The sequence below is a fragment of the Acerihabitans sp. TG2 genome, from assembly GCF_035013185.1.
In the GTDB taxonomy this organism is placed as follows: domain Bacteria; phylum Pseudomonadota; class Gammaproteobacteria; order Enterobacterales; family Enterobacteriaceae; genus Acerihabitans.
The window spans coordinates 1-46806 of sequence record NZ_JAYGJO010000033.1 but is presented as its reverse complement, the minus strand read 5'-3'; the positions used below and the strand labels follow the sequence as shown (position 1 = coordinate 46806).

39 protein-coding genes and 1 pseudogene are annotated in these 46806 nt (G+C 51.7%); 26 read left to right on the top strand and 14 right to left on the bottom strand.

Annotated features, from left to right (window positions below; all coding sequences use genetic code 11):
* The 21 genes from SJI19_RS21445 to rbsR form a co-directional block, all read left to right on the top strand.
* Positions 1–361 (top strand): DUF2345 domain-containing protein (locus tag SJI19_RS21445; RefSeq protein ID WP_323480299.1); only part of this gene is annotated, 361 nt, incomplete at its 5' end.
* A gap of 9 nt (positions 362–370) precedes the next feature.
* On the top strand, positions 371–1405 hold the full coding sequence (locus SJI19_RS21440; RefSeq protein WP_323480298.1) for a DUF4123 domain-containing protein: 1035 nt from the start codon (positions 371–373) through the stop codon (positions 1403–1405).
* Complete coding sequence (locus tag SJI19_RS21435) at positions 1402–4134, top strand: T6SS effector BTH_I2691 family protein (RefSeq protein ID WP_323480297.1); 2733 nt, start codon at positions 1402–1404, stop codon at positions 4132–4134. The genes SJI19_RS21440 and SJI19_RS21435 overlap by 4 nt, the downstream gene beginning before the upstream one ends.
* Positions 4135–4154: 20 nt before the next feature.
* Complete coding sequence (locus tag SJI19_RS21430) at positions 4155–5234, top strand: putative type VI secretion system effector (RefSeq protein WP_323480296.1); 1080 nt, start codon at positions 4155–4157, stop codon at positions 5232–5234.
* Positions 5235–5320: 86 nt separating this feature from the next.
* Positions 5321–6400 carry a putative type VI secretion system effector gene (locus SJI19_RS21425; RefSeq protein ID WP_323480295.1) on the top strand — a complete coding sequence of 360 codons (1080 nt, stop codon included), beginning with the start codon at positions 5321–5323 and terminating at the stop codon, positions 6398–6400.
* A gap of 86 nt (positions 6401–6486) precedes the next feature.
* On the top strand, positions 6487–7362 hold the full coding sequence (locus SJI19_RS21420; RefSeq protein WP_323480294.1) for a putative type VI secretion system effector: 876 nt from the start codon (positions 6487–6489) through the stop codon (positions 7360–7362).
* Positions 7363–8054: 692 nt separating this feature from the next.
* Positions 8055–8453, top strand: coding sequence for a DUF805 domain-containing protein (locus SJI19_RS21415; protein WP_323480293.1), 399 nt, complete (start codon positions 8055–8057; stop codon positions 8451–8453).
* A 35-nt stretch (positions 8454–8488) separates the two neighbouring features.
* On the top strand, positions 8489–8758 hold the full coding sequence (locus tag SJI19_RS21410; RefSeq protein ID WP_323480292.1) for a PAAR domain-containing protein: 270 nt from the start codon (positions 8489–8491) through the stop codon (positions 8756–8758).
* 5 nt (positions 8759–8763) lie between these two features.
* A complete protein-coding gene (locus tag SJI19_RS21405; protein WP_323480291.1) occupies positions 8764–9900 on the top strand; it encodes a hypothetical protein in 1137 nt (378 codons plus the stop codon).
* Positions 9897–13220 carry an ImcF-related family protein gene (locus SJI19_RS21400; RefSeq protein WP_323480290.1) on the top strand — a complete coding sequence of 1108 codons (3324 nt, stop codon included), beginning with the start codon at positions 9897–9899 and terminating at the stop codon, positions 13218–13220. Before SJI19_RS21405 ends, SJI19_RS21400 begins: the two co-directional genes overlap by 4 nt.
* Positions 13208–14971 (top strand): type VI secretion system baseplate subunit TssF, encoded by a 1764-nt coding sequence (gene tssF, locus SJI19_RS21395; RefSeq protein ID WP_323480289.1) that lies wholly within the window; start codon positions 13208–13210, stop codon positions 14969–14971. The genes SJI19_RS21400 and tssF overlap by 13 nt, the downstream gene beginning before the upstream one ends.
* A complete protein-coding gene (gene tssG, locus SJI19_RS21390; RefSeq protein WP_323480288.1) occupies positions 14935–16020 on the top strand; it encodes a type VI secretion system baseplate subunit TssG in 1086 nt (361 codons plus the stop codon). Before tssF ends, tssG begins: the two co-directional genes overlap by 37 nt.
* A gap of 39 nt (positions 16021–16059) precedes the next feature.
* Positions 16060–16572, top strand: coding sequence for a type VI secretion system lipoprotein TssJ (gene tssJ / locus SJI19_RS21385; RefSeq protein ID WP_416347584.1), 513 nt, complete (start codon positions 16060–16062; stop codon positions 16570–16572).
* Between the two features lie 410 nt (positions 16573–16982).
* Entirely contained in the window at positions 16983–17945 is a 963-nt protein-coding gene (gene pfkA / locus SJI19_RS21380; protein ID WP_323480286.1) for a 6-phosphofructokinase, read from the top strand.
* A gap of 285 nt (positions 17946–18230) precedes the next feature.
* The gene (locus tag SJI19_RS21375) at positions 18231–19220 is read left to right on the top strand and encodes a sulfate ABC transporter substrate-binding protein (RefSeq protein WP_323480302.1); all 990 of its coding nucleotides are present in this window, start codon (positions 18231–18233) and stop codon (positions 19218–19220) included.
* 267 nt (positions 19221–19487) lie between these two features.
* A complete protein-coding gene (rbsD, locus tag SJI19_RS21370) occupies positions 19488–19907 on the top strand; it encodes a D-ribose pyranase (protein WP_323480285.1) in 420 nt (139 codons plus the stop codon).
* A gap of 7 nt (positions 19908–19914) precedes the next feature.
* Positions 19915–21426 carry a ribose ABC transporter ATP-binding protein RbsA gene (gene rbsA, locus SJI19_RS21365; RefSeq protein ID WP_323480284.1) on the top strand — a complete coding sequence of 504 codons (1512 nt, stop codon included), beginning with the start codon at positions 19915–19917 and terminating at the stop codon, positions 21424–21426.
* The gene (gene rbsC / locus SJI19_RS21360) at positions 21426–22394 is read left to right on the top strand and encodes a ribose ABC transporter permease (RefSeq protein WP_323480301.1); all 969 of its coding nucleotides are present in this window, start codon (positions 21426–21428) and stop codon (positions 22392–22394) included. The genes rbsA and rbsC overlap by 1 nt, the downstream gene beginning before the upstream one ends.
* A gap of 24 nt (positions 22395–22418) precedes the next feature.
* Entirely contained in the window at positions 22419–23306 is an 888-nt protein-coding gene (gene rbsB, locus SJI19_RS21355; RefSeq protein WP_323480283.1) for a ribose ABC transporter substrate-binding protein RbsB, read from the top strand.
* A 78-nt stretch (positions 23307–23384) separates the two neighbouring features.
* Positions 23385–24305, top strand: coding sequence for a ribokinase (gene rbsK, locus SJI19_RS21350; RefSeq protein WP_323480282.1), 921 nt, complete (start codon positions 23385–23387; stop codon positions 24303–24305).
* An 8-nt stretch (positions 24306–24313) separates the two neighbouring features.
* A complete protein-coding gene (gene rbsR, locus SJI19_RS21345; RefSeq protein ID WP_323480281.1) occupies positions 24314–25324 on the top strand; it encodes a ribose operon transcriptional repressor RbsR in 1011 nt (336 codons plus the stop codon).
* Between the two features lie 142 nt (positions 25325–25466).
* On the opposite strand, the gene tpiA is transcribed toward rbsR, so the two are convergent.
* The 6 genes from tpiA to SJI19_RS21315 form a co-directional block, all read right to left on the bottom strand.
* On the bottom strand, positions 25467–26234 hold the full coding sequence (tpiA, locus tag SJI19_RS21340) for a triose-phosphate isomerase (RefSeq protein WP_323480280.1): 768 nt from the start codon (positions 26232–26234) through the stop codon (positions 25467–25469).
* Positions 26235–26359: 125 nt separating this feature from the next.
* On the bottom strand, positions 26360–26908 hold the full coding sequence (locus SJI19_RS21335) for a DUF1454 family protein (RefSeq protein WP_323480300.1): 549 nt from the start codon (positions 26906–26908) through the stop codon (positions 26360–26362).
* A 79-nt stretch (positions 26909–26987) separates the two neighbouring features.
* Positions 26988–27734: a ferredoxin--NADP(+) reductase gene (fpr, locus tag SJI19_RS21330; RefSeq protein WP_323480279.1), complete on the bottom strand. Its 747-nt coding sequence runs from the start codon at positions 27732–27734 to the stop codon at positions 26988–26990.
* Positions 27735–27946: 212 nt separating this feature from the next.
* Positions 27947–28957, bottom strand: coding sequence for a class II fructose-bisphosphatase (glpX, locus tag SJI19_RS21325; RefSeq protein ID WP_323480278.1), 1011 nt, complete (start codon positions 28955–28957; stop codon positions 27947–27949).
* Positions 28958–29082: 125 nt separating this feature from the next.
* Positions 29083–30597, bottom strand: a complete 1515-nt coding sequence (gene glpK / locus SJI19_RS21320; protein ID WP_323480277.1) for a glycerol kinase GlpK — start codon at positions 30595–30597, stop codon at positions 29083–29085.
* A gap of 39 nt (positions 30598–30636) precedes the next feature.
* Positions 30637–31485 carry an MIP/aquaporin family protein gene (locus SJI19_RS21315; RefSeq protein WP_323480276.1) on the bottom strand — a complete coding sequence of 283 codons (849 nt, stop codon included), beginning with the start codon at positions 31483–31485 and terminating at the stop codon, positions 30637–30639.
* Between the two features lie 608 nt (positions 31486–32093).
* Between SJI19_RS21315 and zapB the strand changes: the two genes are divergently transcribed.
* Positions 32094–32333 carry a cell division protein ZapB gene (gene zapB / locus SJI19_RS21310; RefSeq protein WP_323480275.1) on the top strand — a complete coding sequence of 80 codons (240 nt, stop codon included), beginning with the start codon at positions 32094–32096 and terminating at the stop codon, positions 32331–32333.
* A gap of 76 nt (positions 32334–32409) precedes the next feature.
* Here zapB and rraA read toward each other — a convergent pair whose 3' ends face one another.
* The 7 genes from rraA to priA all read right to left on the bottom strand — a co-directional run bounded on the left by rraA (position 32410) and on the right by priA (position 40813).
* Positions 32410–32895, bottom strand: a complete 486-nt coding sequence (rraA, locus tag SJI19_RS21305) for a ribonuclease E activity regulator RraA (protein ID WP_323480274.1) — start codon at positions 32893–32895, stop codon at positions 32410–32412.
* A gap of 111 nt (positions 32896–33006) precedes the next feature.
* Positions 33007–33924, bottom strand: a complete 918-nt coding sequence (locus SJI19_RS21300; protein ID WP_323480273.1) for a 1,4-dihydroxy-2-naphthoate polyprenyltransferase — start codon at positions 33922–33924, stop codon at positions 33007–33009.
* Between the two features lie 90 nt (positions 33925–34014).
* A complete protein-coding gene (hslU, locus tag SJI19_RS21295; protein WP_323480272.1) occupies positions 34015–35346 on the bottom strand; it encodes an HslU--HslV peptidase ATPase subunit in 1332 nt (443 codons plus the stop codon).
* Positions 35347–35358: 12 nt separating this feature from the next.
* Complete coding sequence (gene hslV, locus SJI19_RS21290) at positions 35359–35889, bottom strand: ATP-dependent protease subunit HslV (protein ID WP_323480271.1); 531 nt, start codon at positions 35887–35889, stop codon at positions 35359–35361.
* Positions 35890–35977: 88 nt separating this feature from the next.
* Complete coding sequence (gene ftsN / locus SJI19_RS21285; RefSeq protein ID WP_323480270.1) at positions 35978–36994, bottom strand: cell division protein FtsN; 1017 nt, start codon at positions 36992–36994, stop codon at positions 35978–35980.
* Positions 36995–37322: 328 nt separating this feature from the next.
* Positions 37323–38366: a DNA-binding transcriptional regulator CytR gene (gene cytR, locus SJI19_RS21280; RefSeq protein ID WP_323480269.1), complete on the bottom strand. Its 1044-nt coding sequence runs from the start codon at positions 38364–38366 to the stop codon at positions 37323–37325.
* Between the two features lie 251 nt (positions 38367–38617).
* Positions 38618–40813 carry a primosomal protein N' gene (priA, locus tag SJI19_RS21275; RefSeq protein WP_323480268.1) on the bottom strand — a complete coding sequence of 732 codons (2196 nt, stop codon included), beginning with the start codon at positions 40811–40813 and terminating at the stop codon, positions 38618–38620.
* A 202-nt stretch (positions 40814–41015) separates the two neighbouring features.
* Here priA and rpmE point away from each other — a divergent pair, with 202 nt between their 5' ends.
* The gene (rpmE, locus tag SJI19_RS21270; RefSeq protein WP_323480267.1) at positions 41016–41231 is read left to right on the top strand and encodes a 50S ribosomal protein L31; all 216 of its coding nucleotides are present in this window, start codon (positions 41016–41018) and stop codon (positions 41229–41231) included.
* 106 nt (positions 41232–41337) lie between these two features.
* Here the strand turns inward: rpmE and metJ are convergent, their stop codons facing one another.
* Positions 41338–41655 (bottom strand): met regulon transcriptional regulator MetJ, encoded by a 318-nt coding sequence (metJ, locus tag SJI19_RS21265; RefSeq protein ID WP_323480266.1) that lies wholly within the window; start codon positions 41653–41655, stop codon positions 41338–41340.
* A 688-nt stretch (positions 41656–42343) separates the two neighbouring features.
* Between metJ and metB the strand changes: the two genes are divergently transcribed.
* The 3 genes and pseudogenes from metB to SJI19_RS21250 form a co-directional block, all read left to right on the top strand.
* Positions 42344–43504, top strand: coding sequence for a cystathionine gamma-synthase (gene metB / locus SJI19_RS21260; protein ID WP_323480265.1), 1161 nt, complete (start codon positions 42344–42346; stop codon positions 43502–43504).
* 2 nt (positions 43505–43506) lie between these two features.
* The gene (locus SJI19_RS21255; protein ID WP_323480264.1) at positions 43507–45942 is read left to right on the top strand and encodes a bifunctional aspartate kinase/homoserine dehydrogenase II; all 2436 of its coding nucleotides are present in this window, start codon (positions 43507–43509) and stop codon (positions 45940–45942) included.
* A 625-nt stretch (positions 45943–46567) separates the two neighbouring features.
* Positions 46568–46806 (top strand): annotated as a pseudogene (locus SJI19_RS21250) (Rhs element Vgr protein); the annotation flags it as partial.

The window sequence follows — 46806 nt, the reverse complement described above, 5'->3', positions numbered from 1 at the left end:
GAGCCTGTTTGCCAAGGCCATGGGCATCAAGATGTTTGCGGCGGCGGGGCGTATTCAGATCCAGGCGCAAAACGATGGTTTGGAAATGTTATCGAAAAAGGATATGACGATTGCCAGCCATGACGGCAAGGTGACGATCAGCGCCAAAACCGAACTGCTGCTGGCGTGTGGCGAGGCATTTGTGCGTATCAAGGACGGCAACGTGGACATCGGTGGCCCAGGCAATGTGGTGATTAAATGTGCGACGCTGCAAAAAATCGGGCCAGACAGTCAGAATGCCGAACTGACCCTGCCGGAGCACTGTGCGTCGATGATTGACGACGCCGCTGCGGGCCAGGGCGCAACCGTGACGCTGAGCTAAGGAACACCGATGACCACCGCCGAACCCACAGACACCTTGGTGCAGTTTGACTATTCCAACCCAGCGATTGCCCAGCAGGCTGAGGCTATTCTTGCTCCGCTGACAGCACAACTGGCCCGCAGCGGGGAAAACGTCTTTCTGCTTATCGACCCCACGAAACTGGAACTGAACACCCGTTCGCCGTGGATCAGTGCCTTGACTGAACGCCATCCGCAACCGGCCCCGCTGCTGCACGGTTCAATACCGCAAAAGTACTACCCGTGGCTGGTCGGGCTGGATCTCACTCAGCCTGATGATACGAGAGTGCTAAAAGAGAGTATCACCCAGGCATTGCAGGAAACTGACCCGACAAAACTTATTGCAGGTACCGGGCGCACGGTGTGTGGCTGGCTCACCAGCGCACACCCAGCCGGTGTTGTTGCTCGCCAACTGGGCGGCACTGCCGTACAGGCTCTGTCGGGTGGCGGCAATATTCTGCTGCGTTACTTCGACCCGGCAGTCAATACCTTGCTGTGGCCGCAATTGAGCCGATTCCAGCAACAGCGACTAATGGGGGTGATATCCGGTTGGCATCTGCTGAACGGCGACGGGCAACGAGTCTCACGTTGCCACAACGCTGCGGTTTTGCCGTTGCTGACCTTTTCACTGGGGATAACAGAACAAGACAGACCCCGACTGGAACAGATAGCCGTGGTGAATCAGGCGATGCAGCAATACCGTGCACAGACTAAAGCGGTAGCACGCCAGGACGAAAGCCGCTTGCAGAGTGTGGCACAGCAGGCATTACAGCGTATCGCCCACTCACCGGTCATGAGCGAACATGAGGCGCGTGTGATATTTGCGTTTCACGCCTTGTACTGGCACCCACATCTCGATTTGCACCCGGAGTTTCAGTACCTGCTGTCGCTGGAGACGTATCCGGCACAAGTGCGTTACGCCGAACGCATCGCCGGGTTGACCACCCAGGACTGGCAGCGATTTGCCGATGAATGCGAGCGTTTATACCTCCCCGTTAGTCACCCAAGCAAGGAACTGCTGCCATGAGTCAACCCACTCCCCTGATTTGTTCCCGTTGCCAGCCCTGTGGCCCGGCCCTGTTGCCGGTGCGTTACGCTGCCATTCCCGAGACGATACTGCCCAAGCTGCCCGGTTGGGCCACCCCCGAAACCCCGTTGCCGAAAAGCGAGGAGTATGACTATGGCCTACGTGCCATGCGGGAAGGGTTTTTGTATGTGTATTACGAGGGTAACAAGACCTGGGCAGCCTGGAGTATCACCCCGGATGGCGGCTTATGGAAACAACCCACAGCGCCCGCTGCCCAGCCAAAATACAGCTCGGAGTGCACCAGGGGTATTCATAAATCAGCCAATATCGAATTCATTGTGCTCGATGAGATTGCGCTCAGGAGCACGGTCTGGATTGCCTTCTCCCCGTATAAATGGAACCCGGCACTGTTTGATTTGTACGGCAGCGGTGCGGCACAGCGAAAAAAACGCATGCAGCAGGTGGAATACTGGCACTGGACCGGCCCAGAAGAAGAGCATGGTATTGCCCAAGCCACACCAGCCACTGTGCAAACCGTACTGGACTATCTGCCTATTGGTCCAGGTTGCCCGTCGGGCATATTGTCTTACAATCGCACACCTTCGCGTAGCAGTATTGTCAGTGACACCCCCCCGTATTACAGCTTTGCCGCTGACGCCTTGCGCCCACGCGCCACACTGTATCCGTGGAGTAGTGCCAGGGCGGGGAACAGCAGCCAGACCATAAAGGCATTACACACGCGTGGCACCAAACCAGACGGTACCCCGATCAAGCCGTTAATCATGGCAGTGCATGACCCGATAGGCATCGCTCACGAATTGACCGGTTGGTGTGACGATATCGCACTGATGCACCAGCGTTACTGTGATGAACTGGCCGTAGAATTTGCGACTTATTACAATATGGAAGGGTTGGAGAAAGTGATCAAACAGGCTGAGGAACAGTCGTTTGACTATCATCACGGAGAACGCGGTAAGCAACGTGAGATCAACATGCAAATGGCGCGTTACGTTGCTGATCCCTACCGGGACCCACTGGAAAAAAACAAACCTTGTCCTGAAAAAATAGGCAAGCATTACGATGAGGTCATGGCAGTAAACAAGAAAGAAGCAATAAAGGCTGTGTGGAAAAAATATTATGATCAATTTAATCAAACCTGGATAACGGCTTTTAAAGAAAACGACCAGCAGCTTGGGGCGGCCATAAAAAAACAAAACAAAGTCATTATTGACTTAAGATTGCTGTGGTTAAAACATCCGCTATTTATTGCATGCATTGAAGATTTTCATTCCACAGAAACCCAGGATCACCTTAATTTTCGCGACGTGGTAGGTTATGCACTGGCCTCAATCAATTTATCCGAGGCGGGTAAAAAACAGCTCAAAGCATGGACCGACAGCTATTCCACGCAAGATAATAAAAACCTGCTTTGGCGTTATCAGTTTTTTAACTGCCCGGAGGTTATGGCCTCCGTTAGCGGGCTGTTAGAGCAGATAAAATCACAAAAACAGCCCTACGCAGGTCCGGACATAACAAAGGTTACACAGAACATCCTGGATAAGTTATCGGTCTATGCTGACGCGGTGGATCGCGCATTAAGTGCCATGATGGCGAGCAACCAGGCGACGCAATCCATGACCCAGCGCGTGATGAGTTTTGGTGACCGGGCCTTAACCACCATCACCAATGGCGCCCTGAAAGGGACCGTGGTCGATACGTTTCAAGGTAAAGCCCTACGAGCGATATTCCTGTTGGACGCCGGAGTGACAAAAGTGGAATTGGCCAAAATGATGAATGAAGCCATCGCTTATCCAGAGGGGAGCAGCATATTTGCGACTGATGCACAGAAAAATATGCGGAGAGTTATTAATGAGCAATTAAGTCATGCAGAAAGAAATAAAAAACAACTGGGGAGATTTAAAGATAAATATGAACATTTAGCCAAATTTTCCGCAGGAAAAGAGAGTATTAAGGCATTCCGTATTAAATCTCTGGGCGTGATAATATACTCAGTATGCGCATTAAGCCTGACCGAAAGCAGCAGTGGCTCAGGCGAAGACCGCATGAAGTTGACTGTCCCCCTTTTGTCCGCCGCGAGTTCGTTGGCTGGCCTGATCGAAGAAGCGTATAAAGGTGTTCTTGAAAAGAAAGCTCAGGCGAGACTCTGGAAGTGTGCGGGTTCCAGTGTTGGAAGTATTGCCGCCGGGATTACAATAATTCTTGATACCAGCGATATGTTAAATGAAATTGAGAAAAAAAGGTTAGGGTCATTATCTTCCATACTTGCGATAACCAAATTAGTATCGGATACGGCGTTTGCTATTAACACCGTTAATGAATTATTAGCAGCGCTGGGAAAAAATTCTATTAAAAAGGTTGTATTTTCAACCGTAAGGGCCGGTGTAATAAGGACGATCGGAATTCTTGCTAGTTGGCAAGTAATGGTAGCCATTACCATTGCGCAAACCTTGTATGAATTGCTGCGCAGTAATGATATTCAAGTTTGGTGTAAACAGACGGTGTTCGGGGACGAGTCAAAAAACCATAATACCATGGAATTAACCACCAGCAAGATTGCCGTATTATTGAAAGGGCAGGAAGAGATGTTACAAAAAGCAATACATGAGGTATTCAATCTTCCCCCATCCGAGGAAGAAAAGAAAAAGAAAGAAGCGCAATATAATAAATCACTGCAAGATGCCTATGATCGCCGCAGACTTAAATACTAAATATAACAGGTACCATTAATATGGAAAAAGATAATTGCTTATATAACTGGACATCATGTTTGCGCCATGAATATAAATGCTTTGACGAACTGGAAAGCGCTTTGCAGAGTATGCACATTTCAATAAAAATTGATAGTGAATATATTGCAAGGCATGAAAAATCGGAACACCCAGATGAATATGAATTACAAATGATCAATGAATCAAAAGCACAAATTATCATAGCCCAAGAGTCTATTCTTCAAATCGAGGAGGAAATGACCAACTTCCCCCGATACCCTGAACTGCCACCGACTAAACCATTGATCAAGATCAGTGGTATCTTGGAGGCGGTTTCCTTTAAGAAAGTCATTGGCTACTTTGAGGCGAGTCAATACAGCACCGAGATACAGCGCGCGGAACAGAAACGCCAACGGGACAACAATGGAGCTATTCTTTTATTACTGGTGCAGTTTTTTTCTGGCGCAGCCCCGCTCGCCAGATTTAACGATGGTAGAAGAAAACAATACAAATGCCTTTATATTAAGGGAATAATTGCAGGCAAGGTGTTCTCGGGTTGGCTGAATAAAACGAATATCCAGATCGGTGATTATCTGGAAATGGCGGTTATGCCAGACGGTGACGAGTACCGGATGTATGCGGTGGCCAATCCCCAGCAAAACACCATTTCGCTACCACCAGAATGCCATGGTGGCACGGAAAGTTTTCCTTTTAAAATAGCATTAAAAATCAATGCTGTTTTATTTTTTCTGTTTAGCCTTCCATTCATTGTTTTTGGCTCACCCAATGCTGAACAATGGTTTTATATTATTTTAATATATTTAACCGCAACGGCTGCTATGTCATATGCTGTCTATCGGGGGGAAATGAACGCTCGTCGAGCCACCGGCAACTTATTTGAAAAAATTTGCACCGTGTTAAATATTGAGGGAAGTAAAAATTTAGATCTAGTAGAATATACCAGGATAAAGTTGAAAAAAATGCAAAAAAACAATGAATTGATGTCTGGAAAGAGCGAAAGCAGGGTTATGCCGCAGAGCAGTACTAGCTACTCCGAGGATAATTTTTACTTTTACCCGCCAGTAAAAAAAACGGAATAATAAGGTATTATATATAGGAGCTAGGTGCTGCAAGGTGTTTTTAATCGCCGCAGACTTAAATACTAAATATAACAGGTACCATTAATATGGAAAAAGATGATTTTCTACACAACTGGGCATCATGTTTACATCATGAATATAAATGCTTTGAAAAGCTGGAAAGTGCTTTGCAGAGTATGCACATCTCAATAAAAGTTGATAGCGAATCCCTTGCAAGGTATGAACAATCAGAGCATCCAGATGAATATGAATTACGAAGAAAAGATGAATTAAAATCACAAATTATCACAACACAAGAGTTTATTCTTCAAATGGAGGAGGAAATGACCAACTTCCCCCGATACCCTGAACTGCCACCGACTAAACCATTGATCAAGATCAGTGGTATCTTGGAGGCGGTTTCCTTTAAGAAAGTCATTGGCTACTTTGAGGCGAGTCAATACAGCACCGAGATACAGCGCGCGGAACAGAAACGCCAACGGGACAACAATGGAGCTATTCTTTTATTACTGGTGCAGTTTTTTTCTGGCGCAGCCCCGCTCGCCAGATTTAACGATGGTAGAAGAAAACAATACAAATGCCTTTATATTAAGGGAATAATTGCAGGCAAGGTGTTCTCGGGTTGGCTGAATAAAACGAATATCCAGATCGGTGATTATCTGGAAATGGCGGTTATGCCAGACGGTGACGAGTACCGGATGTATGCGGTGGCCAATCCCCAGCAAAACACCATTTCGCTACCACCAGAATGCCATGGTGGCACGGAAAGTTTTCCTTTTAAAATAGCATTAAAAATCAATGCTGTTTTATTTTTTCTGTTTAGCCTTCCATTCATTGTTTTTGGCTCACCCAATGCTGAACAATGGTTTTATATTATTTTAATATATTTAACCGCAACGGCTGCTATGTCATATGCTGTCTATCGGGGGGAAATGAACGCTCGTCGAGCCACCGGCAACTTATTTGAAAAAATTTGCACCGTGTTAAATATTGAGGGAAGTAAAAATTTAGATCTAGTAGAATATACCAGGATAAAGTTGAAAAAAATGCAAAAAAACAATGAATTGATGTCTGGAAAGAGCGAAAGCAGGGTTATGCCGCAGAGCAGTACTAGCTACTCCGAGGATAATTTTTACTTTTACCCGCCAGTAAAAAAAACGGAATAATAAGGTATTATATATAGGAGCTAGGTGCTGCAAGGTGTTTTTAATCGCCGCAGACTTAAATACTAAATATAACAGGTACCATTAATATGGAAAAAGATGATTTTCTACACAACTGGGCATCATGTTTACATCATGAATATAAATGCTTTGAAAAGCTGGAAAGTGCTTTGCAGAGTATGCACATCTCAATAAAAGTTGATAGCGAATCCCTTGCAAGGTATGAACAATCAGAGCATCCAGATGAATATGAATTACGAAGAAAAGATGAATTAAAATCACAAATTATCACAACACAAGAGTTTATTCTTCAAATGGAGGAGGAAATGACCAACTTCCCCCGATACCCTGAACTGCCACCGACTAAACCATTGATCAAGATCAGTGGTATCTTGGAGGCGGTTTCCTTTAAGAAAGTCATTGGCTACTTTGAGGCGAGTCAATACAGCACCGAGATACAGCGCGCGGAACAGAAACGCCAACGGGACAACAATGGAGCTATTCTTTTATTACTGGTGCAGTTTTTTTCTGGCGCAGCCCCGCTCGCCAGATTTAACGATGGTAGAAGAAAACAATACAAATGCCTTTATATTAAGGGAATAATTGCAGGCAAGGTGTTCTCGGGTTGGCTGAATAAAACGAATATCCAGATCGGTGATTATCTGGAAATGGCGGTTATGCCAGACGGTGACGAGTACCGGATGTATGCGGTGGCCAATCCCCAGCAAAACACCATTTCGCTACCACCAGAATACTATGGTGGCACGGAAAGTTTTCCTTTTAAAATAGCATTAAAAATCAGTGCTGTTTTATTTTTGTTGTTTAGCCTTCCATTCATTGTTTTTGGCTCATCCAATGCTGAACAATGGTTTTATATTATTTTATTTAACTGCAACGGCTGCTATGTCATATGCTGTCTATCGGGTGGCAATGAACGCTCATCGAGCCACCGGCGACTTATTTGAAAAAATTTGCACCGTATTAAATATTGAGGGAAGTAAAAATTTAGATCTAGTAGAATATACCAGGATAAAGTTGAAAAAAATGCAAAAAAATAATGAACAGATGTCTGGAAAGAGCGAAAACAGGGTTATGCCGCAGAGCAGTACTAGCTACTCAGAGGATGATTTTTATTTTTACCCATCCACTAAAAAACAGATTAATAAATAATTATGTATACTAATAAAATAATGTAAGGCTAATTAATTTTATTACCAACCTATCCTCAGTATTTTTTTATTTTTCAACACCATTAAAATTAATATAAATATTTATCCATGACGGTTTCAGAAGGACTTCACCATGAGTAAAGTTAAAAAACGTTTATTATTGATAGCGGTTTTTGTCTCTTCATTATCTGCATTATATCAATTATTCTATTATTATTTTCTTATTTGTACGGATTTAGATATAGAGCAGTTTTTTGAGTAAGGCCGACCGGATAATAGTGATTGCTGACCAAAAAGGCGATAAAAATTAACCTAATATGATCGGGACTCGGAACAGCTTGTTATCACTGGTGATCTACCTGATGCCTTCTTTCCGTTTAAATAACCTTTTTTTTGCTTTATGGCGTCAATTGGCAGGTTAATTCCTACAACGTAAAATGACCATTAGAACGATGGTTTATATTATTATTTCAAACAATGGAGATCGTATGCGCTGGTATATTTATGCCCTCAAAAAATATTTCACCTTGGAAGGAAGAGCCGGACGTGCTGAGTTTTGGTACTTCAATATCATCCATTTCCTGATATCTATTTTGCTTTTTATGGTGTGCGTTAGTTCGGTTTTTTCTTCAGGGACAGTCAGTAGTTTGAGTATTATTCAAACGATATTGCCTGCCATTTTTATTTTATATTATATTGCAACCATTCCTCCTAATTTTGCACTGCAAGTACGCCGTTTGCATGATGTTAATTATTCTGGATGGTTTTTGTTAGTAAGTCTAATCCCATTTGTTGGGATTTTTATCTTGCTCATATTTTTCTGTCGAAAAGGGACGCCACGCAATAACACTTATGGCCCCGTGGTTTACTCGACACGGCCTGTGTAATTCAGCAGCCAACAATAAGCTTGGAAGCATTCATTATGCCAAAAGGAATTATTCGCCTAGGCGATAAACTGACCCGTGGTGGCGAAGTGATTTCGGCCTCCTCCAGCATGGATATTGACGGTAAAAAAGCAGCACTGATTGACGATATTGTCACCTGCCCGATTATCGGCCACGGGATTAACCGTATTGTCAGCACCACCCCAACATGGCTGTGCGATGGCAAGCAGGTCGCCTTCGATCAGGCGGTTTGTGCCTGTGGCTGCAAAGTGATTTCCAGTCTGCCCACCACCAATATTGAAGGATAAGCCTGATGGCCTGGTCTATTCCCCAACCTTATACCGTTCGCCATCCCGCCCCACTGGTTTGGGTGGGATGGTGGCGTATGTTTTCGTTGCTTATCGTGCTGTGTATGGCGACAGGCTGCGGTTTGTGGTTCTGGCTTAACGATCCACGTCTGCTGTTGGTGACGTTTGGCGCGGTGATTGCGGTTGCCCTGCTATTTATCGGCATTGCGGGCTGGCGATTGTTCCGCTACGGCGTTGATGCCGAACATGCCGAGGGGGTGTCTGCGCAAAACGACTGGCACATGGCAGAATGGCAGACGTGGGCACAGTCAGGTCTTGATGTACTGGATCACAGTGATATTTTTCCTGTTGAAGTGCCCCATCCCAACCAAGGGCGGGTTGAGGTCAACAGCGAACAGGCTTTTGCGTTGGGCGAATACCCTCCGGCGGGTTATCTGTTTGAAGAGTTGCTGGTGCCACTCCGTGCATCACTGGCCGCACTGCACTCACCGTTGACGGTGTATTTTTCAGGCCTGGAAAATGAGTCTGCCCGGGTACTGTTTTGCCGTGTCTGGCAAAAACTGGGATTACCGGTGTCGCGACTGGCAGGTTATATTTTTGGCGTGGTTGATTATACGCAGCAAGCAACCCACTGGCTGAATCAGCCTGATGGGCACGCCAAATTGATGATTTTCACCCAGTGGGCTGACAACGATGCCAGTCGTGACGCCACTGACGGGGCCGTAGCCTGGTTGATCGCACCCGGTATGGACGCCGGGCCTTACCGCTGCCGTCTGCATCGCCCGATGACCGGGCTGCCGGACACCACAGCACAGGATGCGGTGCAGTTCCTCACCTATCAACCGATCGCCATGAATACCACTGACCTGTGGTTTAACCAGTCGGCCATCGCCGCCAAAGATCGGTTGATTGTTGAACGCTGCCAGCGTCGGCGTGAGCAGGACCCCGCATCAAATCCGGGTTCACCGGCTCAACAGTTTATTCCTCACTGGCTTGGCAAGCCTGGCCCCGCCACCGAGTGGTTTACCCTAACCCTGATGATGCTGATGGCCGAACACCACCGCGCCCCACAGGGGCTGGTGCTGGCACGAGAGAATGCGTTGTTGTTGGCAACCGTATCAGCAGGAGTCAGTCCGTCATGAAAAATCCGTTTTCATCCCGCCCCTCTGGCGCTAGCCTGCTTGTTATGGTGTTCGGTGCCATGCTGGCCGCTGTACTGGTGTTCTTTGGCGAACGCTGGGGGGTCAGCCCGTTGCTGCGTAGTTTGATCGGGGCAACCTGCATGGCGGTGTTGTTCGGTGGGATGGCGATATACCGCAATTATCGGCAACAACCGCGCAGCCAGATACCCGACACGTCCCTGCAAAAAGCGCCTGCGGAGGTCGCCCTGCCGTTTGTTCAAGAACTGCGTGATTATCTGAACCACCATTACGGTCGTTTCTGGCGCACTAAAGTGCGTTTTGTGCTGCTGCTCGGACACAGTGGTGTGGTAGAAAAAGCGGTACCCGGTCTGATAGGCACCCAGTGGCTGGAAGCCAACGGCGTCGTTGCCCTCTGGGGCGGTAACGTGACCTCTGCCGCCGACAGCGGGCGTATCATGGCGTTGCGTAAACTTAAACGCCGCCCGGTTGATGCCATGGTGCTGGTCTATGACGGAGCGCTGCGTCAGGCGACACAGGGTGATACCGTGGCCCGACAGCTTAAGGAACGCTATAAAATGCTGGGCTGGAAGGTGCCACTGTACCTGTGGGAAGTGCAACAGACTGACTGGCCGCAAGCTGGACGAGAGACGCAACCGGTGGGGTGCCTGCTACCCCCTCGCTGTACCCCGGATGAACTGGTGCAAGCCTTGAAGGGCTTGCCCGCGCAGTTAACCCCGCAGGGGGTGCAACAGGGGTTACTCAATGCCCGGTTCGATTTTCTGCTGCGCCTGTCTGAGCAACTGCGCACGGGCACGGCGGAACAGTTCAAAACCCTGTGTACCCCGTTACTCAGCGGCCCGTATGCCGTACCGCTGCGAGGGGTGATGTTCAGCCCAGTGGTGGTAGGTGAAGGGGCGGATAAACAACGCTGGTTACCGGATAATGCCTGGCAGGCCATTTTGGATGATTTACCCTCGCTGCGTTTACAGCGTGTGGGGTTTGCCTGGGAAAATTCCCTGTATCAGGCGGTATTGGTGCTGCTCGGCCTGACCTGTGCCGGGCTGTTGTTCTCTTATAACCTAAACCGTCAGGCCATCAGCGAAGGCCAGCTACTGGCGCTGGCTGCCGCAGATACACGCCAGCCCGTGGATAAGCGCCTGATGGCGCTCGATGCGTTGCAACGGCGTATCGAACAGCTGCAATACCGTTCACAACAGGGTACCCCCTGGTACAGCCGGTTTGGTCTGAGCCAGAACGACCCACTGCTAGCGGCCCTGTGGCCAGCATATGCCCGCAGCGCCATGCCGTTGCTGCGTGATGCAGCGGTAGCACAGTTACATCACCAACTGGCGGCCTGGAATAGCCTTGCGCCTGACAGCAAGCAACGTGGCGCGTTAAGCAAGGAGGTGTACAACCAGTTAAAAGCCTACCTGATGCTGAACCGCCCGAAAAAAATGGATGCGCCGTTTTTTGCCGCGACCGTGATGGCCGTCTGGCCGCAACGCGAGCAGGTCAGCCCTGGCCTGTGGCAGCGGCAGGGGGCCTCGCTGCTCACTTTTATGGCACAGAATCTGCCTGCCCACACGGCGTGGCAGGGGGTACCGGATGCACAGATGGCGGCCACCACCCGCAGTGGATTGTTACGCGTGATTGGCATGCGCAATGCGGATGCGGCGCTGTACCAGAAGATGCTGGCGCAGGTGGCCCGTCATTACGCCGATATGACGCTCAGTGATATGACCGGCGATACCGATGCCAGAAAACTGTTCGCCACCGGCAGCGTGGTGCCAGGTATGTTCACCCGTCAGGCCTGGGAGCAGGCGGTACGACCGGCGATTGAAAAAGTGGCCAATCAACGCCGGGATGAAATCGACTGGGTACTCAGTGACAACACGACCCCGGTCACCCAGGACAGCTCACCGGAGGTACTTAAATCTCGCTTGACCGAACGCTATTTTACCGACTATGCCGGTGCCTGGCTGAGTTTTCTTAACAGCCTGCGCTGGCAAAGAGCCGCTACGCTGTCGGATGCGATTGACCAGTTAACCCTGTTGGCCGAGGTGCGTCAATCTCCGCTGGTGGCGCTGATGAACACCCTGAACACCCAGGGGAGAGCCGGGCAAGAGCAGGAGTCCCTCTCCCATACACTGGTGAAATCGGCACAAAACCTGTTGCACCGTGAACCGAGCCAAGCCATCGACCAGCAGTCAGGGCCGCACGGTCCGCTGGATGCCGCATTTGGTCCGTTGCTGGCGCTGATGGATAACAAAGGTGACAGCAATAATGCCATGAGTCTGCAGACCTTTCTTACCCGTGTCACCCGTGTGCGCCTGAAGCTCCAGCAGGTCACCAATACCGCAGACCCACAGGCCATGATGCAGGCGCTGGCACAGACGGTATTCCAGGGCAAATCGGTGGATGTCACCGACACCCGCGACTACGGCAGCCTGGTGGCGGCGAGTCTCGGGCAGGAGTGGAGCAGTTTTGGTCAGGCGGTGTTTGTACAACCCATGGATCAGGCTTGGCAGCAAGTGTTGTCCCCCACCACGCAAAGCATCAACCACCAGTGGCAGAATGCCATCGTCAGCGACTGGGCGCACGACTTTAACGACCGTTACCCGTTTGCCGAAAATAAGCAGGGTGAAGCCTCGTTGCCATTGTTGGCACAGTACCTGCGTAACGACACCGGGCGCATCACCCAGTTTGTGAAATCCAACCTCAATGGCGTACTGCGCCAAGAGGGGCGTCACTGGGTGCCGGATGCGATTGCCGCCCAGGGACTGCATTTTAACCCGGCCTTTCTCAAGGCCCTCAATCAACTCAGTGAACTGTCGGATATGGTCTTCACCAGCGGTGATGCCCGAGTGCAGTTCCAGTTGATGGGCAAACCGTCACGGGATGTGATGAAAACCCACTTCATCCTCGACCAGCAGACGATGGATTACCACAACCAGGTCGAGCGCTGGCAGGTGTTCACCTGGCCGGACAGCCAGTGGAAACCGCGCACCACCTTAAGCTGGGTCAGTGTCGATGCCGGTGAGCGGTTGTACGCCGACTACCCCGGAAGCTGGGGTTTTATCCGTCTATTGGATAAAGCACAGGTGACCATGGTGGATAACAGCACCTATAAACTGCTCTGGAAAGCTCCGGACGGTAATCTGCTGAACTACATGATGCGTACCGACTCGGGGCAAGGGCCGCTGGCACTGCTAACACTGAAAGGGTTCCGGTTGCCCACACAGGTGTTTGTTGAGCCGGGCGCGCGCGTTGCGGCTGACCGTGCCGCCGACCACCACGGGGAACCACGATGGAAGAGTTGACCCTGCGCTATTTCGACGCTGAAATGCGTTACCTGCGCGATGCGGCACAAGAATTTGCCAGACTACACCCGGCGCAGGCAGCAGCGATGGGCCTGTTGACACCCGGCGCGGCGGATGAGGTGGTCGAGCGTCTGTTTCAGGGGTTTGCGTTTTTGATGGGGCGGCTGCGTGAGAAGCTTGATGACGACTTTCCTGAGTTGACCGAAGGGCTGATCAGTCTGCTATGGCCGCACTACCTGCGTCCGATCCCCTCGATGAGCGTGGTGGAAATCGCACCTGATATTCAGGCTTTAAAACTCAGTGAACATATTGAGTCGCATACCGAAGTGATCTCCCGCCCGGTGGGAGATCACCGCATGCGCTGTCGCTACCGTACCGTGCAAAGCCTGACGCTTCACCCGTTGCAGTTAACCCGGGCCACCCTGTTTACCGAACCGCACGGCAGTCAGGCCATTCGTCTGCGATTTGAGTGTGGGACCATTGCTGACTGGCGGCAGGTCAATCTCACTCGCCTGCCGGTTTACCTTAACGGTGATGCACCGCTGGCGTCGATGTTGCATTTGTATCTCACCCGCCGAACCGGGCAGATGTCTTTGCGTCTGCCGGGGGAGAGTGATCGCCAACCGTTTGATGGCCGATTTTGTGCGACAGGCTTTGAGGACGCCGCGCATCTCTGGCCGGTGGAGAACAACGACTACAGCGGTTATCAACATCTACTGGAGTATTTCACCTTCCGCCAGAAGTTTATGTTTGTGGCGCTGGAGGGACTGGAACAGGTGAATTGGCCAGAAGCCCTGCTGTGGTTTGAGCTGGATATCCCGCTCACGCAACCCTGGCCACGTGATTTCAGTTTTGATGAACAGCACCTGCGCCTGCACTGTGTGCCGGTGGTGAACCTGTTTCGCCTTGATGCCAAGCCGTTGCAAATCAACGCACAGCAGACGGAGTACCCACTGCACCCGTTGCGTGACGACGACCCGCATACTGAAATTTTTGCCGTGGAGCGAGTGGCCACCTCGTTTCTGGAGGACGCGGTACAGTACACGCCGTTTCGTCATTTTCAACATCACGGCGGCATGTTGCGCTACCACCGTCCGGTACGTTACTACCACACTCGCCTGCGGCGCGGCCCCTCAGGCAGAAACGACACGCTGCTGATCCTTGGCGGCGAGGCGTTTGAACGTGAACGTCAGTTGCCGGAAGAGTCGCTGGCGCTCAGCCTGATGGGTACCAACGGCACGTTGCCACGCAAAGCGCTGCAAAGCATCCTGTTCGACAACCTGGTCAGCACCACCCAGACCCCGGTCACGGTACAGAACCTGTGTACCCCGAGCCAGCCCTGCTATCCGCCCAACCGTGACCGTTTTCACTGGAAGCTGTTAAGCCAGCTCGGCAGCAGTTTTCTGTGGATGATGGATAACGCTGATGTGTTGCGTAACACGCTGGCGCTTTACGACTGGACGGAAAACCTGGATAACCAGCGCCGACGTGAGGCGATCACCGAGGTGAAACACCACCGCTTGCAGTACTTCAAGCACGGGGGTTTGCAGCGTGGAGTGGACATTGAGGTCACCGTGGAGACGGACGGCTTCGCTGGGGAAGGCGATGTCTGGTTGTTTGGTTGCCTGCTGAACCGCTTTTTTGCGATCTATGCCGACATTCACCTGTTCAACCGTTTAACCCTGATACAGCACCCTTCGGGACACTGCCTTCGATGGAAAGAGAATCACAATCCACGTATACCCGGCTGAATGATCTGGTCGGTGAGCGTCTACCCTACATCGGTTTTTACCGTTTTTTGCAGTGGCTGGAGCAAACGCACCCGGAATACCCACCGCTGGGCAGTACCAGTGCCCTGCGCAACGACCCGGTTCGTCTGCGCCCACATCCGGGGATGGGTTTTCCGGCCAGCGAGTTCAAGGGGCTCGAACGGCATCCCGATGAGAACCCGGCGTCAGCCCCCACCCTTCGCACCACCTTTATGGGGTTGTACGGCGTCGATTCACCACTGCCGACCGGCTACATCGACGACATTGCCCAGCACCGCGAGGGACATGAAACGGTTGAGCATTTTCTCGATATTTTCAACCACCGTATTCTGACGCAGTTCTACCGTATCTGGCGCAAGCACAGCTACCCGGCCACTTTTGAACCGGGCGGCAGCGATAACATTTCCCAGAGCCTGTTGGGGTTAGTGGGGTTGGGCATTCCCGGCACGGCTGAACAGACTGACACCCCGCTGTCACGCTTTCTGGCCCTGCTGGGGATTATGCGCCAACCTGCACGCACGGCCGAAGGTCTCCAGGCGCTGGTGGGCATGGTAGCGCCGAACACCCAGGCTACCGTCATACCGTACTATCCACGACGGATTCCGGTTCCCAAACGCCGCCTTGGCGATGCCATTCGGCTGGGGGACCGCCCGGTCATCGGTGGTTTCGGCTATGACATCAACAGCACGGTGAAAATCGATCTGTTCACCGACGACAAGGCCGAGGCCACTGGCTGGCTCCCCCCAGCGCAGACGTTGTACCACGATCTGCTGACCCTGTTGCGGGTGTACCTCGGCTGGCGACTCGATGCGCATATCACCCTGACGCTCCCCCGCAGACTGTTGCCTGCACCTCGCCTGACCGCCCGGCACGGCGAGCACAGTGTCTATGCGGGTTACACTGCCGTCCTCGGCCACGATCCCAACCACCCGGTACCGGATAGGCCACCCACCCTCACGGTGTCGCTGGGCACCTATCAAGGCTTGGGCGCAAACCCGCTACACCGTGAAGTCATCGAGGTTGATGACTGACATTCAGAATCACACCACGATAACGATGAAAACACCATGATGAAAAACAGACTGATATCTACCCTGCTGCTGGCGTTGCTGCTCAGTGGCTGTGGCCTGACCCAGAGCGTGAGCGATGGCACCAAATCCGTTGCGAGATCCCTTTTCTATAAACAGGTGAAAACCCTGCATCTGGATTTTGTGGCCCGTGCCGAGTTAAACCCAGATGATGATGGCACCCCGCTGGCCACCAACGTGTGGGTGTACCAGCTTAAAGACAGCCAGGTGTTTGAAAAAGCGGATTACACCACGCTGCTGAGCAACGCCAGCAATGTGCTCAACACCTGTCTGCTGGCCGAGAAAGACGTGTGGATACGCCCTGGCAGCAATGTGTCGGTCACGGTGCCAATGGATGAGAGCGCGCAGTATGTGGCGATAGTGGCTCAGTTTCGCACGCCGGATAATCAGAAAGGCAGTTGGCGGATCGTCCTCACGCGCGATGAGCTAGACCCGGACAAGGCACGGGTGATTGAGTTTGTGCAGTCTGCGATGATACTGCAACCGGTGAAATAACCTACAGGTGAGGACAACAGCATGACCGGACAGACACGGGAATACGATGACTCCCTGACGATTTCTGTCTTCCCCCACCGAAAGGTGGGGTTTTTTTTGCCTTTCAATCACATCTTGCACCTGATAAAACAATGGGTAATTAATGAGCGATACCCTTTTATCCAGGATAAGCCGTTTAACGTTGAAGCGTGCTAATAATTGGGCGAAGTGATGGTGTGAACGGAATGTAATGCATTATCATGTGGTCTACATCAGCAAGATAGTCGGAACTTGCCTGACCTGAATCAATTCAGCAATGTGGAATTGTTATACTATTTTTAGTATAAGCCACAGGCGTCGCGTTAAGTGTAACCTGCAATATACCCGGCATAGTGTATTCTACATATTATATCTAAAGTTCAGAGGTAGTCATGATTAAGAAAATCGGTGTACTGACAAGCGGCGGTGATTCACCAGGCATGAATGCAGCGATCCGGGGCGTGGTACGTGCCGGTCTTTCCGAGGGATTGGAAGTTTACGGCGTCTATGACGGTTACCTCGGTTTGTTTCAGGATCGGATGAAAAAACTGGATCGTTATAGCGTGTCGGACATGATTAACCGTGGCGGTACCTTTCTCGGTTCAGCCCGCTTCCCGGAATTCCGTGAAGAGGGAACCCGGGCCATTGCCATCGAAAACATGAAGAAGCGTGGTCTGGACGCTCTGGTGGTGATCGGCGGCGACGGTTCCTACATGGGGGCCAAGCGTCTCACCGAAATGGGTTTTCCTTGTATCGGGTTACCCGGCACCATAGACAATGACGTGGCCGGCACCGATTATACCATCGGTTATTTTACTGCTCTGGAAACGGTGGTCGAGGCGATTGACCGCTTACGCGACACTTCTTCCTCACATCAGCGGATTTCCATTGTGGAAGTGATGGGACGTTACTGTGGCGACCTGACGCTGTCTGCTGCGATCGCCGGCGGTTGTGAATTTATCGTGATACCGGAAGTAGAATTTAAACCAGACGATCTGGTTTATGAAATTAAAGCCGGTATTGCTAAAGGTAAAAAACATGCCATCGTCGCGATTACCGAGCACATATGTAACGTCAGTGAATTAGCGTTATATATCGAAAAAGAGACCGGACGCGAGACCCGCGCTACCGTATTAGGCCATATTCAGCGTGGCGGTAGCCCGGTTGCCTATGATCGTATCTTGGCTTCGCGCATGGGTGCTTTCTCCATTGAACTGTTATTACAGGGTTACGGTGGGCGCTGTGTTGGCGTGCAAAATGAGCGGTTGGTTCACCACGATATCATCGATGCTATTGAAAACATGAAGCGGCCACTTAAGACTGACCTGCTGGAATGTGCCAAAAAACTGTATTGATAAACGCGATCGCACCTGGCCGGTTGATTTGCCGGCATTAAGGTGAGATCTCCCCGCGCGGATATGCCGTCGGCGCCAATGCCACGGCGTGTCTCTCATGCCCTGTCGCGACCAGAGCCTCAGCCCAGAGCCACTCGTGCTCATCTTTCCAACCTAAGTGCCTCGTGCCAACGCGTTATCTCTTTTGATTATATAAATTATTTTTTTATTCTTTAATCTGCGATCTAAAGTCTGACACTCTCTGGTGATACCTATTCTTTTATGAAAACTCTGGGGAGCGCAATGATGTCGACATGGCGGGCAGGTTTATTGCTGGTGTTATTATCAGGCAGTGCGATGGCACAGGACATTCAACTCTTGAATGTATCATACGATCCAACGCGCGAGTTGTATCAGGAATATAATGCCGCGTTCAGTCAATACTGGCAGGCCAAGACCGGCGATAAGGTCACCATCCGGCAATCCCATGGCGGTTCTGGCAAGCAGGCGTCGTCGGTGATTAACGGCATCGATGCGGATGTGGTCACGTTGGCATTGGCATATGACGTCGATGCGATTGCTGAGCGCGGTATTATTGCTAAAAACTGGATAACCCGTCTGCCAGACAACTCTGCGCCTTACACCTCCACCATTGTTTTTCTGGTACGCAAAGGTAATCCAAAACACATTCATGATTGGAATGATTTGATCAAACCGGGCATTTCGGTCATTACGCCCAATCCTAAAACCTCCGGCGGCGCGCGCTGGAATTATCTGGCGGCCTGGGGTTATGCCCTGCACCACAATAATAACGATCAAGCCAAAGCACAGGATTTTGTTAAATCCCTGTACCAGAATGTTGAGGTTCTCGACTCCGGCGCACGCGGTGCGACCAACACTTTTGTCGAGCGCGGTATCGGTGACGTATTGATTGCCTGGGAAAACGAAGCCTTGCTGGCGGTAAACACTGTGGGAAAAGGTCAGTTTGACGTCGTGGTACCCAGCGAATCCATTCTGGCGGAACCGACCGTATCGGTGGTCGATAAGATTGTCGATAAACGCGGAACCCGTGATGTTGCCACGCAATACCTGAAGTATTTGTATTCACCTCAAGGGCAGCGAATTGCTGCCAAGAACTACTATCGCCCGCGTGATCCGGTCATCGCTAAGGAATTTGCCAAAGAATTCCCGACGTTAAATTTGTTCACCCTCGCCGAAACCTTTGGTGATTGGCAGAAAGTGCAAAAAATCCATTTCTCCACCGGCGGCACCTTTGATCAGATTAATCAGCGCTAATGCGTGAACCGTGGCCGGAATAGATATTATCCCGGCCAGCCACCGTCTCTGGGCGACCTTGCCCCTATACGTCATCAATTCGTCGTCGTTATCATTCCGCCCATCGGCCTTGCGTATTGCCTAGGCCATATCCCGCCAACAGACTTTGCTCAGTTGCCAGCGAAACGTTTCGATGGTGATCACATTTTTACGCTCTGCCCGTTGTTAATTCCCTTGGTTTTGATTATTTTCATCACCAGCGAAACGTTTCGCTGGTAGGAGTCCATCATGAAAAAAGGGTTATTGTTGAACGCCGATATCTCCGCGCTCATTTCCCGCTTAGGGCATACCGATGAGATAGTGATTGCGGATGCCGGGCTGCCAATACCCGCAACCACCCAGCGCATCGATCTGGCGCTTACCCAGGGCTTACCGGCATTTTTGTCCGTGCTTGAGGTCGTCACCTGCGAAATGCAGGTTGAAAAAGCCATTATTGCGCAAGAGATGAAAACCAATAACCCACAGTTACACCACGCGTTACTGATGTTATTGAGCCAGCTAGGGCAGCGGCAGGGGAATACCATCGCCACAGAATATATCAGCCACCAGGCGTTTAAAACACGCACCGCGCTTAGCCGGGCGGTTATACGCACTGGGGAATGTTCCCCCTTTGCCAACGTTATTTTGTGTTCCGGCGTCACTTTCTGAGGCTTTTATGCAACCGTTACTGCAACTAACAGGCATTGATAAATCGTTTCCGGGGGTTAAGGCGCTTTCCGGCGCGGCGCTGACGGTATATCCCGGTCGTGTCATGGCCTTGGTAGGAGAAAATGGCGCCGGTAAATCGACCATGATGAAAGTCTTGACCGGGATTTACAGCAAAGATGCCGGTACACTTTTTTTTCGCGGCAACGACGTTACCTTCAGTGGGCCAAAGGCTTCCCAAGAAGCTGGCATCGGCATCATCCATCAAGAGCTGAACCTGATACCCCAACTGACTATCGCGGAAAATATCTTTCTTGGCCGCGAGTTTCTTAATCGTTTCGGCGGGATAGATTGGCCACAGATGTACCGTGAGGCCGACCGGTTACTGGCGCGCCTGAATTTACATTATGGTAGCCGTCGACTGGTGGGTGAACTGTCGATTGGCGATCAGCAAATGGTGGAAATCGCTAAGGTCATCAGCTTTAAATCCCAAGTCATTATCATGGATGAACCTACGGATGCCTTAACGGATACTGAAACCGCCTCGTTATTTAGTGTCATAAATGAGCTTAAGCAGCAGGGTTGCGGCATCGTTTATATCTCCCATCGGTTGAAAGAAATCTTTGAAATCTGCGACGACGTGACCGTCATGCGCGATGGTCAGTTTATCGCCGAGCGTCAGGTCAGTGAGTTACAGGAAGACGCGTTAATTGAAATGATGGTGGGGCGGCGTATTGAGGAACAATATCCTCGGGTCACGCTTACCCCGGGCGCGGAATGCCTGGTGGTCGATCATGTGTCCGGTCCCGGCGTGTTTGATGTCAGTTTCACCCTGCACCATAATGAAATCCTGGGTGTGGCCGGGTTAATGGGTGCTGGGCGCACTGAACTGATGAAAACACTCTATGGTGCGGCCAAACGGACCGGCGGCAGCGTGATGCTCGATGGGCGGGCTGTGATGGCCAAAACGCCGCAGGATGGGTTAGCCAATGGCATTGTTTATATTTCCGAGGATCGCAAGCGTGATGGTCTGATCCTCGGCATGTCGGTCAAGGAGAATATGACGTTGACCGCCTTGCGCTATTTTAGTCATCAGGCCGGTTGGCTAAAGCACACCGATGAGCAAGTGGCGGTGGGCGATTTTATCAATTTATTCCATATCAAAACCCCATCAATGAATCAGCCTATCGGCCTATTGTCAGGCGGTAACCAGCAAAAAGTGGCTATCGCTCGCGGTTTGATGACCCGGCCTAAAGTGCTGATCCTGGATGAACCGACCCGTGGCGTTGATGTGGGTGCCAAAAAAGAAATATACCAACTCATCAATCAGTTTAAGCAAGAAGGGCTCAGTATCATTTTGGTCTCATCCGAAATGCCCGAGGTTTTGGGTATGAGTGATCGGGTTATGGTAATGCATGAAGGGCGTTTAAGCGGCATCTTCCCCATAGAGCAAGCGACTCAGGAAGTGCTGATGGCTGCCGCTGTTGGCAAGCAATATCGATCTCAGCAGGAGAATCAGTGATGAATTCCCATACCCTCCCCGTTAAACGGCGGATCAGTAAAGCCTGGTTGTTAGAACAAAAATCATTGATCGCATTACTGGTGTTGATTGCCGTGGTCTCATCAATGAGTTCAAACTTTTTTAGCCTGAACAACGTATTCAATATTCTGCAACAGACGTCAGTGAACGCCATTATGGCGGTGGGCATGACATTGGTCATACTGACCGCCGGTATCGATCTTTCTGTGGGCTCGCTGTTGGCATTGACCGGTGCAGTTGCCGCGTCGGTGGTGGGTCTGGAAGTGAACGTCATGGTGGCGGTGGCGGCATCCTTGGCATTGGGGGCCGCAATCGGCGCCGTAACCGGGATTATCGTGGCCAAGGGTCGGGTGCAGGCGTTTATTGCCACCCTGGTCATGATGTTGCTATTGCGCGGAATTACCATGGTGTATACCAACGGCAGTCCGGTCAACACCGGTTTTACCGCCGTCGCGGACGCTTTTGGTTGGTTCGGTATCGGTCGGCCATTGGGCGTTCCTACGCCGATATGGATCATGGCTGTGGTGTTTATTGCGGCCTGGTACATGCTCAATCATACCCGCTTAGGTCGTTATATCTACGCCTTGGGGGGCAATGAGGCGGCTACCCGCCTATCGGGTATCAGTGTTGATCGGGTGAAAATCATTGTGTATTCACTGTGCGGGATGCTGGCGGCATTGGCAGGCGTTATCGAAGTCGCCCGCCTGTCGTCCGCACAGCCTACCGCCGGCACTGGCTATGAGTTGGATGCGATTGCTGCGGTGGTGTTGGGCGGTACCAGTCTCTCCGGCGGCAAAGGGCGCATTATGGGTACACTTGTTGGCGCGCTGATTTTGGGCTTTCTTAATAACGGACTGAATTTATTAAGCGTTTCTTCCTACTACCAGATGATAGTAAAAGCCGTGGTTATTTTGTTGGCGGTACTGGTAGATAACAAAAGCAGTAAATAACCTCTACTCGCAGGAATGATAAAGATGAAAATGAAAAAATTGGTCATGTTGATGTCTACCCTCGCGTTAAGCGCCACCTTAAGTGCCAACGCACTGGCAAAAGACAGTATCGCGCTGGTGGTCTCGACGCTAAATAACCCGTTCTTTGTTTCCATGAAAGACGGAGCACAGAAAGAAGCCAATAAGCTGGGTTACCAGCTGGTGGTCCTGGATTCACAAAACAATCCAGCCAAGGAGTTGGCGAACGTGCAGGATTTGACGGTTCGGGGCGTTAAGCTGATGCTGATCAATCCCAGCGATTCTGATGCGGTAGGTAACGCGGTGATGCTGGCCAATCAGGCGAAAATCCCGGTAATAACCCTGGATCGCAAGGCCAATAAAGGGGTAGTGGTGAGTCATATCGCCTCGGACAATCGGGTGGGCGGCAAGATGGCCGGTGATTTTATCGGCCAGAAACTGGGAAAAAATACCAAGGTCATCGAACTTGAAGGTATCGCCGGGACGTCCGTGGCGCGTGAACGCGGAGATGGTTTCAAGCAGGCGGCAGACCAGTATAAATTCACCATGCTGGCGAGCCAGCCCGCTGATTTTGACCGGACCAAGGGACTGAACGTGATGCAAAACCTGCTGACCGCGCATCCGGATGTGCAGGCGGTATTCGCACAAAACGATGAGATGGCGCTTGGTGCCATGCGCGCACTGCAAACGGTGAACAAAACCAATGTGCTGGTGGTGGGCTTTGATGGTACCGCTGATGGCATCAAGGCGGTACAGAGTGGCCGGCTTGCTGCTACCGTGGCTCAGCAGCCTGAGCAGATCGGGATTATCGGTGTTGAAACTGCCGATAAAATCCTAAAGGGTCAAAAGGTTGACGCGGTTATCCCTGTCGCCCTGAAATTGGTCACAAAATAACGTCGATCGAGATCGATAATTTGTCCATGCGTTATTTCCTGTTATCAGGCAATAACGCGTTTAATCAGGATAAAGGCGATGGGAATGAATAAGCTAGTGGTTCTTGGTAGTATCAATGCAGATCATATTCTCAACCTTGAACAATTCCCCCGCCCTGGCGAAACGCTGGTCGGCAAGCATTATCGGGTAGCGTTTGGCGGTAAAGGTGCCAATCAGGCGGTGGCGGCGGGGCGTAGTGGGGCAAATATCGACTTTATTGCCTGCGTGGGTGAAGATGATATCGGTGAGCGTATTCGTGTTCAGTTGCAATCAGACAATGTTAACATTAACGCCGTGCAACAGGCGGCGGGCACGACGACCGGCGTGGCGCTGATTTTTGTCAACGGCGACGGTGAAAATATGATCGGTATCGATCCTGGGGCTAACGCCGCGGTAACGCCGGATTATCTGGTGCGTTGCCAGCAATCGGTCATTGACGCTACCGCGCTGCTGATGCAGCTTGAGTCCCCCCTAGAGACTGTCATTGCCGCCGCGAAGTTGGCGCGGGATCATCAGACCCAGGTGATACTCAATCCAGCCCCGGCCCGGCAATTACCCGATGAATTACTGGCATTGGTGGATATCATCACGCCGAATGAAACCGAAGCGGAGCGCCTTACCGGCGTAAATATCAGTGATGATGCCGCTGCCGCACAGGCCGCACAGATACTGCACCAAAAAGGAATAACGACGGTCATTATTACCCTTGGTAGCCGTGGGGTATGGCTTAGCGAACGGGGCCACGGAAAACGGGTGCCGGGATTTAAGGTTAAGGCGGTTGACACTATCGCTGCCGGGGATACCTTCAATGGCGCGTTGATGACCGCGTTACTTGAGGGTAAGGATATGGATAATGCCGTTCAGTTCGCCCATGCGGCGGCGGCGATAGCCGTCACCCGTCCAGGTGCCCAGCCGTCGATTCCGTGGCGTGATGAAATTGATGCTTTTTTGCAGGGTTAGGAGCAGTTTTGGCCACCATGAAAGATGTCGCCCGCTTGGCGGGTGTTTCCACCTCAACAGTGTCGCACGTCATCAACAATAATCGTTTTGTTAGTGATACGGTGCGCGATAAAGTTCTGGCGGTGGTGGAACAGTTGAACTATGCTCCCTCGGCCCTTGCCCGTAGCCTGAAAATCAACCAAACCCATACCATTGGGATGTTGATCACCTCCAGTAATAATCCTTTTTATGCCGAAGTGGTCCATGGCGTAGAGCGCAGCTGTTATGAGCGTGGCTATAGCCTGATTTTGTGCAATACCGAGGAAGATGCCGACCGCATGAGCCGCAGCATGGAAACGTTGCTGCAAAAGCGTGTGGACGGTTTGCTCATCATGTGTACCGAAAATAACCAGCCTTCTCGTTTGGCGTTACGCCGCTATCCGTCATTACCCATTGTGATGATGGACTGGACACCGTTTGCCGATGCGCTGGACATCATTCAAGATAATTCATTGTTGGGCGGCTGCCTGGCCACCGAACATTTAATTTCCCGTGGTTACACCAAAATAGCCTGTATTGCCGGCCCGCAGAACAAAACTACCGCGCGCCATCGCCTGGAGGGTTTTCGTCTGGCCATGCAGCGCGCCGGTTTGGCTATTCCGGCCGGCTATGAGGTATTCAGTGATTTTGAATTTGGCAGCGGCGTCACCGCAATGCAGCAGTTATTAGCTTTGCCTCATCCGCCTCATGCGGTGTTCACTGGTAATGATGCTGCGGCGGTAGGTGTTTACCTGGCACTGTTTCAAAGTGGGCTATCGGTACCCAAGGATATGGCGGTGATCGGCTATGACGACATCGAACTGGCTAAATATCTTACGCCGCCGTTAACCACAATCAATCAGCCAAAGGACTCGTTGGGAGAGTTGGCTATCGATACGCTCATCTATCGGTTACAGCATCCCGATACCCAGCCACAGGTGCTGGTATTGACCCCTGAGCTGGTGGATCGCGCCTCGGTGGGTCGTTATGAGGGCGACTGATCGTCGGATAGGGAATCGCACAAAAAAAACCGGAAACCACAAGGTTTCCGGTCAGACTGCTGACAAACGTGCCCGCTAGCACGGCTTTGTCATCAAACTCACCGGAACCCCTGGGGTTTCCGGCATGTCTAGCCAGCTGATATCAGGCTTTTTGGGCTGCTGCCGCAGCTTTGACGATCACTGCGAAGGCATCGGCTTTTAGCGAAGCGCCACCCACCAGCGCGCCATCGATGTCCGGCTGGGTGAACAGTTCAGCTGCGTTGCTGGCATTAACCGAGCCACCGTACTGAATAATAACTTGTTCGGCAATGGCGGCGTCATGTTTGGCGATATGGCCGCGGATGAATTTATGCACCGCCTGGGCTTGGGCCGGCGTGGCGGATTTGCCGGTACCGATGGCCCAGATGGGTTCATAGGCGACGACGGTGTTTTCAAACGCTTTGGCGCCCATGGTATTTAATACCGCATCAAGCTGACGTGCGCATACGGCTTCGGTCTGGCCTGCGGCGTTTTCAGCTTCGCTTTCACCGATACACAGTACGGGGATCAGCCCAGCTTCTTTGAGTACGGCAAATTTCTCAGCGATAAACTCATCGCTTTCTTTATGATACGTACGACGCTCAGAGTGGCCGATGATAATATATTTCGCACCGATATCCTTAAGCATATTGGCGGAAACTTCACCAGTAAACGCACCGGACAGGTTGGTGTCCACGTTTTGGGCGCCCAGTGCCAACTGGCTGCCAGCCAGCGCGTGCTTGGCCTGGTCCAGATACATGACCGGCGGCGCGATAGCCACGCCACAGCCCACTACGCCGCTCAATTCACTGCGCAGTGCGGCGATCAAATCGTTAACTAAATGTTTGCTACCATTGAGTTTCCAGTTACCCATCACTAACGGATGTCGCATCTTATAATCTCCAATCAGGGAACGCGAAATAAAAAAATTGACCGTCTTTTCAGACAGTATGACCTGCTGTCAGTATAGAGAGAAAGCGCCTTGGTGGCTTTGTTTTTTGTCATAACCAGTGCCGATCAAGGTTCAGACATTGCCAACTTGATTGGCTCGACGGCAAAAGTGAGACTTTTATCACTGTTATCCGCGACGACGTAGCGGATCGCCCCCCCCAGGTACTGAAAAAACCGCGACCCCCGTCCTTTTGCCAGGAGATCGATGACCCGTGCCCGGCTTTGTTCCAGACCAAGCGTCGGTTCAAACTCACGCACTAGCGCTGCCATATAAGCGATGGCAACGGCGCGCGCCGCTTTTTCACCACTGCCTTCCACCGGCAGATAGGTTAACTGTAGGGTTTTTATTTTTCCGCTGCCCTTTTCCAGCGCGGTCGATGCGTAAAGAGTGTCATTTATTTTACTGGCGGCCCGGGTGAGATTTATCGTTTCGTCGTGGCTGTCGATGGAGCGGAACTCGCCGATGGGCAGTTGTGGATTGTGGCTATTGTATCTTTCACGAAATTTAACAATAGTCAGATCAAAGGTTGGCGCCCCTGCCACCAAGTAAGGTGCAGGGGAAGGCGGATTCGCTGGTGACACGGCTGCAGCAAAGGTGGAGAAGGTGCTGAGCAACGCAGTCGCTAAGAACACGTTTATCTTCACGGCCTGAGATGTCCTTGGGCGGAGGGTTCGGCTACGGTTCCGATGAGCGTTACCAATAATGTTCGCTGGTAATATGGCCTGGCTTGCGGCGCAAATGTTTACGCATTTCACGGGTTTCTTTTAATATTTGCTGAGTATCGCGTACCATTTGTGGGTTACCGCACAGCATAACATGGCAGGTCTGGGCATTTAACGGCAAACTCACCGCCGCTTCCAGCGAACCATCGGCAATCAGCGCCGGCACACGACCGCTTAGCGAGCCGGCAACCTCTTCGCGGCTTACCACGGTTTGTATATGAAGCTTGCCGTTATAGCGTTGCTGTAATTCAAGCATCAGCGGTAGGTAGCTGAGATCCCGTTCAAAACGCGCCGCGTGAACCAGTACAATATCTTTGAACCGATTCAGCCGCTCACCTTGTTGCAAAATCGACAAAAATGGACCCAAGGCGGTACCTGTCGCCAGCATCCACAACGTGTCGCATTCGGGGATCTCATCAAGCACAAAAAAGCCGGAGGCTTCTTTGGTTATCATCAATGTATCTCCCGGGGTCAATTCATGCAGCGGCGGGCTAAGCTTACCCTCGGGCACGGTAACCAGATAAAATTCAAGGTTGTCATTGCTCGGCGCGTTTACATATGAGTACGCCCGCTGCACGCGCTCGCCGTTAACTTCCAAACCCAGTTTGGCAAACTGCCCGGCGGTAAAAGAATCGACCGGTGCCTTGACGGTTAGACTGAATAAACTTTCAGTCCAGTGTTCCACATGTATGACTTTCCCGTTCACCCATTCGGCCATAACGATCTCTTCCCCCTAGTGCTTTCCAGCCGATACTTTGACCGGCAAATGATTCCCCACTCTGTCACAGCGGCTGATGATGGCAAAACCATTATCAGCTAAATCAACCAACGCTGCCAGTACGGGCAGCCGTCACCCCGACATCTTTCAGGCCGTAGGTGTGTGGGTTACGTTCGAACACAGTACACCCGTGTCATCGCCCGAACCAAGATTCACAGAATAAACGGATGCAAGGCTGGATCTTTTCGATCAAGATAATGGATGGCGGTGATGCGGCGGATGGTGCGGCTGTTACCACGGATCAGCAAGGTTTCCGTCGTGGCAATGTTTCCGTTACGGGTAATCCCATTGAGTAGGTCACCTTTGGTAATCCCGGTGGCGGAAAAAATGACGTTGTCGTTGCGGGCCATATCATCGAGCCGCAGTACGGTGTTGGCGGCAATGCCCATCGCGGCACAGCGGGCCAGTTCCTCAGCGCCAATGCGCCGATTATCTTCATTATCCCCTTTCACCTGGTCACGGGGTAATAACCGGCCTTGCATGTCACCGTCCATTGCCCTAATGACCGCCGCGGAAATCACGCCTTCCGGTGCGCCGCCGATGCCATACATAACATCAACCTCGTTATCCGGCATACAGGTCAAAATGGAGGCGGCTACATCACCATCGGGCACGGTAAACACGCGTACGCCCAGGCGTTGAAGTTCGGCGATGCAATCGTCATGACGAGGTTTGGCCAAGATGGCTACGGTAAGTTGCGTTAAGGGTTTATTGAGCCTGCGGGCAATGTTATGCAGATTCTCCGCCAGCGGCAGCGCGAGATCGATAGCACCTTTGGCGTCGGGGCCGACCACCAATTTTTCCATATACATATCAGGGGCATGCAGAAAAGCGCCTTTTTCACCGACCGCCAGGACCGCCAGGGCATTGGCTTGGCCCGCTGCCGTCATCCGTGTGCCTTCAATGGGATCAACTGCAATATCCACTGCATCGCCTTGGCCGGTACCTACCGCCTCGCCAATGTAGAGCATAGGCGCGTCGTCGATTTCGCCTTCACCAATGACAATACGACCGTCGATGCCTATCTGGTTAAGCATGATACGCATGGCCTGTACCGCGGCATTGTCGGCGGCGTTTTTATCACCGCGGCCAAGCCAGCTATATCCTGCCAGCGCGGCGGCTTCGGTAACCCGGGAGAACTCAATGGCTAATTCACGTTTCATGGCTAAACCTTGCGTTTTAACAGTAAGAGAAGTTTGCTGCAAAGTTTACCACAACCAACAACACTTCCGGACGGTAGGAACCGTCCGGAAGGTCTATCTCGTTGTTAAACCGGCTCAGGCCAACATTACTGGTCTGAGCGTTCTTCCCATGAACGAGCACGCTCAACTGCTTTCTGCCAGCCGCGATAACGAACATTGCGTTCCACCGTTTCAATGCTGGGCTTGAATTCACGTTCAATCACGGCTTTACTGCGAACTTCTTCCAGATCGGTCCAATAGCCTACCGCCAGGCCGGCCAGGTAAGCCGCTCCCAACGCGGTCACTTCCCTGACTAATGGACGTTCCACTCGGGTTCCCAAAATATCGGATTGGAATTGCATCAGGAAATTATTGGCCACCGCACCGCCGTCAACCCGTAAAGATTGTAACCTAGCACCAGAGTCTGCTTGCATGGCGTCCAGCAGATCGCGCGTCTGGAAGGCGATGGATTCAAGGGTGGCGCGAATAATATGGTTGGAGTTCACTCCGCGGGTCAGGCCGAAAATAGCACCACGCGCATAGGGGTCCCAATAGGGCGCGCCAAGGCCAGTGAACGCCGGCACCACATAGACTCCGTTGGTATCCTTGACTTTGCCGGCAAAATACTCGGAATCGTCGGCATCGCTGATCAATTTCATTTCGTCACGCAGCCATTGAATCGCCGCCCCGGCGACGAACACCGCACCTTCCAACGCATAATTCACCTCGCCACGTGGACCGCAGGCAATAGTGGTAAGCAGGCCGTGTTTTGATTGTACCGCCTCGGTGCCGGTATTCATCAACAGGAAGCAGCCGGTGCCATAGGTATTTTTGGCCATACCGGGCTGAACGCAGAGCTGGCCGTAAAGTGCTGCCTGCTGGTCACCGGCGATACCGGCGATCGGAATACGGGTACCACCCTTACCACCGATATTGGTCTCGCCGTAAATTTCCGATGAGGGGCGAACCGATGGCAACATGGACCGAGGCACACCTAAAATTTTCAGTAACTTATCGTCCCATTCCAGTTTATGGATATCAAACATCATGGTACGCGAGGCGTTGGTATAGTCGGTAACATGTACCCGGCCTTGAGTCATACGCCAAATAAGCCACGTATCAATGGTGCCGAAAAGCAGCTCACCACGCTCGGCTCGCTCTCTGGCACCCTCAACGTTATCCAGAATCCATTTAACTTTGGTACCCGAAAAATAGGGGTCGATAACCAGCCCAGTGGTCTGTCGGACATATTCTTCCAGTCCGTCCTCTTTGAGCCTTTCACACATGTCCGACGTGCGACGGCACTGCCAGACGATGGCATTATAAACCGGTTTTCCGGTCTCTTTGTCCCATACCACCGCAGTTTCGCGCTGGTTGGTAATCCCGATGCCGGCAATTTGGTCTGAGCGGATATCGGCTTTGGCCAACGCTTCTACCAGCGTTGAGCTTTGCGAAGCCCAAATCTCCATCGGGTCATGCTCTACCCAGCCTGGTTTGGGGTAGATTTGGGTAAATTCACGCTGGGAAACGCTAATAATATTGGCGTCATGATCCATGACGATAGCCCGCGAGCTGGTGGTTCCCTGGTCCAGAGCCACAATGTATTTTTTTTCTGATGACATAATATTATCCTGAAAAAGTTGTAGGTTACACGATGAGAATTAAGCCTTGTGTTCAGATTCGGCCCGATGGGTCTCTTCCATACCGTCTTCCAGTACATCGGATGGCAGGTAAGGAGAAATAAGCGCCCGATAGATGTAGGCACCCAAACAGCCTCCGACCACAGGCGCAATCAAAGGCACCAGGAAATAAGGAATTTCACGGCCGCCGGTAAACGCGACTTTGCCCCAGCCAGCCAGGAAAGCGAAAACTTTCGGGCCGAAGTCTCGTGCGGGGTTAAGGGCGAAGCCGGTTAACGGTCCCATGGATGCGCCGATTACCGCGATCAGTATGCCGATCAGCAGCGGTGCCAAAGGACCTCTGGGGATACCGTTACCATCATCAGTCAGGGCCAAAATCAGGCATAACAAGATGGCGGCAATGGTTGTTTCCACAAAAAATGCCTGTAAAACGGAGATATGCGGATTCGGATAGGTAGAGAATATCCCCGCCAATTGCAGGCTTTCCACACTGCCACGAACCATGTGGCTGGCCTGTTCGACGTCAATAAACAGATTATAGTACAAGGCATAGACCAGGGCGGCGGCGCAAAACGCGCCTAACATCTGGGCGATAATATAGGGTATGACTTTGTGGCGTTCAAAACTGGCGAACAGCCACAGAGCGATTGAAACGGCAGGATTGAGGTGGGCACCGGAAACGGCGGCGGTGAGGTAAATCGCCATCGCGACGCCCAGGCCCCAAATGATACTGATTTCCCATTGGCCAAAGCTTGCCCCTGCCAATTTCAGTGCGGCGACACAGCCCGCACCGAAAAAAATCAGCAGACCGGTACCAAGGAACTCAGCTATGCATTGGCCTTTTAACGTTGGTTTCTTTTGTTGGCTCATAATTTTTTCCTGCTGGCGGAATGTGAGGTTATGTCAGATGTAACGTCCGCTTACCGAAACATATCTAACCGATATAATAATGTAGGTATGTTGTTAATTTATCGTTAACGAGCAAAAACGAGAAATATCGAAATCAAATTGTGTGCACTTCGTCATAAAAATGAGCGAATACGCTTATTCTAGGACGATAAACGGTCTCAGTCTGTGCTCTGGTTATCATGATTCGTTAACAATTATTGTTAATCCACACTATTTACACCGGCATCGAAAACAAAACTTTACGCTGCGCCATGACGTGATAGCGTACAATAACCACCTCATTCGACCCTTTGGGCGATTGCGGCTGGACACTCGGGGATAGGCTACTTAAAATCCATCCTCGGGCTAGATATCCACGGTATTTGTCACATGCATGGCAGATTGCGTAGGGCGCGAATGATGTATACCCAATAGATTTTCATTGCAGGAAGGCGGCAAGCGGGAGAACGGAGATGAACTTACTTCAGTAAGTGAGTCGTGTTCGAGCCTAGCCAAGGTCCCGGCAAATCGAAAAATGGCGGGTATTGCTCACATTCACAATGACACCTTGTAGGCTTAAGGGGGCTGAAATGGCTTTTGAAGTATTTGAGAAATTGGAAGCGAAAGTACAACAGGCAATTGATACGATAACGCTTTTGCAAATGGAAATTGAAGAATTGAAAGAGAAGAACAACGGCCTAGCCCAAGAGCTTCAGCAAGCAAACAGTAATCGTGAAACCCTGGTTAACGAAAATGAGCAGTTGAAGCAAGAGCAGGGTGTATGGCAGGAGCGTTTACACGCATTACTTAGCAAGATGGAAGAAGTCTAATACCCATTCAGGTCTACCATGCACGCAACGAACCCATGGGGCAATGTTAGATCGCCCCGTGGGTTCCGTTGATGAATTATTCCAAATCGAGCGGCTCTTCGGATAGAATAATCCCGGTATTGTCAGCGTAAAGATGGTCACCGGAGAAAAAGGTCACTCCGCCAAAGTTGACCCGAATATCGCTTTCGCCAATACCTTCACTCGCTGCGCCGGCCGGTGTGGCGGCCATGGCTTGGATGCCTAAATCTAGCTCTTCCAGGTCGTCTACCTGGCGTACCGCGCCGTAGACTACAATCCCTTCCCACTCATTTTGCGCGGCCAAGGCACCCAGCTCGGCGTTGATCAGCGCGCGTCGAACCGAACCACCGCCGTCAATCACTAGCACCCGGCCAAGCCCGTTCTCCTCGAGTAAGTCGTAAAGCAAACCATTATCCTCGAAGCATTTCACGGTAATGATCTGCCCGCCAAATGATGTCCTCCCGCCAAAATTGCTAAAGAGAGGCTCAACAACATTCACGTCTTCATGATAAATGTCGCACAGTTCTGAGGTATCGTATTTCATAGGATTTACGTCGGTTTGCCGCTGGAAATCGGAGTATATCGCGTTCTTGCATCAGTTGCCAAAATCATCAATTGTTAACTTGATGCGCATCAGAAAACCAGACGCGAGAAATCAGCTAAAGAGCAGGCCTACAGCAAACAAAATATTAACCAGAAGCGCGCATTTTACGGTTTTTTCCAGCATGGGTCGAATGCCTGATGGATTGGTCTCATGCAGGACAAAACGCGCTTGCATATAGAGTGCGGGTACGGCCAGCATAAACAACCAACCGACCAGATTGCGTCGCTCAAGCAAGGTGAATAGCGCCAGGCAGATCACCGCGCCCAAGAGCAAAAAAGCATGGTAATATCGCGCCCACTCTGGTCCGAGTCTGACCGCCAACGTATTTTTGCCATTTTGACGATCGGTTTCAATATCGCGCAGATTGTTGATATTCAGTACCGCAGCGGCCAGAAGTCCGCACGCACTCGCCGGTAGCATAACCATGAGCTGGAAGGCCCCAGTCTGTAAATAATAACTGCCGCCAACGCTGAGCCAGCCAAAAAAGACCAGCACCGACAGATCGCCGAGCCCCATATAACCGTAAGGCCGAGTCCCCATGGTGTAGGTGATGGCAGCGATAATCGATAGTACTCCCAGCACCAGAAACCCGAGTATATCCGTTGGTTTTTCGCAGGCGAGGGCGATGAGCGCAGCACCGGATAGCAGCGATAGGCTAATGGCGATAATCAGTGCAAACTTCATTTTTTCGCGGGAAATTATGCCCAACTGCATGCCACGCAATGGCCCGATACGCCCCTGTTCGTCACTGCCCTTGACGGCATCGCCATAATCATTGGCCAAATTAGAGAGAATTTGCAACAGGGCGGCAGTGAGTAGCGCCAGCAGAGCGACGCCGGGTTTGAAGTGTCCTTGCCAACCGGCTATCGCCGAACCGGTGACAATGGAGGCTAGGGCCAGCGGCAACGTGCGTAGACGTAGGCTAATCATCCAGGCTTTAGTCGGACTGAGGGTAGCGGTTTCACTCATAATTGATAAATCTATTCATCTATACCCGGTTTAGGTAAAAAAAAGGAGGCCGGAGCCCCCCATTTCGGATGTCGCTTATCCCAGTATCGACTACAGGATAAATCGGCTCAAATCTTCATCAGATACTAACTCATCCAGATGACTACGAACATAATCTGCATCAATTGAGATAGTTTTACCATCCCATTCACTGGCATCGTAGGAAATATCTTCCATAAGACGCTCCAAAACCGTATGTAAGCGGCGAGCACCAATGTTTTCGGTGCGCTCGTTAACCTGCCAGGCCGCCTCCGCGATCCGGCGGATACCCTCGGTGGTGAACTCGATATTGACACCCTCGGTGGCCATCAGCGCTTTATACTGAATAGTCAGCGAAGCGCTGGGTTCGGTCAGGATACGTTCGAAGTCATCGGTGGTGAGGGCCTGAAGCTCGACACGAATCGGTAAACGCCCTTGCAATTCCGGGATCAGGTCGGAGGGTTTGGACACCTGAAACGCGCCGGAAGCAATAAACAGGATATGGTCGGTTTTAACCATGCCGTGCTTAGTCGAGACGGTACAACCTTCCACCAATGGCAGCAAATCCCGCTGCACCCCTTCCCGGGAGACATCAGGTCCGGAGGTTTCGCCACGTTTACATATTTTGTCGATCTCATCGATAAAAACAATACCGTGTTGTTCAACGGCTTCGATGGCCAGTTCCTTTAGCTCTTCCGGATTCACCAGTTTGGCGGCTTCTTCTTCCACCAGCAGCTTCAGCGCTTCCTTGATCTTTATTTTACGTGGGTTTTGTTTTTGGCCAGCCAGGTTTTTAAACATGGATTGCAGTTGGTTGGTCATTTCCTCCATGCCGGGAGGCGCCATGATTTCAACCCCCATTGGTGTGGCGGCCAAATTAATCTCAATTTCCTTATCGTCCAACTGACCTTCCCGCAGCTTTTTACGGAAAGTCTGGCGTGCAGCTGAAGGTTCAACGGGTTCCTCTGGCTGGCCCCAGTTGTTTTTGGCTGGCGGAATCAGTACATCGAGCACCCGTTCTTCCGCTAACTCTTCAGCACGCTGGCGGTTTTTATCCATCGACTGCAAGCGAACTATTTTTATCGCCGCATCGGTCAGATCACGGATGATGGAGTCCACTTCCTTGCCGACATATCCCACTTCGGTGAATTTTGTCGCTTCAACTTTGATGAAAGGTGCGTTGGCCAATTTTGCCAGGCGCCGGGCGATTTCGGTTTTACCGACGCCGGTCGGCCCAATCATCAGAATATTTTTAGGCGTCACTTCGTGGCGCAGTGTCTCGTTGAGCTGCATGCGACGCCAACGATTACGCAGCGCGATAGCCACGGCGCGCTTCGCATTGTGTTGCCCGATAATATAGTCGTCGAGTTCGCTAACGATTTCGCGTGGGGTCATTTCAGACATATTTAGGCGTCCTTACGCTTCGTAATTCAATTCTTTGATAGTATGGAAATGGTTGGTGTAAATGCAAATATCCGCCGCAATTTCCAACGATTTCGCCACGATTTCCCGTGCGCTAAACTCGGTGTTTTCCAATAGCGCCCGCGCAGCGGATTGGGCGTACGGCCCCCCGGAGCCAATGGCAATCAGATCGTTTTCCGGCTGGATTACATCGCCATTACCCGTGATGATCAGTGATGCGGTTTCATCCGCCACCGCCAGCAACGCTTCCAATTTACGCAGCATACGATCGGTGCGCCAGTCCTTGGCCAATTCAACAGCCGCTTTTTTTAGATGTCCCTGATGCATCTCCAATTTACGCTCAAATAATTCAAATAGCGTAAATGCGTCAGCGGTACCACCGGCAAAACCTGCGATAACTTTGTCTTGATACAGGCTACGCACTTTTTGCACGTTGCCCTTCATAATGGTGTTACCCAGAGTGGCCTGTCCATCACCGCCAATGACTACATGGCCATTGCGGCGTACGCTTACGATTGTTGTCACGAGCAACCCTCCGGTAGACAAATAAGAAGCGCCCCATCACAAGTATGGGGCATATTGAATTAATAAATGGGGCGAGGGTGGAGGTTTTTCAACCCCCGGAAGCGATAGGGATACAATTTGATACCCCCGCGCCTTTCAGATTTTGCAGCGATTTGTCCGCGCTGGCACGCACAGCGTAAGAGCCGACCATCACGCGATTCCAGCCGCCGCTGGTGGCGATTCGGCTTTCAATGCCGCCAAAAGCCAGCCGAGCGCGCACGGACTCCGCCTGATCTATGGATTTAAACGAACCACATTGTATCGCCCAGTGTTGGGATTTTTCTTTATCCGTCTTGGATTCGGTTTTAGGTTCGGCGTGCGCCTGTGCTTTCGCCGGTGCTGTCGGCTGTATCGTTGTAACCGGTGCCTGACGCGGCTGTTGCTGAACCTGTTGGGTGGCTGGTGCCTGACGCGGCTGTTGCTGAACCTGTTGGGTGGCTGGTACCTGGCGCGGCTGTTGCTGAACCTGTTGAGTGGCTGGTGCATGGTGCGGCGGCGGCTGGACGGTCGGTGCCTGGCGTACTGCAGGCGCGGAGAATACCGGACGTGGTGTCACTGGCGCCGCGGTTGCTTGACGTGATTGTGTCACCGGTAGCGTATTTTGCTGATGGGCATGGTTGGCGACCGAGCTTTTCACCTGATCGTTATAAGGTACCTCATTGAGGTGTATCGGTTGCTGGCGCATATCCGCCTGCATTTGTTCAAGCAATTGACGCTGCTCATCCGTTAATTGGGCTGGGGTTTGTACTTCGCCGCCTGCGGTGGGTTCCGTAGGGCTTTGCACACCAATCTGACGATTCTCCAGTTCTTTAATATAACGCCAGCGTTCTTCCGGTTTTGGCGGCAGTCCATTAGTCGTGTGGCTACCATGACTTGGCAGGATCACCGCTTCTTCCGATTTATTGTGGGCGATAAAATAGAGACCGCCAATAAAGGTAATCAATACCGCAACCGCCAATGCAATCATGGTTTTTGATATACCGGAAGACGTGCGTTTTTTTCGACTGTTGGTTTTTTTGCGCCGGGTGCTTGTCTTGCCTCGGCCTACATAGTCTCTTTGTGCCACTATCGTTTCGCTAAGTTTGAGAAAGTAATCAGCCAGTCATGTTACTGAAGGCAATGATATTTGACTAGCGCATACAATCCTAAAGCGCATCATCCCCATTATATTTCGAGCCGCAGGGGCGTTGGCTACGCGCGTTCACCCGAATCACTTACTAGAGTAAGCTCATCGGGGTTCTCTTGCTTGCCGCCTACCTGCGGCCCGAAATCTATTGGGTCTACCCGTCATATTTCGAGTCGCAGGGGCGTTGGCTACGCGCGTTCACCCGAATCACTTACTAGAGTAAGCTCATCGGGGTTCTCTTGCTTGCCGCCTACCTGCGGCCCGAAATCTATTGGGTATAGGTTTTTATAGGGGGAATAGAGGTACTGCCCCGGACAATCAATTTACTTTCCAATAATAAAGAGGTGCTGCCCACGACCTGCTGTCTAACCTGCCGTAACAGTAATAACAAGGCTTCGCGTCCAAGTTGATAACTTGGCTGCGCCACGGTAGTCAGCGGTGGATCGCAAAAATGCGCGAACGCAATATCATCAAAGCCAACCAGAGAAATATCCGCCGGTACGCCCAAGCCGTTTTTTCTGGCCTGAGAGAGGGCACCAAAGGCTATGATATCATTGTGACAGAAGATAGCAGTCGGCGGACAGGCGCGCGAAATTAATGCGTTAAGCCCTGCAGCACCGGTCTGGAAAGAGGCTTTACCCCGGAACACCAGTTGCTCGTCCGGTGCAATCCCATGGCGACTAATGGCTTGAATATACCCCTGTAGACGATATTGGCAAAGCATCTGATGCGCCGGCCCACTAATAAAGCCAATACGGCGATGGCCCAGCCCGACCAAATAGTCCACCGCATCATAGGCGGCAGTGAGGTTGTCGATATGCACCGTGGGTAACTGTAGCTCGGGGACAAATTCATTGATCATCACCATCGGCGGTAAGTTCTGTTGTTCGGTTTTATCAATATTGAACGGAGGATCAGAGCCAAGCAGCAGTACACCATCTATCTGTCGTGCACCGAACAGTTCACAAAAGCTTTTTTTAGCGGACAACTGATGGGCATAGTCGATAACCAGTACCAAATAGCCTTGTTCATCGGCGGTTTCCTCTATGCCGCGCAGTATACCGGAAAAAAAAGGATCACCAATATCCGGCACTGCGGCCAACAGAGTATGAGTGTCGTGACGTTTTGATTGACGGCCTATGGTCTGCGCACAATAACCGACGAGGTGAACGGCACGCTGGACTTTTTGCCGGGTCAGGGCGGAAACTTTTTCCGGATTCATTAATGCACGAGATACCGTTGCGGTTGATACGCCAGCTTTATCCGCCACATCTTTCATTGTTGCCACGACCGCAGCTTTTTTCTGTTCCACTTTTTCTCCTGGCGTCAGGGCAATACTGACAAAATCGCACTTTCCCTAAGGTCACAGCCCAGGTTGCTAAACGGGTGTCGTCAACGAATGACGTTTCAACCCCCGAGTCAGCCATTTTCAGGTTCCATCGTGACGGCTCCCGCACTGTGAATCACCTTGCCCATTACTGTAGCGACCTTGCCGGTGGTCTTATACTACATTTGGCCATGTTCGGGATGACGAGCGCAAAACAGGCGGAGATAAAGCCATAATCAGATATCGGTGGGATCCACATCGAGTGACCATTTCACTTTTCGCGCCTGGGTCAGCGTGCCCACCAGCGGTAAACTCGCGGCAACCAAGCGTTGTAACTGTCCACGGGAAGGATGCTGAATGAGCAGTTGCCAGCGAAAACGGCCGCCGCGCTTAGGTTGCAATGCCGGGATGGGCCCCATCAACCATGTTGCCTCGTCGCGCAGCGGGCTGGCATCCAATAGCTGGCGCAAACGCTCTAAAAATTGCATCGCCTGCTGATTATCATGATCTTCTGCACGAAACAGGATATGGCTGGTAAACGGCGGTAACGATACCGCTTGGCGTTCGGCGAGGGCCTGCTGAGCAAATGCCATATAGCCTTCGTGCAACAAAATCTGCAGTAAGGGGTGATCCGGATGATGAGTTTGCAACATCACCTCTCCCTGCTTGCCGGCGCGGCCGGAACGGCCGGAGACTTGGGTATATAATTGAGCAAAGCGTTCTGCGGAGCGAAAATCGGCGGAAAAAAGGGCACCATCGACATCCAAGAGTGAAACCAATGTGACATCAGGGAAATGATGTCCTTTGGCCAGCATTTGCGTGCCGACCAGAATACGCGCGCCGCCCTTATTTATTTGAGCCAGGTGATGTTCCAGGGCGCCTTTTCTCGCGGTAGTATCCCGATCGATGCGGGTGATGGGGATATCGGGAAACAGCGTTGTCAGCGTCTCCTCCAACTGCTCGGTACCCAGACCCACAGGCACCAGTTGGGTTGACCCACATTGCGGACATTGGTTAGGTATGGGTCGTTGGCTATCACAATGGTGACAGCGCATCAGCCGCTGCTGCTGGTGGATGGTATAAAAATGGTCGCAACGCGGGCATTCGGCTATCCAGCCGCATTCATGGCAAAGTAACGCCGGCGCAAATCCTCGCCGGTTGAGAAACAACATAACCTGGTTGCCGGCGTTAAGATGGGTCCGCATTTTTTTCAGCAGCGGTTGGGACATACCATTGGTGAGTGCCAAGCCTTTTAGGTCCTGTAGCTGCTGCGTCGCCGGCCGGGCGTTGCCCGCACGTTTACCCAGCGTAAGATTGCGGTATTTTTTCTGCGCGACGTTATAAAGCGTTTCCAGTGCAGGGGTCGCCGATCCCAGCACTATGGGTATATTTTCCTCCCTGGCACGGAATACCGCCAGGTCCCGAGCATGATAACGCCAGCCCTCATGTTGCTTGTAAGAGCTATCATGCTCTTCGTCTATGATGATGATCCCCAGTCGGGCAAAGGGTGTGAACAATGCCGAACGGGTGCCGATGACAATGGCCACCTCGCCGCTACGCGCTTTTAGCCAAACCGCCAATCGTTCGCTATCGTTAAGGCCGGAGTGCAGTACCTCTATTGGCGCGTGAAAACGTTCGCGAAAGCGGGCAATGGTCTGTGGTGTGAGACCGATTTCCGGTACCAGAACCAGCGCTTGCTTGCCCTTTGCCAGGATGTTTTCCAGTGCTGTCAGATACACTTCTGTTTTGCCCGAACCGGTAACGCCGGCCAACAGCCAAGCGGTAAACTGCTCCTCCTCACTGTGTATGGCGCCTACGGCAGTGGCTTGTTCCGTGTTTAAACGTAACCTTTCGCCTTCTACCCGATAGCTCTCACGCCAATCATGACCGGCCGGCTGGCTGGAACGCAACTCGGTCAACCCTTTGGCACGCAGTGCCTGTAGCGCAGTTTCTGTCAGCATATGCTCGACGACCTGATGGCGGTAGAGCGGCCCCTGCAGCAAGGCGGCCAAGGCTTGTTGTTGTTTTGGTGCGCGCTTAAGGGTATCGAGTGCCGTAACCCGTCCAAGCTCGGTGGCGAACCATTGCCACAGTGGCGTCATCTCGGCGGCCTTGCCCTGGCGGATTAATACCGGTAGTGCATGGAACAGCACTTCACCCACTGGATAATGGTAATAACCGATAGCCCAATTCAGGATACGCCATAGGCTGTCCGGAAATAGTGAGTGCCCGTCAATCACCTCGGCGACGGTTTTGAGCTTATCCGGCGAGAGTTCGCTTTGCGCGCTGATACCGGTAACGATGCCAATGGCATGGCGCTGGCCGAACGGCACGCGAACCCTCCCGCCTACCGCGGGCTGCATATGTTCGGGCAACAGATAGTCGAACGTCCGTGCCAAGGGCACCGGTAGCGCAACGTGAACAACAGGCATTGGAGCATCCAGAATGAAAAAATTGCGCTGATAGTGTACACTGTGCCGCTATCTTTGCACGGATGTGTTTGCAAAGACGGGTGGCATTCTGTATGATTCGCCGCCTTTGATGTAATTCGATATCAAAGAAATATAACTCCCTTCGCGTGGTGTCCGGCGGAAGAAGACTGGATAGCGACGCGGCCTTACGACGAGGTTTTCCATGAAAAAAGATATCCATCCGAAATACGTAGAAATTACTGCGACCTGTTCTTGCGGTAATATTATCAAGACCCACTCAACGCTGGGCCACGACATAAATCTGGACGTTTGCGGCGCATGCCACCCGTTCTATACTGGTAAACAGCGTGTTGCTGACACCGGCGGACGTGTGGATCGCTTTAACAAACGTTTCAGTATTCCAAGTGCTAAAAAATAATTGTCCTGCCGATGAAATAAAGGGCGCCGTTGGCGCCCTTTATCATTTCTACGCGTTATCCTTCTGACCGGCGCGTTTCTTTAAGCCAACGCCACATCACCCAGACCTAATATTCCCAGGTATCCGGGTTTATGCCCATCTCACGCATCATTTCCTTAGCGACTTCCGGAATTTCATCGCTGCGCTCTTTACGAAGATCATTATCATCGGGAAGCGGCTGGCCGGTAAAAGCATGCAAGAAGGCTTCGCAAAGCAGCTCGCTGTTGGTGGCATGGCGCAAATTATTAACCTGCCGCCGGGTTCTTTCATCGGTAAGGATCTTCAGAACCTTTAGCGGAATGGATACCGTAATTTTTTTAACCTGCTCACTTTTTTTACCGTGTTCAGCATAAGGGCTGACATATTCACCTTTCCATTCCGCCATGGGATACCTTAATCTCTCATTAAATGAATATACCCGTCATCTTTCAAGCTGCAGGTGCGTTGGCTACACTCGTTCACCCGAATCACTTACTTGAGTAAGCTCATCGGGGTTCATTCGCTTGCCGCCTTCCTGCAACTCGAAAGCTATAGGGTCATACCCGTCATCTTTCAAGCTGCAGGCGCGTTGGCTACACTCGTTCACCCGAATCACTTACTGGAGTAAGCTCATCGGGGTTCATTCGCTTGCCGCCTTCCTGCAACTCGAAAGCTATAGGGCTATACCCGTCATCTTTCAAGCTGCAGGCGCGTTGGCTACACTCGTTCACCCGAATCACTTTTTTGAGTAAGCTCCGCGTTCTTTTCTTGCCGCCTTAGCGCAACTCGACATCTACCGGATATATAATATGTTCAAACAGGCTGATTATGCCGTAACGACACCGTTCTCTCTACCTCCAGCCGGTTTATTTGGGGTATAAGCTTTTCGTATTGCCCCACTCTCGACCAAACCAACCGACAAGGGTAAAAGGAAGTTAGATTTTAACACTTAAAACCCGCATAATTTTAACTGTTATTAAAGCATTGCTCAATCTATACGCAAAGAAGTTTAGATGTCCAGATGTATTGACGTCTATCGTTGGGCGGTTTACTCTTTCACCTCCACTTTTCACAAACAGTCAGGATGCGGATACATGACGCGCAAGCAGGCCACTATTGCAGTTCGCAGCGGGTTAAATGGTGATGAACAGTTCGGCTGTGTCGTTCCCCCAATCTCGCTTTCCAGTACGTATAATTTTACCGAATTTAACCAGCCGCGCGCCCATGACTACTCGCGACGCGGAAACCCGACTCGTGATGTTGTGCAGCGGGCTCTGGCAGAGCTGGAAGGTGGTGCGGGCGCAGTGATGACCAGTAGTGGCATGTCGGCAATCCATCTTGTCTGTACGGTCTTTTTACAGCCGGGTGACCTGTTGGTTGCGCCTCATGACTGTTACGGCGGAAGTTATCGTCTATTCGATAGTCTCAGTAAACGTGGCGCATATCGGGTTATTTTTGTTGATCAGGGCGATGCATGTGCATTAAGCGCGGCGTTGGCTGAAAAACCGAAATTAGTGCTGATTGAAACTCCCAGCAATCCACTGTTGAGAGTCGTAGATATCGCAGCCATTTGCCGTGAAGCCCACCAAACGGGCGCCATTTGCGTGGTGGACAACACCTTTATGAGTCCGGCGCTTCAGCAACCCCTGCTCTTAGGTGCCGATATCGTGGTGCACTCCTGTACCAAATACCTTAACGGCCATTCAGATGTGGTGGCCGGTACGGCAATTGCCAAGGATGCCGCCGTGGCTACAGAGCTTGCCTGGTGGGCGAATAATATCGGCGTCACCGGCGCGGCCTTTGATAGTTACCTGTTGTTGCGTGGTATCCGTACTCTGGCTCCCCGTATTCGTCAGCAGCAAAGCAACGCACTGGAAATAGTGAAGTATCTACAACAGCAACCGCTAGTGAAAAAACTGTATTATCCCGGATTGCCCGAGAACCCTGGCCATGAGATTGCCTGTCGGCAGCAAAAGGGGTTTGGCGCCATGCTAAGTTTTGAACTCAATGGTGATGAGCCGCAGTTACGGCGTTTTCTTTCCCACCTGGAGTTATTTACCCTGGCTGAATCTCTTGGCGGGGTAGAAAGTCTGATCTCGCATGCGGCTACCATGACCCACGCCGGCATGGCACCAGAGGCGCGCGTCGCTGCCGGTATCTCCGAGACGTTGTTGCGTGTATCGGTGGGAATTGAGGATAGCGAAGATTTAATCGACGATCTGGAACACGCTTTCCAGGCGGCGGCAAAGAGGTAGTCATGAGTGCTTTAGGAACAACAGTGCGCCCGGCCGGTAGGCAACTACATAAATTCGGCGGCAGCAGTTTGGCTGATGTGAAATGTTATCAACGGGTGGCGGGGATCATGGCTGAGTACAGCCAGCCCGGCGATTTAATGGTGGTTTCAGCCGCCGGTTCTACCACCAATCAGCTTATCAGCTGGTTAAAACTCAGCCAGACCGATCGCCTTTCCGCACATCAGGTGCAGCAAGCCTTGCGCCGTTACCAGCAGCAGTTGTTTTCTGGTTTACTGGCGCCGGAGTTGGCCGAGTTGATGATGGTGGAATTTATTAGCGATTTGGAACGACTCGCGGTACTGCTTGACGGCCCCATGTCTGATGCCGTGTATGCGCAGGTGGTCGGCCATGGGGAAATATGGTCGGCACGCTTGATGGCTGCACTGCTTCGCAGCCGGGATCTCGACGCAATCTGGCTTGATGCCCGGGATTTTCTCCGGGCGGAATATGCAGCCCAGCCGCAGGTTGACGAAGCGCTATCCTGGCCGTTATTACAAGGAATTTTGGCCAAATATCCCGATAAATACCTGGTGGTTACCGGTTTTATCTGCCGCAACCAGGCGGGAGAGACCGTATTGCTGGGGCGTAACGGCAGCGATTATTCCGCTACGCAAATTGGTGCTTTGGCCGGCGTGTCGCGAGTGACCATATGGAGTGATGTCGCGGGCGTTTACAGCGCCGACCCTCGCAAAGTGAAAGATGCCTGCCTGTTACCCTTGCTACGCCTCGATGAAGCCAGTGAACTGGCGCGCCTGGCAGCGCCGGTATTGCACACCCGCACGCTACAGCCGGTTTCCGGCAGTGATATCGACTTGCTCTTGCGTTGCAGTTACCAACCTGAGCAGGGTTCTACCCGGATCGAACGGGTGCTGGCGTCCGGTACCGGCGCTAAAATTGTCACCAGCCACGATGATGTCTGTTTGATAGAGCTGACCGTCGAAGCGTCGCACGATTTTAGCCAGGTACAAAAAGACATGGATCTGGCACTAAAACGCGCACAAATCAAGCCCCTGGCGGTAGGGATTCATCGGGACCGGCGCCTGTTGCAACTGTGCTATACCTCAGAAGTGGTTAACAGCGTTTTCCAAACGCTCCAGCAGTCAGCACTGCCCGGCCAGCTTCGCTTACGTGAAGGTTTGGTTTTAGTGGCCATGGTAGGCGCGGGTGTGACCAAAAATCCGCTGCATTGTCATCGCTTTTATCAGCAATTGAAGTACCAGCCGGTGGAGTTTTTTTGGCAGGCGGAAGACGGCATTAGTCTGGTGGCGGTGTTGCGCGTTGGACCCACAGAACATGTGGTCCAGGGATTACACACGTCGCTGTTTCGCGCCGAGAAGCAAATCGGCCTGGTGCTGTTTGGCAAAGGCAATATCGGTTCACGCTGGCTGGAGCTTTTTGCCCGGGAACAGGAGAGCCTCTCTGCGCGTACCGGCTTCGAATTCATCCTCAGTGGCGTGGTGGACAGTCAGCGCAGCCTGCTGAGTTACGATGGTCTTAATGCTAGCCGGGCGCTGGCATTTTTTGAAGATGAGTCCATCGAGCAAGATTCAGACGAGCTGTTTTTATGGATGCGTGCCCATCCTTATGATGATCTGGTGGTGCTGGACGTTACCGCTAGCACGGAGCTGGCCGATCGTTATCTGGATTTTGCCAGTTATGGTTTCCATGTCATCAGCGCCAATAAGTTGGCTGGTGCGTCCAGTGGTGATAATTACCGTCAAATTCGCGATGCATTTGCCAAAACCGGCCGTCATTGGTTATACAATGCCACCGTGGGCGCCGGGCTGCCGGTGAATCATACCGTTCGGGATTTGCGCGATAGCGGTGATAGCATCCTCTCCATCAGCGGCATATTTTCCGGCACGTTATCCTGGTTGTTTTTACAGTTCGACGGCACCGTCCCCTTTACTGAACTGGTGGAGCAGGCCTGGCAGCAGGGATTGACCGAACCCGATCCCCGGGTAGACTTATCCGGCCAGGATGTGATGCGCAAATTGGTCATTTTGGCGCGTGAAGCAGGGTATGAGATTGAGCCAGATCAGGTGCGTGTAGAGTCTTTGGTCTCCTCTGAGAGCATCCTGGGCACGGTGGACCAGTTTTTTGAAGAAGGCGACGCATTGAATCAGCAAATGATACAACGCTTGGAAGCCGCGAATGAAATGGGGCTGGTGTTGCGTTATGTGGCGCGCTTCGATGCCAATGGCAAAGCCAGGGTCGGCGTGGAAGCGGTTCGCCAGGAGCATCCTTTGGCGGCACTCCTGCCATGCGACAACGTATTCGCCATTGAGAGTCGTTGGTATCGTGATAATCCGCTGGTGATCCGAGGACCCGGTGCGGGCAGGGATGTTACCGCCGGTGCGATTCAATCGGATTTGAATCGGTTGGCGCAGCTACTCTGATAGTGTGGCGGGCCTTTATTCCGCCAGAGGTCGATACCCGTCATACTTCACGTTGCAGCTGCGTTGGCTTTGTTACTCGGCTCATCCATGAGCCTCGCCGCTGCGGGGCTGCTGCAAGCAGCGTTCAAATCTGCTCCCGACAGATTTGTCGCTCACCCCAGTCTTTTACTGATGTAAGCTCCTGGGGGTTCACTGCGTTGCCGCCTTGCTGTAACGCGAATTAGTTAGGGTAGGCCCGTCATCCTTCAGGTTGTCATTGTGCATGTTTCGTCCCAATCCGACCACCGATGACGGTTTTAACCGATCATCCATTTCTGGTACTCCTCTCATGACTCAATCTACCCTACCTGCCCGGTGCAGGGGCACTGTTGTGGCAACGGATGACGGGGTCAACCGCAATGCGCCTGTCGTCGCAGGCAAAGTATCCTTGCGCACTTGGTACTCATCTCACGACACTTTCTGAATCGTTTGCTAGCTAATTTTTATATTATCCATGTATTTGATTTTAAAGACTATATATTGATAATTCCTTGCTTTTCCTGCTTGATTTGAAGACAATGCCCCGAGACAAGAAAGGCTTTTTTTCTGTCGGATATGGCTGGATAATTACCTTCAGGATGGCACTATGTTGACGGATCCAACAGCAGGCAACATTTCTCACTCTCGTTATGCCCTTGATATCAATGACAGCCCGGTAACGCCTGAGGTACTGCGCTTTCGTGGCACCGAATGCCTGAGCCGCCCCTTCTCATGGCGTATTGAATTCACTACCCCGCAGCACACTATTCGCCCTGAACAGGTCCTGATGAAGTACGCCAGTTTTTCAATGAGGGATAATAAGGTGGTACATGGGGTGATCACCCG

Bases quoted from the DNA above. Each gene is read 5' to 3' on its own strand.
- SJI19_RS21425 (WP_323480295.1), top strand. From the start codon at position 5,321: ATGGAAAAAGATGATTTTCTACACAACTGGGCATCATGTTTACATCAT.
- rbsA (WP_323480284.1), top strand. From the start codon at position 19,915: ATGCAACCGTTACTGCAACTAACAGGCATTGATAAATCGTTTCCGGGG.
- SJI19_RS21415 (WP_323480293.1), top strand. From the start codon at position 8,055: ATGCGCTGGTATATTTATGCCCTCAAAAAATATTTCACCTTGGAAGGA.
- SJI19_RS21420 (WP_323480294.1), top strand. From the start codon at position 6,487: ATGGAAAAAGATGATTTTCTACACAACTGGGCATCATGTTTACATCAT.
- tpiA (WP_323480280.1), bottom strand. From the start codon at position 26,234: ATGCGACATCCGTTAGTGATGGGTAACTGGAAACTCAATGGTAGCAAA.
- rpmE (WP_323480267.1), top strand. From the start codon at position 41,016: ATGAAAAAAGATATCCATCCGAAATACGTAGAAATTACTGCGACCTGT.
- SJI19_RS21315 (WP_323480276.1), bottom strand. From the start codon at position 31,485: ATGAGCCAACAAAAGAAACCAACGTTAAAAGGCCAATGCATAGCTGAG.
- tssJ (WP_416347584.1), top strand. From the start codon at position 16,060: ATGAAAAACAGACTGATATCTACCCTGCTGCTGGCGTTGCTGCTCAGT.
- SJI19_RS21405 (WP_323480291.1), top strand. From the start codon at position 8,764: ATGGCCTGGTCTATTCCCCAACCTTATACCGTTCGCCATCCCGCCCCA.
- SJI19_RS21375 (WP_323480302.1), top strand. From the start codon at position 18,231: ATGTCGACATGGCGGGCAGGTTTATTGCTGGTGTTATTATCAGGCAGT.
- SJI19_RS21430 (WP_323480296.1), top strand. From the start codon at position 4,155: ATGGAAAAAGATAATTGCTTATATAACTGGACATCATGTTTGCGCCAT.
- SJI19_RS21435 (WP_323480297.1), top strand. From the start codon at position 1,402: ATGAGTCAACCCACTCCCCTGATTTGTTCCCGTTGCCAGCCCTGTGGC.
- rbsD (WP_323480285.1), top strand. From the start codon at position 19,488: ATGAAAAAAGGGTTATTGTTGAACGCCGATATCTCCGCGCTCATTTCC.
- hslU (WP_323480272.1), bottom strand. From the start codon at position 35,346: ATGTCTGAAATGACCCCACGCGAAATCGTTAGCGAACTCGACGACTAT.
- fpr (WP_323480279.1), bottom strand. From the start codon at position 27,734: ATGGCCGAATGGGTGAACGGGAAAGTCATACATGTGGAACACTGGACT.
- SJI19_RS21440 (WP_323480298.1), top strand. From the start codon at position 371: ATGACCACCGCCGAACCCACAGACACCTTGGTGCAGTTTGACTATTCC.
- pfkA (WP_323480286.1), top strand. From the start codon at position 16,983: ATGATTAAGAAAATCGGTGTACTGACAAGCGGCGGTGATTCACCAGGC.
- glpX (WP_323480278.1), bottom strand. From the start codon at position 28,957: ATGAAACGTGAATTAGCCATTGAGTTCTCCCGGGTTACCGAAGCCGCC.
- SJI19_RS21300 (WP_323480273.1), bottom strand. From the start codon at position 33,924: ATGAGTGAAACCGCTACCCTCAGTCCGACTAAAGCCTGGATGATTAGC.
- zapB (WP_323480275.1), top strand. From the start codon at position 32,094: ATGGCTTTTGAAGTATTTGAGAAATTGGAAGCGAAAGTACAACAGGCA.
- priA (WP_323480268.1), bottom strand. From the start codon at position 40,813: ATGCCTGTTGTTCACGTTGCGCTACCGGTGCCCTTGGCACGGACGTTC.
- rraA (WP_323480274.1), bottom strand. From the start codon at position 32,895: ATGAAATACGATACCTCAGAACTGTGCGACATTTATCATGAAGACGTG.
- rbsC (WP_323480301.1), top strand. From the start codon at position 21,426: ATGAATTCCCATACCCTCCCCGTTAAACGGCGGATCAGTAAAGCCTGG.
- SJI19_RS21400 (WP_323480290.1), top strand. From the start codon at position 9,897: ATGAAAAATCCGTTTTCATCCCGCCCCTCTGGCGCTAGCCTGCTTGTT.
- metB (WP_323480265.1), top strand. From the start codon at position 42,344: ATGACGCGCAAGCAGGCCACTATTGCAGTTCGCAGCGGGTTAAATGGT.
- rbsB (WP_323480283.1), top strand. From the start codon at position 22,419: ATGAAAATGAAAAAATTGGTCATGTTGATGTCTACCCTCGCGTTAAGC.
- tssG (WP_323480288.1), top strand. From the start codon at position 14,935: ATGGAAAGAGAATCACAATCCACGTATACCCGGCTGAATGATCTGGTC.
- SJI19_RS21410 (WP_323480292.1), top strand. From the start codon at position 8,489: ATGCCAAAAGGAATTATTCGCCTAGGCGATAAACTGACCCGTGGTGGC.
- tssF (WP_323480289.1), top strand. From the start codon at position 13,208: ATGGAAGAGTTGACCCTGCGCTATTTCGACGCTGAAATGCGTTACCTG.
- glpK (WP_323480277.1), bottom strand. From the start codon at position 30,597: ATGTCATCAGAAAAAAAATACATTGTGGCTCTGGACCAGGGAACCACC.
- metJ (WP_323480266.1), bottom strand. From the start codon at position 41,655: ATGGCGGAATGGAAAGGTGAATATGTCAGCCCTTATGCTGAACACGGT.
- rbsK (WP_323480282.1), top strand. From the start codon at position 23,385: ATGGGAATGAATAAGCTAGTGGTTCTTGGTAGTATCAATGCAGATCAT.
- SJI19_RS21255 (WP_323480264.1), top strand. From the start codon at position 43,507: ATGAGTGCTTTAGGAACAACAGTGCGCCCGGCCGGTAGGCAACTACAT.